Genomic DNA, 57671 nt, shown 5'->3' with positions numbered 1-57671 from the left:
GATTGATACTTTGGGTGGACCCGGAAAAAGCATACCTAACGAGCAGTTTAACAAACAGAAGTTTGAGCAAGTAAAATGGATTAATGAAATAGCGACGTATGTGAATATAGACGTCTTTAATATTGCGGGTGTGTCCAATGGCGCCTATATTGCTTTTAATTATGCGACCAAGCAACCGGACAAAGTGAACCGTGTCGTTTGTTTGGAGGGCGGGATGGTCACTGCACCGATTAAAGCCATGATCCAAACTTTAATGATGATGTTCCCGGAGATTCTGATTCCAACGGATCGCAATTTACTGAAAGTTCTGAAGAAGTTAAGCGCACCTCACTCCGCTTTATTTGACAACCATCCAGCATTAGCTGCTCATCTGATCCTTTTAATGCGCACTCATAATCAGCAAGCTATGTTTGTGCATAAGCTTCATCCATACGATATAAACACTGCTGTCGCAGTTAGAGACAAGCTCTTTTTTCTAGTTGGAGAACACGCGCTAAAACAATCGAAGGATTTCATAAATATTTTAGAAGATGGAAAGTTCTATTACCAAGTCATCCCCCATGCGGGACACGGGATTAATCATGAGCAACCGGATAGAGTAAACACTGAGATCATCAATTTCCTGATAGACGATAAGGATAAATCACTTGCATCCAGATGAAAGCGCTACTATTATGTTTGTAATTACACATACCTACCCTAGATAAGGAGATGATTTCCATCAGATACGGAACATTAGCGCATACATTTGGTTGTTTACCCCTCAAATCGTTGACAGCAACGCTTCAGATTTATGATATCGATTTTGTTCAACTTGCTTTATCCAAAGCTATTCAGGACATCGATACCTCCACAGGTAAATTAAGTCCAGGCCTCGCAAACTATATTGGCGAACAATTTGACAGAGCAGGTATACGTATCGGAGTGTTAGGCTGTTATATCAATCCCATTCACCCGGATCCTGTTATTCGGAGATTAGAAATAGATCGCTTTAAAGAACATCTACGGCATGCCCGCCAATTCGGCGCCCCTATGGTGGCTACGGAGACGGGCGCACTGACTACTTTCCAAGCACAAGATCCGCTCCATTACGAAGAGATCGGCTGGGATATATTAAAGGCAACTGTACAAGAGCTTGCAGAGGAAGCTGAAAAATGGGGTGTTTTTCTGGGATTGGAGGGGGTCTGCACACATACTCTTTCTACACCAGACAAGATGCGCCGCATCTTAGATGAAATTCCCTCTGGCAATATTGGGGTTGTCCTGGATCCATGCAATTTTATTGGTGACGCTGTAGATATGCAGGATCAAATTGTTGATGACGCCTTCAGGTTGTTCGGGGATCGGATCATTTTGGCGCATTTAAAAGACATCTATCAAGATGGAGAGAGAATTTACCACGGTAAAGCTGGTGGAGGGCATTTCCATACCGAAACTTTCCTGAGCAAACTCCAAAAATTCAAGCCCATGATCGACCTATCTTTAGAAGATATAACGAACCTCGAGATTAATGAGACCGTTGCTTTACTGAAGAATATTGCTTCTTTGGAAAAATAATGCTTTCCAAACTGGATAAATGGTACCTTTCTAAGCGAGTTGAATAAAATAAGAAACAGAACGATTGAGTAACATCGTTTGATGATTAAGCCCTAACTTGGAAGGGACGGGATTACCGATGAGATTCACATTCCCTATTCTGACCTTATCTCATGGTGGAGCTCAACGCATGCTGGTAGAACTCACCAATGGGCTAACAGCTATGGGGCATCAGGTTACTATCCTCATGCCTGTGGATGGGGTTGTTTCCTATGATGTCCGCTCCATCTTAATCCGTTCCACACATATGGAGCTTCAAGAACAGGACTATCCCTCAGGCGATGTTATTGTTTCTAATTTTCATACGACAGTCCCTACCTCTCAAGCAGCTAGCAATCAAGGAAAAGGAATTCATGTAAGATTGTCATTATGTTATGAACCCCCCTTTTTACCAGATAGTTCACTGTCGTTCCCTTCTTATCATGTCACAGAGCATCTAATTGTTTTATCGCATTGGCAGCAGGAGCTGATTCGTTTAAATCATGGGATCACAGGAAAAATCGTGCCCATTGGCATTAGCTCCTCCTTCAAGAATATGAATATCCGTTACAGTCTTCAGGAGCCTTTAAACATAACAGCTATATTAAGAAAAGCAGAACGTGGATTCTCATGGCACCGTGAGCAAGACTATCTTATAGAGCAGCTGGATCATGTGAAAAATCAATGTCCCAATGTAAATATTAACTTTATCAGTCCGCCCGACGAGTTCAATACTTCAGAAGTTCTCCAAAGAATGAAAGCTACTGGCAAATATCGATTCTTCACACCTGCTAATGATGAGGAGCTCTGTTACCATTACAACGGTGCAGATATCTTTGTTAGTTCTAGTATTTTTGATACGGGTTCTTTGCCGGGGCTTGAAGCCATGCGGTGTGGCGCAGCACTCGTCTGTGTTTATTCAGGCGGAAATATGGAATACGCAAATCACGAGAAGAACTGCCTGCTCTCCTATCGGTACGAGAATCGGCTTGGTGAAGATGTCATCCGCCTAATTCGAGACCCAAACTTAAGAACTAAATTAGCCGTACAAGGTGAAAGATCTTCCCTCAAATGGACATGGGCAAATAGTGTCAGGTTATTTGAGCAAGCGGTTAGGGACTTCTTGTTAAAAACTAGACGATCTTAAAAATAGTGAAGGCTACTCTCTCTTACGATAGTTGCCTGGCGAGACGCCATAACGTTCCCGAAATACCCTATGGAAATAAGTGTAGCTTCCAAACCCCGTCTCCTCTGCTATTCGCTCTAAGGTATAATTGGTGTTGTCCATTAATCGAAGTGCCATTGCAAGCCGAATTTGCCCAGCATATTGCATAATAGAGTAGCCGAATTGAATTTTGAATACATGCACGGCTCTCGTTACACTAATTCCGGCATGGGCAGCTACATCCTTTAGCCTGATTTCTGATGTAGCATGCTCCTCTACATAACTCTTCATCTTAAGCCCGTGTAGCAGTGAGGCTGATGATGATGCAGGTGCTTCTTCCATTGCCCGATCTAACAGCAGACATAGCACTTTAAACAGCGCCTCAAGTATTTCAGGGCTACCCCCATCTAGTCTTCTATTCTCCAGATCAAGCTGTTGCCATATACTTTGCAGCTTGCCATCATCCGCAATTCTAACCTTCTTCGGTCTTTCGCGCAGGTTCCACCATTGATCCACCCATTCCCCTGTACACATTACAAAATAGTCCACACTATGTCCCAGCGGACTCTTCTTTTCCCCGATTCTCAGATCATATATATCTTGAGGCTTAAATAATAACAGATCACCAGGCACCACGGTTACCATGTCCCCATCGATCAGTACTTCACACTCCCCTTCTGCTTGCAGCCTGATGATATAGGTATCCAGCCCACTGCGATATAATTGCCGAAAAGGCTGAGTATGGCAAATAAAGCCGCATAGGCTTATTTGGACACAATTAGTTTCCATTGCATTCACTCCTCTTCACTAAGTAGTCGATGACCAGATCGTTGAGGTTCTTAGCCATATTGTTTCTTCAAAGAGCAGTTAATCTCCTTCTATAATAAAGACAGAATTTATATGTACAGGAGGTTACCAACCACTATGAGTAAAATTGTTCGCGTCATTCAAACAGCAAAAGAAACTACCGACCGTCTGACAGAAAAAGACCCTCTGATCTTCCTCCCTGACACATCAGGCGTCGAATCAGAGCTCATCAATATTTATGATGATCTGGAGTATCAGGAAATGGAAGGTTTCGGTGGTGCACTTACTGAGGCTTCTGCTGTTACCATCGCTAAACTAAGTGAAGCTAAACAAAAAGAAATCATCGACGCTTATTTTGATCCTGAGCACGGAATTGGGTATACCCTTTGCCGCTCGCATATCCAGAGCTGTGACTTCTCACTGGGCAACTATGCTTATGTAGAAGAAGGCGATGCAGAGCTCCGTTCGTTCGATATTTCCAGAGATCAAGAGTCAATTATCCCCCTAATCAAAAATGCTGCAACAGCTGTTGGTGAAGATTTCCGTTTGTTCTCCTCTCCTTGGAGTCCGCCTGCTTTTATGAAAACGAACGGTCAAATGAACGGTGGTGGAGCTCTTAAGCCTGAATACCGTGAGGCTTGGGCCAACATGTTCGTAAAATATATTCAGGCTTACGCAGCTGAAGGCATCGATATTTGGGCTGTTAGTGTTCAGAATGAAGCAAAGGCTGTTCAAATCTGGGATTCTTGCCTTTATACTGCCGAAGAAGAAAAAGATTTTGTTCGTGATTACTTGGGACCAGCCTTGGAACAAGCCGGTTTGGCTCATGTAAAGGTTATGATCTGGGATCATAACAAGGAGCGCGTGTACGACCGTGCCAAGGTTGCTTTTGAAGATCAAGAAGCTTCCAAATACATTTGGGGAATTTGCTTCCACTGGTACTCCGGAGATCACTTCGAAGCCCTATCGGCCGTTCATGATCGCTTCCCAGACAAGAAGCTGTTCTTCAGCGAAGGTTGCCAAGAAGGTGGCGTTCATCTCGGCTCATGGAATACAGGCGAACGTTACGGCCATGATATCATTGGTAACCTGAATAACTGGATGTCAAGCTGGACGGACTGGAATATTGTCTTGGACGAGCAAGGGGGCCCTAACCATGTAGGTAACTACTGCGATGCTCCAATCATTGGAGATACGAAAAACGATGAAATAATATTTGAGAGCTCCTTCTATTACATCGGGCATTTCAGTAAATACATTCGCCCAGGTGCTAAACGAATTGGGCACTCTAAATATACTGATAAGCTTGAAACAACGGCTTTCCGTAACCCAGATGGCACCATTGCTGTTATCGTTATGAACCGCACGGAACAAGAGCTTCCTTTCACCCTGCGCTTCCATAACAACTTGGCTGAGAACATGATTCCGGCTCATGCCATTCAAACCCTGCTAATAAAGTAAAAAGAATAAGGAGGTTCTCTTTATGCCACTCGCATAGAGAGAACCTCCTTTGTTTAAATAAGTGAAATAGGATGTTACAGCCTAGCCGTCAGTATTTCACATAATGCTCTATTCTACATTCACATAACGACTGTAAGCATCGGTACGAATTTTAACCAGCTTCTCCAGTCCCATTCCCCGCAGCTGTTTCACATAATCAGCCCAGCCCTCGTCAATTTTACCTGTAATTATAAACTGAGCACGCATTGTATTGACATAACTATCGATGTCCGTAGTCAAAGTCGGCAGCAGCTGAAACTCTTCAGCGGTGTACATTACATCAGGGAAAGGTGGCGTTGTATAATCACTTCCCAGCTTATCGAGCTGCAGCTTCAGTCCATCTCCGGTTTTTGGGTTTAGAAAGATGGATTTTTCAAACACTGGACTGACATATTTCGGTCCGAAATCCCGGAGTGATTGATCCCAATACCAGGCATCAGCACTGGTACCCATCGGTGGGTCCATCAATGTATAAGAACCGTTGATATTTTTCTTAATAACGGTGTCTATCGCTCCCCAGAAATTTTGAATGCTTGCTTCATTGGTATAGAACTGGTCAGCCCAGCGGGCAGCAATCTCTGGATATTTGCAAGAAGTGGAAATTAGCAGCTCGTTACGCTCCAGATTCATTCCATACGGATTTCCTATGGTGTAGCGCTTACCATCCGGTCCTGCAATCGGAGGAATCGTGATATATTGATCACTCCATTTGCCAAACACGGCATCCGGCGTCCACTGATACGAGAATCCTACGATAGGAGCATCCGGATTAAGAAACTTGGCTGATCTCATCGTTTCATCTTGCGTGAATAACTCTTTATCAAGCAAACCTTCGACAAATAATTTATGCTCCCATTTGAGCCCTTCTTTGTACGCCTCTGAAACAGGGTAATATACCGCATTTCCGTCCTGGACGACCATAAAGTTATTGTTCAGATCCGTGATTCCGAAGGGACTGATGAGATCATTACTTACTTCGATAACAGGTATCTCATCCAGCCTTCCATTCCCATTAGGGTCACGTTCTTTAAATGCTTTTAGCACGTTGTATAGATCATCAATCGTATCGGGAATCTTCAATCCCAATTTATCCAGCCAGGTTTTGTTAATCACGGGTTGGCGTGAGCTTTTAGGACGTAAAGGTAATCTTGCAGGCAAAGAGTAGATTTTCCCATCAGGAAAAGTACTGATTTTTTTCAATTCAGGCTCTTCCTGCATGGCTGCTTTGAGGTTAGGCATATAGCTTTCGATATAGTCATCAAGCGGCCTGAATAAGCTTAAATTATTGACGATATCCGAATCTCCGAAGGTCTCACTCCCTAAAATGATATCTGGAAGTGTACCGCTTGCCAGCATAATGGACTTCCGCTCACTCCAATCATTAGCAGACATCACCTGCCATTCGATTTTGACATTCGTATTTTTTTCCAAATCCTTCAGCCATTGATTCTGGATAAAGTTATCTCCCATGCTTCCCCACCGAACCGTTAGAACCTTCAGCGTCATGGGCTTATCCACGATTGGCAAACCTTCTTTATGAAATTGACCCGGATCAGATTCAACAGAGTTTACCCCTTTATCCCCTTTACAGGCTGTAAGGCCAGCAAGCAACGTTGTCACTAGAAGAATGACGGTGATTGTTCTATTGATACTGTTTTTGGGTTGCTTTTTCATTACGGTCTTGCTCCCTCACAAATGTTAGTTGAAAAGTAGAAGAGCTTATTCCTTCACTGCGCCTATCATTACCCCTTGGTTAAAGTATTTTTGCACAAATGGGTATACACACATAATTGGAACAGTTGCTACGATAATAACCGAATACCTCATCATATTTGCGAGCCGTAACGCGATTTGTGCGGCTTCTCCGGTCCCCATACCAGACTGCATCTGATTGGTAATCAGAATATTTCGCAGGATCAGCTGCAAAGGATACATATTAGGATTTTTCAAATAAATCAAGGCATTAAAATATGAATTCCAATAACCTACAGCGATCCATAAACCTAACACTGCAATAATAGCCTTCGACAACGGTAGAACTATCTGTGCAAAATAACGGAGATTGCCACAACCATCAATTTGCGCTGCTTCCCATAAATCGCCCGGAATACTAGTCTGGAAAAAAGTTCGTGCCACTATGATATTAAAGACTCCAACTGCGAAAGGCAGTACCATAACCAAGAAAGTATCATAGAGATGGAAATCACGAACCGTTAAAAAAGTAGGAATCAACCCCCCATTAAAGAACATTGTAAATATGAAAAACAGCGAAATATATTTCCGCCCCACAAGGTCCTTTCTTGACAACGCATAGGCAGCTGAGATATTAACTACTAAACCGATTGCAGTCCCAACCACCGTGTACAGGATGGTATTCCAATACCCGATCCAAATATTCTCATGACGAAGCAGCTCTTTATAACCATCAAAAGTAAACCCTTTAGGAAATAGCCAAACTTGACCTCCAGCAACCGCGGAAGGATCACTAAACGAAGCAATGACGATAAAATACAGCGGATAGATCAGGATGATTAGAAAAATTGCCGATATAACGTACATCACAATTTCCATTATAGTATCTGAGGAGCGATTCTTCTTTATTTTTCCTACATTTCCTTTAGTCGCTGTCTCTAAACCTCCCATTTCAATGCTCCTCCCTTCTACCACAAGCTATTTTCGCTTAATTTTTTAGAAATCTGATTGACCATGATCAATAAAATAAAATTAATGACCGTGTTGAACAGGTTGATCGCCGACGAAAAGCTATACTGACTGCTGAGCAGACCAATTTTGTAGACATAAGTAGACAGAATTTCACTTGAAGTGATGTTCAAGTCATTTTGCATTAAGTACACCTTTTCAAATCCAACCCCAAGCAGTCCCCCGACCCGCAGGATAAGCAATGTTATCGCTGTTGGCATCAGCATCGGAATATCGATGTAACGAATTTTATGCATCCGACTTGCGCCGTCTACGGTTGCAGCCTCATACAAACTAGGATCAACAGCAGAGAGAGCAGCGATAAAGATAATGCTGTCCCAGCCGACATGCTGCCACACATCCGACCAGACGTACACACTGCTGAATAATCCAGCAGAGCCCATTAGATCAGGAGCTTCTTTTCCAAAAAGACTATATACATTGCCCAGTAGTCCGGTGCTAGGTGAGAACAGAATCATCATTAAGCCCACCATAACTACGGTTGAGATAAAATGTGGCATATAGGATACCGTCTGAAAAAACCGTCTAAAACGGTTTGGTCTCATCTGGTTAACCATCAGCGCAAGTATAATCGGAATCGGAAACGTAATCAGACTGTACACACTGATGATTAGCGTATTTTTGATCGTGGCAGAAAATTGATAGGAATTAAAGAACTTCTCGAAGTATTTGAATCCGGCCCATGGACTTCCGCCTATTCCTAACGCCGGGCTATAATCCTTAAAGGCAATGAGCACCCCATACATGGGTTTATATGCGAATAATAACGTAAGGACTACTGCAGGAAAAAGCAACGTATATAAACCCCAGTTTTGTTTGATTTGTCCGAGTTTCCGACTCAAATGAATTGGATCAGATTTCATAACATCCCCTCCTTATTAAAAATAGAGAATGCTACCCCACAAATTTATGTAGGGCAGCACCTTTTTCGAAAGACGAATAGGTTATTTCACACTCATATAACGACTGTAAGCATCTGTGCGAATCTTAACTAATTTTTCAAGCCCCATTTTATTAAGCTGTTTGACATAATCATCCCAGCCTTCGTCAATTCCGCCTTTGCTAATAAATTGAGCGCGCATTGTATTCACATAACCGTCGATATCCGTGGTCAAGGTTGGTAGCTCCTCGAACTCATCGGAGGTGTACATAACGTTAGGGAAAGGCTCTGTCACATATTCACTACCCAGCTTATCCAGCTGCAATTTCAGTCCATCTCCACTTTCAGGATTAAGAACGATTTTCTGTTCAAAGGACGGGCTCACATATTTCGGTCCGAAATCTCGTAGAGACTGATCCCAGTACCAGGCATCTGCGCTGGTTCCAGCAGGTGGATCCATCAATGTATAGGTGCTGTCATCATTCTTCTTAATTACAGTTCCAATCGCACCCCAAAAATTCTGAATGCTCGCTTCGTTCGTGTAGAACTGATCTGCCCAACGCGCAGCAACCTCTGGATACTTACTCGAAGTAGTAATCAGCAGTTCATTACGGTTAAGACTCATCCCAATTGGATTACCGATTGTATAACGCTTACCATCCGGTCCGGCAATCGGTGGAATCGTCACATATTGATCGCTCCATTTACCAAACACAGCGTCCGGGGTCCACTGGTAAGTAAAGCCCACAATCGGAGCATCCGGATTTTGGAACTTCGCCGATCTCATCGTATCATCCTGAGTGAATACCTCTTTATCTAACAATCCTTCCGCATACAATTTATTTTCCCATTTAAGGCCTTCTTTGAACTCCTCCGAAACAGGGAAATAGATCGCTTTTCCGTCCTTGATGATCATATTGTTGTTATTCAAGTCGGCAATTCCGAAAGGACTGATCAAGTCATTCCCAATTTCAATAAACGGAATCTCATCTTGTTTGCCATTTCCGTTTGGATCTTGTTCTTTGAAAGCTTTAAGTACGTTGTATAACTCATCAATCGTTTCAGGAGCCTTCAGGCCCAATTTATCGAGCCAAGTTTTGTTAATCACAGGCTGACGAGAGCTTTTTGGACGCGATGGAAGTCTTGTTGGCAGTGAATAGATTTTCCCGTCAGGAAAAGTGCTGATTTTTTTCAACTCAGGCGTTTCTTCCATGGCCGCTTTAAGATTTGGCATATTTTTTTCAATATAATCATCTAACGGCCGAAAAAAGCTTAGATTATTAACGATATCGGAATCTCCGAAGGTTTGATTTCCGAGGATAATATCTGGAAGTGTACCGCTAGCCAGCAGAATGGACTTCTGTTCGGCCCAGTCATTGGAGGACATCACTTGCCATTCGATTTTGACATTTGTATTTTTCTCCAGATCCTTCAGCCATTGGTTCTGCGTAAACGTGTCTCCCATGCTTCCCCAACGTACGGTCAGCACCTTAAGCGTTACAGGCTCATTAACAATTGGCAGACCTTCTTTGTTGTAACTGCTCGTCTCACTAGTCGCAGCATTATTCCCGTCTTTTCCGCCGCAGCCAGCAATACCAAATACCATAGCCGCAGCCAGCAGACCCACAGTCCATTTCTTTGCCGTCTTTTTCTTACTGTGTTGACTCATCCTCTTAATCCCCCATTTCAATTAATCAAAGATTATCTGAATAGCTTAATCATAACGTCTTATTTTTTCGTATTCCGGACCCTTTAAGACGGTTATCCAGACCTTTGAATCCGCTTACAAAAAACACAAAATCAAAAGCCTTCGCTTGAAGGGACTTAATAACAGTATCCCGACTTCTGTATGTGCTTTCCGGACTTTGCGGTAAATCGCTAGCGAGTTCTCCTGTATTTTTCCTGCAGAGGTCTTATAATGATTTTATGAACAAAAAAACAGCGAAGCACAAAACCTACCCCATTCGTCATTATATAAAAGTCATGATGGCAGTCTCGTTCACAGTCCTCATTCTGGATTTAGCGATCAGCATTACTTCCATTTCTATCGTTAAGCAGCAGTCCACTCGAAATTTACAGGATACTGCGGCACTCTACATTAATCGTATCAATCATGATTTTGCTTACATTAATCACTATATGGGCTGGACGCTTGGGAACGATGAGAGCTTACTTGCGATGAATACTTACGGGGTCAACAGTATCGAGTTCTTGAAGGCAAATGATAATCTGCATAAACGCTTTACCGAGCTGCAAAAAAACTACGGACATGAGTACAACTTTTTCTACTATTTGAAAAATGAGAACTACTTTTTAAATTGTGCACCGATCAGTGTGACCTATACGGATTACAGGCAACTCAAAACGAAGATTATTTCTTATATTGATGATAAGGAGATGTATGAGAAGTTTTATTCCAAATGGACGCCTATCCTTGTTAACAACCACTACTACGTGATTAATATCGTTCCCTATTACAATCGTTATTTAATTGGACTGATCTCCGCCGATAATCTGATCCGTCCTCTACGCCAAATTAATCTGGGTGCCAATGGTTATGTTTCTCTCGTAGATGAGAATGAACAGCCTTTATCGAGTCCCATATCAAACAGCGGAAAGCTGATAACGAAAGAGGGAGGCTTTTCTAATCTTTTGCAATCGCGTACAACAATCAACAGCGCCTTCTCGGACACCACCTTCAGCACTAAAATGGTCATTAAATATGGCATATTCGAAAAAATCATCATTGCTCAGCTGCTTATAATGTTACTCTTCTTCATTGTAACTTCCACTTTATGCATCGTTCTGCTGTTTTTCAAGAAAAGAGTACTAGGCCCGATTCAAAGCTTCTCTGAGAACCTTGCTTTCATTAATGAGGCTGGGCAACCCGCAGATTTCAAAAGCAGTGAGATTATAGAGCTGGAACAAGCAAACACACAGTTTAAAGATTTAGTTGATCAAATCAAAACCTTCAAAATCGCTATGTACGAGCAGGAACTGGAGAAGCAGCGGATACAACTGGATTATATGAAGCTACAGATCAAGCCCCACTTTTTCTTAAATTGCCTGACTAGCATCTATAGCATGGCCCAAATTGAAATGTATAAAGAAATTGAGAATATGACGTTATCTACGTCGAAATATTTCCGTTATATTTTTCAAAATGGTGAGAATTTTGTCCGGCTGGAGGATGAAATCGAGCATGTCCGAACCTATCTAGAGATTCAAAAGCAACGATATCAGGATGCATTTATTTACAATATTGAGCAAGAGGATCAGGCAAGCTGTGTGGAAATTCCGCCATTAGTGCTGCAAACCTTCATTGAAAATTCTATTAAATATGCGATTTCACGAGAACATGAAGTAGAGATCAGGCTTACAGTCCAGCGATTACGGATTGAAGAGGAAGACATGCTCGTTATCCAGCTCACCGACACCGGTCCCGGTTTTCCACCGCAAGTGTTAGAGAAGCTTAATCTTGGTGAGCCCTTGGATCAAAGCAACGGTATGCAGATCGGCATTATGAATACGCTTAAACGGCTGGAATATCTCTATTTAAAAAGAGCAACTATCACCTTTTCCAATTTGGAGAGCGGCGGCGCTAGTGTAATCTTATCTCTTCCGGAGCTTCCTAAAAAAATCTAAATGAATGGAGAGCTAACTATGAATGTACTGCTTGTTGATGATGACTTTTATGTTATTGCTGCATTGCAAAAGAGAATAGATTGGGAATCGTTACACATTGATACTGTCTATACAGCAAATAATGTCGCTCAGGCACGTGAAATAATAGAAAAGCATTCTATTCAAATTCTGATATCGGATATTGAAATGCCTCAGGGTAGCGGATTGGAATTACTGGCATGGATTCGCGAAGGGAATTATAGTATTCAGACTATACTTCTTACTAATTATGCGGATTTCAACTATGCCCAGAAAGCGATTGAATTGCAAAGCTTTGAATATTTTCTGAAGCCCATCGAATTTGATAAGCTGATGCTGATTATCCACAAGGCTATCACACAGGCAAAAGAGCAGCAAAGAAATGAAAAAGCCATTCAAGGCGGTTACTTTTGGCAAAAAAACCAGGCGAAGATTCTCGAGCATTTTTGGCGGAAGTTGGTTAGTGGAAGCACATCATTTCCGATTAAATTAGCGGACATCACCCTTGCCATTGAGGAACAGAACCTCTCCTATCAAATGAGTGACACTCTGCAGCCTTTAATCTTCAACCTATTTCCTTACAACGGCAGTATGGGAAAAGAAGAGAAGGATCTTTTTGATTTTGCTCTGCTGAACGTATTATATGAATTGTTACAGAGTCCTTGCTTTACCATCGAGAGCATTCTGGAATATAAAGATTATAATTGGATCGCCATATTAAAATGGAACCAGACACCAGACACGCCCTTGCTTGAAGAATTATGCTCTTCCTTTATTCAAAAGGCGATTCCTTATTTAAAATGCGACGTCTGCTGCAATATTGGTTTATACGATAAACTGAATCATGTGGGGAATGTTCTGAAACTATCGCTTCGCATGGATGAGGAAATTACGAGATGCAGAAATCAGACTTTTTTAGTGGAAGCCTATCTCTATCAAAATAAAACTGGCTATACGCCACCGGATCTTGTCTATTTGGAAGAGCTGCTGAACCAGAATCAGTTCACTACTTTTCTTGAGGAAGTTACGAAATCTCTAAGGGTTATGCTTAACAATAGAACTCTGGAGACCGCTGTCCTTAGCTTGTTCCGCTTAGATATTGTTCAGCTAGTCTATTCATTTCTCAACCTCAAAGGGATACGGTCACATAAACTATACTCCGGCAAAACTAACGATAAATTATCCTTGCACTCTCTGAACTCGATCGAGGATATGGAAGAATATCTTAAGTATCTAGTGACTACAGCGATGAAATACCGTGAGTTTGCCGCACAGACCAAATCCGTCGCGGAGGAAATCAAACAATACATTCATTCGCATTACGGTGATGATCTATCGCGAAATGATTTGGCCGAAATTGTCTACCTCAATCCTGATTATCTGGCAAGAATATTCAAACGAGAAACTGGTGTTTCATTAGGCAGCTACGTCATCCAAGTTAGAATCGCGGCTGCAAAGCATCTATTGGAAACCACAAATATGTCTGTTTATACTGTCGCAAACAAGGTTGGCTATAACAACTACTCCTATTTCTCTAAGCTATTCAAACAAGAGGTCGGACTCCCTCCCAACGATTACAAAAAAGAACAACAATACAATCCAGCATATTAAAAAGAGGGTGTCTTAACGACGAAAACCCCCAGAGTCATTATCATGACGACTGGGGGCATTTTTGTTAAGCTTGAATCGCTACATATTTGTCGCCAAGCAAATTTTTAAAATAAGTGCGGTTATATAACATGCTAGGATGGGACGGATAAAAGTTCAGCGCCGTTTCATTATGATGATTCGCTAACTCGTGTTGGCCAAGGCGATCATAACAGAGTGCCAATTGGAGATGCGGCAGCCAGGTATAAAAAATCCCATTTTTCATCCCCATCGAATCGTTATCCCGTGGCAGCTGTATCGCAAGCTCATACCAGTATGTTGCTGGGTGCAATTGACCCTTTTCCAATAGAAGGGCCCCAAGTCGGCAGCAGAACTCTGAACGTGGTTTATCGTACTGTAACGTTCTGCATAATGCTTCATATGCACCGTCTTTATCCCCCAGCCGTTCCCGGCATTCGGCAAGCCTTAAGCAAGCTTGAAAATTATCTTCTATCCAGCCCTGTCCACCCGCCAAAAACAGCTCGTAGTATTTGCAAGCCTCTTCATTTATAGCATGATCCCTTAATTCATTCGCATAATAATACTGATCCCTTGGAGAGAATGTTTCACCCTCGGCCACTCTTTTTTGGTAAATCCGCAAATTACGGTCTGTATATTCCTTATCCTTCTCATGGGTAATACAGACATCACTACTAAAGGAAGGGCCACTTACCTCTAGATACTCATGTACTGGGCCAATCCATTGAAAATTGCAGCTCCGGCGAACTAGCCGATTCCGACGCAAGCTAGCTGTGACATTCCCCGCCTCGTCAAAAGCCAAATTATACTGCATGTTCACGCTGTGAAAATGTCCTGGCAGAATCTCCTTTAGCTTTTTAAACAGAATCTGATCCGCTTCCTTTATATAGTCATCCGCATCCAGCCACAAAATATACTCCTGAGTAGCTTTACTGAAGGCAAAATTACGTGCGGCACTAAAGTTATCGATCCATTCAAAATCGTAAATCACAGCTCCGTAGGACATTGCGATCTCTTTCGTCTTATCCGTCGAGCCTGTATCCACGATAACCACTTCATCTACAAGACTTGCAACGCTAGACAAACATTTATGCAGGCTTTTTTCTTCATTTCGTACAATCATACATAAACTAATCGTGACCATACTCGCCCTCCTAAGCGTTTTGTTTAAAATTTCTTTCTATATTGATATGCTGAGTTAGTGAAATGGAATCCTACACTTGCTTTTTAGAAAGACTTAGGTACTATTTTTTGTTATAATCAATGCATTGCGTTGTTTATAAATTCAGACATATATAAAGGGGACGTTACCATGACTCAAATTATTAAAACTCTAACTATTGCAGGCAGCGACTCCAGTGGTGGCGCAGGCATCCAAGCGGATCTAAAAACATTTGAAGAGTATGGTACCTACGGCTTTAGTGCCTTGACAACTATCGTTACAATGGACCCGGACAACGGCTGGCACCATAATGTGTATCCAATTGACGCCTCCATTGTTGCTGAGCAGCTAAAAACTATTTTCGCAGGTGGTCCAGTAAATGCCATGAAGACGGGTATGCTGGGAAGTGTTGAAATTGTGCGTGTTGCTGAGCAAGCGATCAAAGAAAATCTACAGACCAATGTAGTGATTGATCCGGTCATGGTCTGCAAGGGTGAAGATGAAGTCTTGAACCCAGACAGCGCGGAGGCTATTCGTGATTTACTGCTGCCACTTGCCACTGTAGTTACACCAAATCTGTTTGAAGCTGGCGTTCTTTCAGGTCTTGGCAAACTTTCTACCCTAGAGGATATGAAAGAAGCTGCTCGTCTGATTCATAAGCTCGGAGCAAGTAATGTCGTGGTTAAAGGCGGCAAAGCACTCGGGGGCGATCAAGCGATTGATGTCTTCTTCGACGGTGCTGAGTACACCGTATTTCAAACAGCCAAAATCGAGCCTGCTCACAATCATGGGGCTGGATGTACCTTCGCCGCTGCCATTACAGGCGGTTTAGCTAACGGTCTGTCCGTTCATGAAGCTGTAGCAAAAGCTAAAGATTTTGTCTCCGCAGCCATTCGCAATGGCTTTGCATTCAATGAATATGTGGGTCCTGTATTTCATGGTGGCTATCGTTTAGAACGTTAGACCTCTAAGCTACAGATCCTGAAACAAAAATGGCAGTCCAGATGCTGTATTTCAGCACTGAACTGCCATTTTTTGTGCGAGTATAATTACTTAAACCCTGGAAAATCAGCATACTCCATTGGATTATCCCCTTTAATATTTAGCGTTTCTATGATCCATTATTCAAAATCAGTAAATCTAATAATTTGCTTATGCTTACGTCTATTCTGATCATTCCACGAGAGAACAACTTCCAGTTCTTTTGCCCCACTCTTTATAAAAAATTGACTAAAGCTAACCGTCTCATTGGGTCTCATATCATAGCTAATTGGATCAGCTAAGATGATTTGTTCCTGATTAGCGTCTTGTACTGGTCGATACAACTCAAAGGTTACATCTATCGTATCTTCACTCAAATTTGTGACTAATAACTCGTAGCTCTTATATTTTTCCGGCTGTGGCGAAGGCAGTTTACTTTTATGGAGCTCCACTGCCCATTTGGTTGTTTCACTCTTTACAGGTAGCATACTTTTAACCGCATAAATACTAGAGCCACCAGTAATCATCAAACACAGAACTAGCAGCGTCAGCACAAACCTTCTATTCAATGCTCATATCTCCTCGCTATAGGTATGCGTTTAAGATTTACGAACACTGATTTTTTATGCGTTTTTTGGCAAAAAAAAGTACTCGAATCTAAATTCGAGCACTTCATACACATATTATTTAATCAAAATAGATAAAGCACTTTTAGAGCCTAAACGGAACGCTAAATCATCCTTACCCTGCAATTTCACAGCTACATTTTCAGCCTTTTCACTATCGTTGAACAGAACAACCGCAATAGAGTGATCTGTATTCTTAAAAGCTACGGAACGAATCACTTCTTGATTAGTGGATGCGTCAATACGTACAGCCTTAGGACGAATGAATTTGCTGAAGTGTGCAAGTGCATAGTAGTCCAGTGTATACGTAAGTCCCTTAGTCTCTTGGTTGACCGTCACAATACCGCGACAAGTACTTTTACCAAAGCCCGGTACAGTTGGACCGTTCTTCTCATCTAAGGCCATATTCCACAAGACAAAGGATTTACTATGATTTCTGAGAATATCAATCCCTGTTCTCATGACATTCGAGAAGGCTTGTTCAAACGGAGGAATCCATTCGCCACCAGAACCTTCTGTGAAATGCACTTCTTTATCCGCGAAAGCTTTCAGCACCTCTGATTGTGCTGACGCATTCCCGCCATACCAGTGCCAGGCAACACCGTCCACTTCATCTTTCGCATAATCGAGCACCGTGAGTGGATAATCCGGACGATCCCAGTTGTGATCATAGCAGAGAATTTTTGTATGGATGTTGTTTTTCACGAAGCTAGGCTTCAAATAATTTTTAATGAAATCTCTTTGCGCCTCAGGCAGCATTAACATACTAGGATAGTGCTTTGGTTCAAAAAGAGGCTCGTTCTGCGGGGTTACCGCATAAGTTGGCAGACCATGCTTTTCAAATGCTTGAATGTATCGTACAAAATAATCGGCATAAGCCTGGTAATATTCTTGTTTAAGTTCACCGGCGATCATCGATCCGCTAGTCTTCATCCAGCCTGGTGCACTCCAAGGTGAAGCCATCAGCTTGATCTCAGGGTTAAGTTCCAGTGCTTGTTGTAACAAAGGGATAATATCAGCTTCATCATGTGCGATGGAGAAATGAGTTAATTCTGTATCGGTTTCCTGAGCAGGCATATCGTTATAGCTATAAATATCTCTAGCATAATCCGATGCTCCCATTGGATTTCTTAATACGGACAAGCCAATTCCATCTTGGGAATCAAAAAGCTTGCTCATGACTTCTTTTTTCTGTTCATTATTCAGGACTTGGTTAATCAAGTAGGCGGATGAATCCGTAAAGGATGCCCCAAAGCCATCCATTTCCTGAAAGGTTTGATTCTCATCGAGGTTTACAGTAGTGACCGGCTCATCTGAAGCCATTGGAGTCAATTGTTCTAGCGTTTGCTCTACGAACAATTCATTTTCCCCAGTAGATTGATAAATTTTAAGTTTTGTCATGTTGTTTCCCTCCACTTTTCTATATATTTTGCTATGTTTCTGTATGATAAGGCCCCGGTAAAGGGGCCCCATCCAGCCTTTTACTTATTTAAGACCTAATTTTTCTTTGTTGTTCTTCATTTTTTCAGTGCGAATTTCTGCAATCTTATCCCAGTTGTTATCCTTCAAGAATGATTTGTAAGCAGCCAAGGTGCTATCAAATGTTGCTTCATCCTTAGCACGAATCATACTCACAAGCGTAGTGTTCCAATTTGTATCGATTGCAGATAGACTACGAGCTTCAGGCGTTCCTTGAGCCGGGTTGATATTTTCAAGAATAAAGTGTGGTTTCAGCTTTCCTTTACCCCACTCTTGCATTTGTTTAATAGAATCTGCGAATGCGTCATTACTTAGAGCTTTATCGCGGTCATGTCCAAAGAACATAAATTCGCCCATCCGGTAATCCTTTTTAAATTTATCGGCATTATTCAATTGAAGATCTTTGATTTCAGGTAAAAATTCAATTTTACCCGCTTCGTTAACCTTATAGGTTTCCCCTTCAATACCATAGTTCATAAGCTTTTGTCCTTCTTCACTCAATAGATAAGTGTAGATCTGAATCGCTTTGGCAGGGTCTTTAGCCTTTTTAGTGACATAGGTAATCATCCAGCCTGTAATTCCTGACTGATTCAACGTTGGCTCATGTCCAACTGTGCTTTGCGGTCCATCAATAGCGATATATTCTTTGTCTGGATTTTCTGTCATGAAGATTTGCAGGTTACCACTTTGTTGAGGTGTTCCATCGAGCATCAGCGTTGCATATTTACCGGATTTCAATTTTTCTTCAAAAGCCGTCCCGTCATCTGCAAAGCTGTCATCGCTGATGTCACCATTTCTGTAGACTTCATTTAATGTTTTCAACCAAGTCAGATAATCCTCATCTAGGTTACGGTTGTAGAATTCACCATTTTCGGTTTCCATCGGTACGCCGATGAAATCCTGAAGAACATCTCCCAAAGAACCAGTGCCTGTGCCAATAGAGTTAAAACCAAAAGGAATCATTGCCGGGAATTGCTTTTTGATTTGCTGCATAACACTCTTGAATTCTTCAGGAGTTCCAATGGTTGGTTTTCCAATCGCTTCGTAAACATCCTTGCGGATTACAAATGCCGTTTTAGCAGGAATGTTACCGCTGTCAAAATCGTTTTGCGTATTAGAATAGTTAGGATAGCCATAAGTCTTACCGTCTGCTAATTGGAACCAGTTCATCGTATCTTTTGCTGCTACTTTATTGAAATAAGGATCATATTTATCCGCCAGATCATTCAAAGGCAATGCCCAAGTTGCGGCTTTTTGTACCACTGGTGAGTTCGAATCAAAGATAGTCAACATATCCGGCATTTCGCCACCGGCAAAAATAGTATTTAACTTCGTGTCGTCCCCAGTAATGAATTTAATATTGATGTTCAGGTCCTCTTTAATCTTTTTAGTAACGAGGTCCTTACCAAAGTCTGTGTTCCACCAATCCGCATTTACATACCAAGTGAGATCCGTAGTTTCTTCTTTTTTATCAAGCTTCCAAGCTGGTGTTTCTGGGTCAATTGTATATCGCCCTTCAATGGAGCTTAATTCTTTGCTGGAGTTATCAGAACTACCCTTCGATCCACAACCCGTAAATACCAATACAACAACCATAAGCGCAGTACAAAGTTTGAGTCCTTTTTTCCCAAATGCTTTGTTCATCCCTTGTTTCCCCCTAAAAAAGTTTTGGTAGTAACGGAAGTGTAGAACTGATAGTACAAGCTACACTTCCGATGGATCATTTCGTACATAAGTGTTTGCTATAAAATCCCTCCAATCTTTCTATTCTTTCACCGCCCCCATCATCATTCCTGAAATAAAGTACCTCTGTAATATTGGATACATCACAACAATCGGCAAAGTTGTAATGACAATTGTTGCTAGTTGAACCCCTTTAGTAGTAGTTTCGATAATCGCAGATCCTCCGACATTTTGCATGGATTGCGTTTGCGACTGAACGATAATTTCATAGAGCTTCATCTGCAGCGGATAGAGTGCTTGATCGGTAATGTATAATTTGGTAGTCATAAAGTCATTCCACTGCCCAACCCCGTTAAATAACGCGATCGTAGCCATAGCCGGCATGGAAAGAGGGATAAAAATCTTCAGGAATATACGCCAGTCACCTGCACCATCGATTTTGGCTGACTCTTCAAGTGAATCCGGTACGTTTCTAAAGAAGTTCATTAGAATAACTACGTCATAATAACTGAACAAGGCCGGGATAATATAAACCCAAAAGCTGTTCAATAGACCGAGTGATTTAATCAATAAATACGTTGGAATCATACCACCTGAGAAGAACATGGTGATTACACCCATGGCAACGTATAGCTTGCGGCCACGTATGTATTTTTTACTCAAGCCATAACCGATCATCGCGCAAAAGAATACGTGGGTAATGACACCGATGAACGTTTTGGCAATGGAGACTAGAAAGGCTAATCCTATCGTCTCGTCATTAAATACTGCGCGGTAATTCTCTAAGGAGAAATCAGTAGACCAGAATATAAATCCACCTTCCGCGAGCGCCTTACCTGAGCTTAAGGAGGATATGACCACATTCCATAAAGGAACAACGATAATTACAGTACAGATACAGAGTAAAATAATATTTATAGTGTTAAAGATTCGACTGTCGAGATCTTCTTTAGCTACCGTACGATTCACAAAAATGCCTCCTTCTACAGAACTGATTGATTATCATTTAATTTGCTGGACACTTTGTTGGCACTAATCAGTAGGATCACAGAAACAATGGAGACACCTAAACCAACAGCAGTAGCATAAGAGAAGTCACCTTGCGTCATACCCATACGATACACATAAGAATTGATTACCTCTGCTTTGGCACGGTTCTGAGAATTCATCAAGACCAATGTTTGATCCAGATTCGATCCTAATAAACCGCTTACAGTCAGAATCAGATTTAAACTGATAATTGGCTTCATATTAGGCAGGGTAATATTCCAAATTTGTCTCATACGACTTGCCCCATCTATTTTGGCAGCTTCATAATAAGTAGGGTCAATTTTGGACATGATGGCTAAGTATAAAATCGTTCCCCACCCTGCCTCTTTCCAAATATCCGATAACGTTGCAATCCACCAATACTTGTTCGCATCAAGCAAGATATTTACCGGTTTCGAAATGATCCCCAAATTGAGCAGGATTTCATTAAACATACCGGAGGAAGAGAACCAAGCAATCAACATCCCGCCCAGAACGATCCAGGACAAAAAGTGTGGTAAATAAGAGATTGTTTGTACTATTTTCTTAAAGCGTCCACCGCTTAATTCATAAATCATGACGGATAGAATAATTGGAATAACAAAACCTATAGCTAATTTCAGAAAGCTGATCCCCAAGGTATTGACTACAGCATCCCAAAAATATTTGTCTGATAAAATAATTCTGAAATTATCAAGCCCCACCCATGGTGCAGAATCGAGCGTGTCTATTACGGTGTAGCTCTTAAAAGCAATCGTTAATCCGTAAATAGGAATGAAACAAAAGATAATCATAAAAATGATTCCCGGGATGACCATGGACTGAATCTCCCATTGCCTCTTATAATCAATCACAAATTCTTTGACCCTCTGTCCCATAGGTTTCTTACTGTTCATTGGATTCTTCCCGTTCACTGGCACTACGGCTAATTTATCCACGTTTTTCTTCTCCCCTCCAAATCATGATCCCCATAACAATAAAAACGTTTTTATTTCTTTTTAAAAAAAACCTCCTAAAAGCAATAAAATTATAAAAATGATCGGATACTATCTTGTTGCCCTTCTTGAAAGCGTTAGTACCGATCAATCTTCACTTGAGTAGAACCACGTACAATTAGTTCACCTGGCAGTTTCATCATTTCGCCCTGTTCCTTCTTCTGAATCATGCGAACCAGGTGATTTATGGATAGAATACCTTGTCTGGCGATTTGATTTCTTACCGTCGTTAATGGCGGTGAGAAATACTGCGCGATATCAATATCGTCAAACCCCATAACGCTTATATCCAACGGGACTTCATATCCATTCGATTTCAAAGCTTGAATACATCCAATGGCACTCAAATCATTCCCCGCTAAAAAAGCATCAGGCATTTTTTCAGGACTTAAATGAACTAGAGACTTTATAGCGTTATAGGTGCTCTCTTCCTCAAAATATCCTTGGATAATATACTCTTCGTTCGTCGGAAGCTGATATTGACGCAAGGCGGCCAAGTATCCTTCTTTCCGCTGAACACTGTCATACATCTCATCTACACCAGATATGTAAGCAATTTTCTTGTGTCCCAGACTGATTAAATATTTAGTTGCTTCGTAAGCAGATTCAAACGAATTAAAGATTACGCTTCCCATCGTTTCATTCTTAAGTGGTCGATCCAGAAACACAGCCTTGATCTTGTCTTTCACCATTGCGGCAATTTCTTCTTCATCTATTCTCAGCTCTTCGTAGATAATGACACCATCCACACGTCGGCCTAGAATATTGCTCATAATTACTTGTTTATCCTTTGTAACAAATACATTTAAACCATAACCTAACCGATCACATTCACGAGACATGGACTCCACCAGCTTATAGAAGTACGGGCCCGCTACACTTGTCGTGAAAAAACCTAGCATTTTAGTTTTTCCGTTTCTTAGGAGCTTGCCATTTAGGTTTGGAACATAATTTAATTGCTTCGCGACCTTAAGCACATGTGATTTGGTCTCCGGATTTAATACATCAACGTCATTTAGTGCGTTGGAAACTGTAGAAATGGATACTCCAGCCTCTCTAGCAACGTCTTTGATAGTTACCTTTTCCATAACGATTCAATCTTCCTTTACAAATAAAAACGTTTTTATAAATTTAAATTATCATAAAAACGTTTTCATTACAATATGTTTTTTTATTTTTATTAATTCTCTATTTCGTATCATTCACAATATCTGATTAGCAGATTCCCCGAGATCCTGATAATTTAATCTGCAAGCAGTTCGTAGACAGTGAGCAATACTTATATGTCCCTCCATCCACACGTCTCATTTTAGAGTTAATCAGGCCTGCTTTTTGCAGCTTGGCAACATGGGTGCTAACCATCGCACTACTTAGATAGAGCTCGGCAGCCAGTTCTTTAATATGCATCTCTTTTCTGTCTAGTAGTTCGATAATCCTTAACCTGACTTCACTTGCAAGTGCTTCATAGACTCGAAGCGATTCTGTATCTGTAGTTAAGTGCATTTTATTGTCTCCTATGCCTTTGAATTAGTATTTTTATGTATTCACAAATCAATTTCTTAGTTAATAATAATATTAATCATTAATTTAACATAAGCGAGATAAGTATGGATGCAGTGTAGCTACTACCTGTGATTATATTCAAGCTAAGAAAAAGAGCAAGAAGAAAATTAGAGTTCGAAGATGTATACACACTAGAAGAACACTGGTCGTGGCTGTTGTCTCATTACATTACTAGAACATGTGAACCGTGTAAAGATGGTCTGCATCGGCCAGCTATTAATGATATTGCACCTATCATGACCGAGAATATCCTAGAATGTGAACGTCTGTGGGTGAACAGCTATACAACCGGACATAAACGCCCCTTTGAACCTTTTTAACACTAAGGATTCAGAGGGGCGTTTTTAGTTTTTATTTTATTCTAAAAATCGTCACGGATTGTTTAGGGAACTCATAAGAAAAACTGCTGCCCATCGTCGTAAAATTGGTTTGCTTAGGAGAGACAAGCTCTTTATTCTCGAAGTTATTTTCATCCTTAAGCTGGTATCCCGACAGTTCATATACTTCGATGGACAAGTCCTTTTTTGCCATCTCTTCTAATATAATCTCAGCAGAAACGCTGTTATCTTGTACATTCACTGTCTTAAGAATGATATCCCCTGTGGAATCCTCCATACTTGCTGTGTAATACAGCGGTTCGATGACCGGAAGTTTGTCCTCCGTCTCATTGATCAACTCTCCGTTAATATAAGTACGAATATGTCTGTCTGATACTTCTAGCTTCAGATCGTATTCTACGTCTGTTTCAACAGTAAACATAGAATGTGTAAGTACAGAGTTTCTCCCGTTAATAATTGATGCCACAATGGAATCCTGATTCTGCCAGCCACCTAGTTCCCAATACAAATGATTCTGATCATCTGCTTTACCAAAATAGAACACAAACCCTTTATTCCCTGCGGTTCTAGTAGCCTTAAAATTCAAGGTATAGCTCTCCCACTCCGTCTCTCCAAGCTCTAGTGTTCGTTTGGCCCTTCCGTTCTGAGCAGGATCAGGCAGGTTTGATACTTCTTCTGACAACTCAGAATACGTCTTCACTTCTCCCGTAACATTGTTGACCAGTGTGATTTCTGAATATCGAGCAGCGGATGCATCCACACCCAAGCTAATCGCTCCTGTGATCGCTTCAGCTTTGCGTTCCTCAGGTACTGTGAAGCCGTTCGCTTTTATCTCCAGTAGCTGATCTCCCTGATGGTTCATGAATAGCTTTTGAACATAGTAGTTCGCAGTTCCGTACACTTCATGATTATTAAACCAGATTAGATCCGGCTTCCAGTTGATATAATCCACATTGCAGAGCATAGGAGCATAACATGCCAAACCAACCGCATGAGCGTTGTTCTGAAGTCCCGTCATAAAAGCTGCTTCCACTAATGCGTTATAATAGGTATTGCCCCATGAAGCATATTCACCTAAGAATACTTTCGGTTCATCCGCCTTAAAGTCATCATAACGATGATGATTCGCCAGAAACCATTCAGGTGTACAGTAATAATGCTCGTCTACAAGATCAGACTTATTCTCTTTTGCCGATGTCCAGCCCCGCTCATATTCCTTACCAGCAGAGAATGGACCGCTCGAATTAATGACCTTAATATCCGGATATTTCTCTTTAATGGCTTGATGAAAGTATGGATATCTCTCGAAAAAGGGTGCACCTACCTCTTCATTGCCGATGCCGATATACTCTAGCCCAAAAGGTTCCGGGTGACCAAGGTTCGCACGTATCCTTCCCCACTTCGATGAAATGTCTCCATTGGCAAATTCGATCAAATCCAGTGCATCCTCAACCCAGGGTGTTAATTCACCCAGCGGCACCATACGTTTATGATGCGGATCGTAGCCGCCCGGAAGAACGGGAATCGGCTTAGCTCCAATATCCTCACAGAACTGAAAATATTCAAAGTATCCTAACCCAAGCGTCTGATTGTAGGACCAGTTATTCCGCCTTGCCGGCCTTTGTGCCACATCCCCAATTGTATTCTTCCATCTGTACATAGAATCTCTGTCATCTGGATTTAAGGAACCGTCATGTACCAGACAACCTCCCGGAAACCGCATGAATTTAGGCTTTAAGTCGGCGAGCAACAGTGAAATATCTTCACGCATGCCCCCAGGCCTGTTCATAAAGGTCTTCTCCGGAAACAGAGAAACCATGTCCAGATATACCCTCCCGCTGCCTTTGGTAACGATTACAAGACGTGAACTAGTATCTGTAGCCTTAGACTTAATAACTGCTTCGTATCGAGTCCATTCGGAGTGATTCACAGCGATTTCCGCTTCACCATGAATGATACCATTTGTACTTTCAATGGATACGATAAGGGGTACGTCAAAGCTTGTCTCCCGACGAGCATATACCGAGAACTTATAATTCTCGCCCTCTTTTACCGGAATACCACTATTGAATCCCAGATTCATCAACCCAACGCCGTCACCTTCAGCCACAATATCAATGGCAACATAATGTGGATTACGATCATTAAAAGGCTCGTTATCCTCCACGGTGATTACGGTTTTCCCATCTCCACGTTCTACAGGCTCCCAAGCCATTAACGCATGATAATCGGCCCGATCTATCGGATCAAATTCAAAGGATCGATTCTGAACTAGCTCAGCATAAAGTCCACCATCTGCCGCATGATTTAAATCCTCAAAGAAGATTCCAAATAAATCACCTAATGCTGCACCACGCTTCTGTGTATGTATTGTCAGAGTTCCTTCTGTCTTCATTCTTTCATCACTCCCTTGTCAAATTCAGTTTAGTTTATATTTATATTACTTAGTTCACATCTATATGAATCATTATAGTGAGTTCACTTCACATTCGTCAATTCAGATGCTTCGAATGTACAACAAAAAAGCCGATATCGTATGAGAATCCATACAACATCGGCCTTTATAACACAGGTCCATTTATACCTACTCATTTATTTGGCAGTCATTTGCCCTACTAAGAACTCAACAAAATCAGTTGATTTGTTCTTATCTTCATCTTCTCCAAACACCCCAATGATCATCTTCCGTGAATGAATTGGAAGGTCTGTAGCAAATTTCGTATCTGTGATATCTACGCCTGTGATCCATTCTTCACCGTTCTCCGTATTTTTTATACGTTTCAAACGAATATCATCTAGAGGAAGTCCCGCTGATTTAACAAACGGCTCTAGATTCTTAAGTCCCTGCTGTTGTCCAATCCAATCAAAAGTAGCATCATCCAAAATAAGAATATTCGGACGATCCGCCGCCAGCATCGCCATCGCGCGCTGGATATAAGTCATATCTAACGCGCCTCCACCTTCTCCACCTGTTGAGGGAAGGTATACGACTTCCGTCTTTACCCGCTTCCAAGCTGGATAACGATTGACGATCTCTTGTTTAAGCTCTTCATCCTTACCTGATGGATCTTGAGATTCATAGTTTCCTAGGAACATGATAGTTACATCCACTGGCGGGAGAGAAGCTTCATATTTTTTGGCTTGATATTGATTATAAAGAGCGTTACCTCCAAAGATTAGCACTAACAGCACAACGATAGATACAAATGTATGGACTTTGTATAGCCTAAAAAAATTCTCCGATTTACGCGCTATGCCGGAAAATGCTCCCCATTTCTCTAGCCGCTTGTCCTCTGCCTCCTGAATTTCCTGCTGATCTAAGCCGTCTAAGATCGTTTTGTAAGCCAGAAATTCTTCTTCATAGGCTGCAGCCTCAGTTTCTGAGGAATTTGATTTACGGCGTTTCAAGTGCAAATCAAACTTTTTATTCAGTTCCTCCCGGGTAATGTCTACAGGCAAGTCCAAACGTTCGTATGCCTCTTTTAACTTCTCATTCAAATTGATGACTCCTTCCTGATGCTTAACTAGATATCTTATCGAAAATTTGGTTCTATGTATTGATTTCAGGTGAACATACTAATTATGCAAGAGAATGAGCGAATTCGTGAAATAAACAACATATGAACTCAATTAAACTATATCATGGAGTGCTAGACGCTAACAAGTAAGCGTTTATCATAAGTCCAAGAGGCGACTCTATCTCTCTAGTCCAAACCATGCAGCTGTTTAAATTGCTCTGGACTCATTCCAGTCAACCGCTTAAACACTAGACAAAAGTAGCTGGCATTTTCGAAGCCCACTAACTGAGCAATTTCATACATTTTTTTATCTCGTTCATTGAACATTAGCTGTTTACTCAAGTTTATACGTTGCTTGTTGATATAGGTTACAGGTCGATCATGAATTGTTTTTTGAAAAAGCCTGCATAAATACTGTGGCGACACTGCAATAACCTCCGCAAGTTCCTTTAATGGGAGGGTCCTATGAAGGTTCCTTTCTATATGTCGCAACACCGGTTTAATTCGCTCCAATTCAAGAGCCTCGTTTAGAGGAGAAACTAGGTTGCTTTTTAAATCCAGCAGCAGCGCGTATAGTTGTTTGGATCGTTCCAGATTCGTTTCCAGTTCATTACTATCTGACAAGTTGAGCATGTCTTTTAAAGGATTTAGCCACTTATCCTCCTTCAACCTTGCAGGGCCTGATTCGCGGATTCCTGCGTACAGCAGCATTTGACCGGCTTCTCTACCATTGAATGAAATCCATGACAGCTTCCACTTACTGCTGATTGGGGCATACGAATGCGTAATATTCGGGAACAAAAAGAATACATCCCCTGAACCCACAATATATCGCTTCTCCTGAATGACAAGTTCGCCTTTGCCTTCGTGAATATGATGTATTTGATAATCTGGAAATCCGGTAGGACGTAAGGTTTCTGCCTGATGCTCCCAAAATCCAATGGTTGTAGCATACAGCGGCAGCATATTCGTATCTTCCGTTTGGCAAAAGATTATTTTACTCTCCATCTGATCACTCGTTTCATATTTTGTTATACTGGATGAAAAATCTTTTATATCTCTTACCATTACTCCAATTTATAATATGAATATAATAACATCACTATTATAAAGGAGATTTACTCATGCGAGCAAAATTTGTTTACCAGCCTCCTGCAAACGGTTATCCAGAATGGAATAATAATCCGGAAATCTTCGAACTAAATCGCTTGGATGCACATGCTTCCATGATCCCTTATAGCAATCTAACGCAAGCCCTGGTGGGAGATAAAGAAACCTCGCCATACTACAAAACGCTTAATGGTATTTGGAAGTTCTCTTTTTCCGAAACACCTGATCTACGGGTCGTGGATTTCTATAAAGCTGATTTCGATTCCAGCAATTGGGCTACGATTCCTGTACCTTCGCACTGGCAATTCCATGGGTATGATTACCCGCAATATACGAATGTCCGATATCCTTGGGCGGAATCTGAACCTGATCTCAAGCCCCCCTTTGCTCCGACAAAATATAATCCCGTAGGCTCGTACATCCGAACCTTTACTGTACCTGAATCTTGGAACGGTCAGCCTGTATACCTTAGCTTTCAGGGGGTTGAATCCGCTTTCTATGTATGGGTAAACGGAGAACGGGTCGGTTACTGTGAAGACACCTTTACACCTTCCGAGTTCGATATTACCCCTTATTTAATTGCTGGTGATAATAAACTAGCTGTCGAGGTCTATCGTTGGTGTGATGCCAGTTGGCTGGAGGATCAAGATTTTTGGCGGCTTAGCGGTATTTTTCGGGAGGTCTATCTGTACACGGCCCCTTCCGTTCATGTTGCTGATTTTTTCGTTAAAACCGAGCTAGATGAAGCTTTCGTACATGCGGATTTAAACGTAGACATCAAAGTAGAGAATTATTTTAACGAGAAACTAAACCCTTATACACTCCATATGCAGCTATACAATAAAGAGGATCAACCTCTATGGGAGTCACCAGTATCTACAGTCACTTCCATTGATCAAGAGGGCGTTCAGCATTTCAAGCTTTCTGAGCATGTAGAAGATCCTTATAAATGGAGTGCTGAGACACCGTATCTGTATACATTGGTTCTCTCCATGATTGACGATAAAGGAAACACTACTGAAACGGTCAGCTGTAAGGTCGGATTCCGTACCTTTGAGATCAAGGACGGACTTATGAAGATCAACGGCAAAAGAATCGTACTTAAAGGCGTTAACCGGCACGAGTTCTCTTGTGACACAGGACGTGCGCTATCCAAAGACGACATGATCCGAGATATCAAACTGATGAAAACACATAATATTAATGGGGTTCGGACCTCTCACTACCCGAATCAGTCTGTTTGGTATGAGCTTTGTGATGAATACGGACTTTACGTTATCGATGAAACCAATCTGGAAACACACGGTACTTGGCAGTATGGGCAACAAGGTATACATGAGGGAAATGTACCTGCTAGCAAACCAGAATGGCGGGCCAATGTGATTGACCGTTGCAACTCCATGATGCAAAGAGACAAGAACCATCCTTCGGTTATCATCTGGTCACTGGGGAATGAGTCCTACGGTGGGGATAATTTTATCGCCATGCATGACTATCTCAGAGAAGCTGACCCAACACGACCTGTTCATTATGAAGGAATTTTCCATTGCAGAGAGTCAGAAGCAGCTAGTGATATAGAGTCGACTATGTATGCTAAACCGCACGATGTTGAAAAATATGCGCTAAGTCATCCTCAGAAGCCTTACATCATCTGCGAATACAGCCATGCTATGGGGAATTCTTGCGGTGGATTACACCTATACACCGATATGTTTGACAAGTACGATGTATTTCAAGGTGCTTTTATTTGGGATTGGGTGGATCAGGCCATCCGAACCAAAACATCCGAAGGTGTCTCATATTTAGCATATGGAGGTGACTTTGGTGAGTCGCCACATGATGGAAACTTTAGCGGAAACGGATTACTTTTTGCCGATCGTTCGGTTACTCCAAAGCTATTTGAGGTCAAAAAATGCTATCAAAATATTAAAGTAACTGCTTTAAATATCCGTGAAGGTCTCTTTCAGATTCGTAATAACTTTTTATTTACCGACATTGAACAATACGAACTTAAATGGGAAGTTGCTTTAGACGGAGTAACTGCGCAAGAAGGTTTGCTGCAAATCTCTGCTGCACCAGGAGAAATCGTTGAATGCACTATCCCTTATGAACTGATTTCACATAGAGGTGATCATGAAGCTATTCTGAATCTCTCCTTTATTCAGCGTTCAGAAACTTCTTGGGCTGATGCTGACCACGAAATCGCTTGGGAACAGTTCATTCTGTCCCCGCGTATCGTGACAAAGGCTCCAAAGACAACGGATGGAACGTTACATGTGCAGGAACATGAAGGTGCATTGACCGTACAGGGTGGGAATTTCACTCTAAACTTTAATACAACAACTGGTGAGCTAAACTCATACCATGCTGCCGGTAAAGAACATCTGCTTGAGCCCGTAAGACCTAACTTCTGGAGAGCGGTCACGGATAATGATCTTGGCAATGGATTGCCAAAGCGCTGTGCAGTGTGGAAGCAGGCTTCTAATGAGCGGAATCTGTTGAGCATGGTATATAGAACTGAAGGAAATCTCTGTTTCGTTTCCACCACTTACCTTCTGCCAACGAATCCGTATTCCACCCTTCTTGTTCAGTATGAGATTCGCCCTGACGGATCTTTAGAGATCCTGCAAGAACTGAATCCGGGTAGTAGCGATCTACCAGAAATTCCTGAGTTCGGAATGATGTTCGTGCTTGCTGGAAGACTCGATACCCTTACATGGTACGGCCGCGGACCCCATGAGAATTATTGGGATAGACAGACTGGAGCACCACTTGGCCGCTATACGGGCAAAGTCAGTGACCAGTTCACCCCTTATCTTAGACCGCAGGAGTGCGGCAATAAGACGGATGTCAGATTTGCTTCGATTACAGATGGCAACGACGGATCAGGACTTTATTTTGATAGTGCAATCCCTATGGAGATTAATGCTCTGCCTTGGAAACCCGAGGAATTGGAAGCACATGATCACGTATATAAATTGCCAGTCTCGAACAAAAGCGTACTGAGAGTCAACTACAAGCAAATGGGAGTTGGGGGTGACGATAGCTGGGGTGCACCAACCCACGAAGAGTTCACTCTACCGGCTAATCGCCCATATGCATTCCGTTTCACCCTTTCTCTTCTCTAATTTCATCTATTAAAAAAGGCCGTCTCTGGTTGGTTTCTACCAAACAAGACGGCCTTGTTCTATTTATTTCAGCACTACTGTTCCTTGTCTGAATTCCGAAGGACTCAGTCCAACATTTTTTTTGAACTGTTTGGAGAAATAATAAAGATCACTAAAACCGAGATCATGGGCAATCTCACCGACAGAACGTTGCGTGCTCCTCAATAGCTCCTTGGCCTTAGTTATCTTTTTTCTGGTTATATACTGAATGGGTGGAACTCCGATTTGCTGTTTAAATAGCCGAATAAAATAGTTGGGATGCATGTACGCAATCTCGGCAAGCTCGTGTATGGTGATATTTCGCTCGATATGAGCGTCTATGTACGTTAATATTTTCGTTAATTTTTCGATGGAGCTTAGATTTTTAAAGGTGATTTCGTCTACATCTATGTTCATAATAAAATAAGAAAATAACTCCATTAGCTTACTTTTGGCTAACAAATGAGCATACACCTTATCAGATTTCATATGACTCGTTAGGCTGCTGAATATCTCTTGGATTACATGAGGATCTACTTCTCTGCATACATGACTTAACTCTATCATATTGAATAGATTTATATCTCCGACTTTTGCGCTGAAATGGCACCAATACTTCTCAAAGGGTTGATCACTTATGCAAGAATAAGATTGATTAACTCCCTCAGGCATTAAAAAAAGCTGACCAGGCTTCGGATAATATTCCCGATCTCCAATCTTTAACCAACCCTCCCCATCGCAAATAAAATAAAATTTACTATAGTCTGGTGTATAGTCGAGATCTCTCCAGTCACGGCCACAAAGATTGTAATCAGCCATAAATAAATCAACCTTTAAATTGGATAAATAATTTGTAAGCAAAACATGGTTATCCATCCCTTACTCCGCCTTATCAGGTTAGTTTTGTACATCTAAAAGTTAATGTCCTACATTTTGTTTCCTACATCTAATCACTACAATGAAGGTAAGAAATAAGCGTTTGAAAGGATGAACACAACATGATGGATAAAAGCAAGTATTTAAAAGTGATCGACGATACCATTTCAAATGGAAGATTCAAAGACGATTGGGATTCACTAAGTCAATTTCAAGTACCGACGTGGTATGAGAAAGCCAAGTTTGGCATTTTCATTCATTGGGGTCTTTATTCGATTCCGGCCTTCGCTAGTGAATGGTATTCCCGAAACATGTATATACAGGGATCAAGCGAATATGAGCATCACATTGCTACTTATGGTGAACATAAAGATTTTGGCTATAAAGATTTCATCCCCTTGTTCAAGACTGAGCAGTTCAACGCTGAGGAATGGGCTAATCTCTTCAAATTATCTGGTGCCAAATACGTGATGCCTGTAGCAGAGCACCATGACGGCTTTCAAATGTATAAAAGCGAATATTCCCATTATAACACATATGAGATGGGCCCTAAACGGGATTTCATACGTGAAATGAAGACTGCTTTCGAGCAGCAAGAGTTAGAGTTTTGTGTGTCTTCCCATAGAGCAGAGCACTGGTTCTTCCTATCACATGGAAAGGAATTTGATTCCGATATTCAAGAACCGCTTGTATGCGGAGATTTCTATTGGCCATCTATGCCCGAGCCCGATCATCAAGATTTATTCGGCTCTCCGCCGAATCAAGAATTTCTGGAGGATTGGTTAATTCGCTGCTGTGAGCTGGTGGACAATTATCAGCCGAAGGTCTTTTACTTTGATTGGTGGATTCATACAGCTGCCTTCAAACCCTATCTCAAAAAGTTCGCCGCTTATTATTACAATAAGGGAGATGAATGGGGGACTCCGGTTGCAATCAATTATAAGCATGATGCATTTATGTTCGGCTCAGCTGTACCAGATATTGAAAGAGGACTTTTCTCCGAGCTTAAGCCTTATTTCTGGCAGACGGATACAGCTGTAGCCAAAAATTCATGGTGTTATACAGCGGATAATGATTATAAGTCTGCCATGGAGATCATCAGAGATTTAGTAGATATCGTAAGTAAAAACGGCAATCTCCTGCTCAATATAGGACCTAAGGCAGACGGAAGCATCCCCGCTCAGGATCGGGAGATTCTTCTTACCATTGGTGATTGGCTAAAAGTAAATGGTGAAGCGATCTATGATACGACCTACTGGCGCACCTTCGGTGAAGGCCCTACTAAGATCATCGAAGGTCAGTTTACGGATGGAACCACAAAGATTTTCACTAGTGAAGATATCCGTTTTACAGTTAAAGGAAGTTGTCTTTATGCAACCGTTCTTGTATATCCAGAGAAAGGGATCGTTCATATCCAATCTCTTAAAGAAAAGTCCACCCACTTCCATGGGATAATAAAAGATATCCATATCTTAGGATTTGATGAACGGCCTACTTGGGAAAGAACAGATGAGGCATTAACCATTTATACGTCCACTGTCCACAGTGAGGCTCCGGTTGTTTTACGGATTGAGTTAGATTAAGATAAAAAAGTTTTCTCAGCAGTCCTAATGTAGTTACTCTACATTAGGACTTTTTTGAGCCACGTCAGAACAATAGGCTTGTACAAATCAAATAGCCTTAATGTGTTTTGTCCATTGAGTAAAAGGAGACTTTAATTTATGATAGTTTTCGTCGAGAATGATTATCATTATTGGTGATCGCTACATATTTTAGGGAGGCAATATTATATGAATAAGGTAAGACAACCGTTCGCCGTATTATGTGTACTCTTTCTGATGACCACATTACTACTCGCCTGCGGAAACTCAGGAGAACAACCAGCCAAGAACAATGCGTCGAACGCAGCCGGAAATAATACTTCAGCTACCACTGTACCTTCTCCAGAAACATCCGACAAGGGCACTAATGAAACTGCGGCAACTACTCGCTCCTACACGGATTACATAGGCCATACCGTAGAAATACCTGTTAACCCGAAGCGCGTGATTTATTCAGGAGAAACCTATGGTGATCTACTCGCACTTGGTGTGCAAGCGGTAGGATATCCACTTTCCATGGGTGAGGGTCAGGTTTTTGAAGATCAGCTACAAGGTGTCGAAGATGTAGGGTTCCCTATCAATCTGGAAAAGACGCTGGAACTTCAGCCTGATTTGATTATCTATGCAGGTACTGATGAAGCTGATTTCGAGCAGCTGTCCAAAATCGCACCCACGATAATATTTGATACCTTTGCCCCACTAAATGAACGGATGCTTGATATTGGTGGAATTCTTGGGAAAACGACCGAAGCAGAGGCATGGCTGGCTAAGTATAAAACGAGTGAAGATGCCATGTGGGAACAATTAAAGGCAGCGGGCATAAAAGAAGGAGAAACAGCTTCGGTCTTTACTTATTATCCTGGTGACAGACTATTTGTTATGGCGACGACTGGACTTTCGCAAGTCCTTTATGGAGAGAATGGCTTCAAGCCAACCCCAGCGATTCAGAAGGTACTTGATGAAGGTATGGGATTCCAGGAAGTATCCATGGAAGTGCTTAAAGAATATGCCGGAGATCGGATTTTCATTCTAACTCCTGTGGCCGATGAAGCCAAGCAATCCACAGCTACTCTATTAAAGAGTCCGATCTGGAAAGGTCTCCCTGCCGTCAAGAACGGATATGTCTATACTCAAGATATTATGAAGACTTCAAGTGATGCAACAACAAGAGAATGGCTGCTCGGTGAACTCCCACAGCTTTTGAATATGAAATAATTTTCACCTTCATGAAGCCTTTGGCACTTAGCTGATAGAAAACTGCAAGAAGCATGTCAACAGCTGTTGATATGCTTCTTTATTTTATATACAATGAATTAATTGATAATGATTCTCACCAAATGAACGGAGGCTTCCTCTTGCTGCAAACATTACCCGTCGCTGCACCGCTCCGCTCGTTGCTGTTTCAGCTGACTGATGCGGAACTACATATTCAACCGGCAGGCTCTTGCTCTAAGGCTCTTTCAGCTCACTTTTATAGACTTCTAATATTCACTGGCGGTAGTGGACAGCTGATCCTTAGCGATCAAACCATAACACTGACTACAGATACATGTTATCTCCTATCTCCTGGAACTTCCTATAGCACGGACAATCAAGAGACGACTCTTTATTATTATCTCATCACTTTTACAGCAATTAATAACGCCGAGTTTCCCGAATATTATTCAGAGGAACTCCTTCCAGGTAGGCAGGAGCTGATTGTCCACCCGTTCACTAGGGTAATCCGCCTTGCTGAAGATCTGCTTATGAGCAAAAAAAATGCCGATGATGTGCATTTTTTTAAGCGGCAATTAAAATTCCAAGAATTGCTGCTCTTAATCTTTGAGCATAATTATCCTTCCGAGCAGGTGCCAAGTCCCGCGGATTCCGTGGAAAAGACCATCCAATATATGCAAGATCACTATACGGAGAGTATCACCGTGAAGCAAATGGCTGAGCTCGCAGGGATAACATTGTGGCAATATACTCCGATCTTTCAAAAGCTTACCGGAAAAAGACCGCTCGATTACCTGACCGAACTGCGCATTAACCATTCGAAGCGTTTCCTTCTGGAATCCGCTGAACCACTGCGTGAGATTGCTCGTCTGGTTGGCTTCTCCGATGAATATTATTTTAGTCGCCGGTTTCGTCAAAAGACTGGAATTACACCCGGACAATATGCGCATCAGCAAGGTCGGAAGCTTACTGTGAAAGACTGGACTGGCCATGAGGTGGATATTCCGGAGCGTCCAAAACGCATTGTGTACCATGGTGAGACGCTTGGCGATCTGCTCGCATTAGGTATAAAGCCTATCGGAGGAGATGAAGTCTTTGCATGGAACAGAGTCTATAAACATCGACTTAAAAAGCTCTCTAACGTTGGCTTTCCTCTGGATCCGAAGCTTACCGCTTCATTAAATCCTGACCTAATTATTATAGCTAATTCAGATGATAAGGCCTATCGAGCAGTCGTCGACATCGCCCCGACACTTACCTTTGATTCATTTGCTCCACTTGAACACCGTATGCGGACACTTGGAAGCTGGTTGGGTAAGCAGCACGAAGCAGAAGCATGGCTGGATTCATTCGCAGCAAAAAATGCTGCCATGTGGCAGCAGCTTTATATGAGTACTCTTCGACCTGGAGAAACAGCTTCTGCATTGATTTATGACCATGGAAATCATCTATATGCTATGGGAATGTCCGGTTTGTCTACTGCTCTCTATGCCCCTAACGGTTTACAGCCCACAGATGAGATCAAAGCGATTCTCGATGGAGAGTTAGGATTTGCAGAGGTCGATCCAGCAAGGCTGCCTTCCTACGCCGGTGATCATATCTTTATGCTTATTCCGGAACGTCAAGACTCGCGAGTTGCTATGGAGAAACTACTAGACAGCTCACTATGGAAGAATATACCCGCTGTACGTAAGGGGCAAGCTTATCTGCTTGACGGAAGCAAATGGAACTATGGAGATGCTTTAACACGTGAAAAGCTTCTAACCCTGTTGCCTAAGCTGCTTGGAGGAGGTTAATCAATCAGCTCTTTTAATAAAAATCCTGATCATGATGCTCAGAAGACTCAAGTGAAATAGAAGTCCCACCATTAAGTATGCAAGCACAATAGAACCACTAGAAGCTTCTATAACAAAAAATAACTTAGCAGGCCAATAGGTAGGAATCCACGCCCCGATAAATTGCCATGGTGATGGAACAAAATAAGCTACGATTGGTCCTGCTATAAACAGACCACCGATCTTTGATAAAGCTAATCCTTCTACCTTATTTGCAGCGAAAGAAGCTAGGAATAATGCAAAACAAGGGGCTTCAAATGCTAGTAGTATAAGGATGTATATATGCTCTAATTGGAAGCTAGATAAGCCGGAGACTATAAAAAATAGCGATGAAAGAAATGTACAGAGAAGAGATGGAAGAACTAGACGATACACCATGTACCCTCTGCGCATTAATGGTGTAACCGCGTAATAAGAGATGACATTCTCATCTCTTTCATCAAGCATTAAAAGACCTGTCATCATACCGGTTAGCATGGGAAAGGTCATGACTAAGAAAATCGCAGCAAAGCTACTATATTTATATAAATCGAAAGCATAACCGTTCGTAAGCCAATCGGCTATCATTGGAAATCCAAATCTTGAGACGACTAGAAGTGCTAAAGGAGCAAAGATGCCGACCATCAGCACTGGGTCCAAACCAGTATGCCGGATATCGCTTATAAAAAGCATACGATACTTCTTCATTTTCTTGCTCCTCCCTTACCTATGCGCATCATTACATGATTTTCGAAGGACATTTTTGCCCATACGTATATCACAACATTCCATAGCAGTAATATCGATATGGAGTAGATGTAATTGCCAAATGACATAGCCGAGGTTCCCGAACTCAACAAGCGAAGTGTTCCTTCCGTAGGAAGCCATAAAAAAAGTTTGGAGTTCCACACCTTAAAATAACCAAGCAAAGGAAGTATAAAAGGCAATGCGAATACTTGTGATAGTAGAATGAAACCATTAATTGTCTGGCAACGAGCCACAACTCCAATCGACAATAGCGTCATAAAGCTTGACGTTAGAATGATTCCAGTAGAAAAGCCAAACGGGGATTGCGGAATCCCGCTTGCTATTACATGAATAACCCAAGCGGCTAACAGCGAGAGTACAGATAATGAGCCTGCTTTTGAAAGCAAATATTCCCTAACACGAATCGGAGTAACAAATAAAGGATCATGGATGCCCTGGTCTCTTTCCAGCAGCACAATCCCCCCTGCGAGAATAAGCCCTAAAGCACTCGGATCGCTAAAGGTCAATAACAACATCGTTTGTTCTCGATAATGATCAGGAATAAGATGCAGCAATACCAAATAAAACGCACAGATAATGACGTAAATCCAATAAAACCCATGCCGCCATTGAAACCGGATGTCAAAGGCAAACGCAGATCTGAATCTCATGTTAACTGCCTCCCAGTTACGTCAATAAATATTTGTTCCAAAGACGCCTCCTGCGAATGAATGGTTTCTATTGGATGTTCACGAACAAGCTTTAAGAAATATTCGTTCTCCCCTATATCATCAAGTGAGAATTCCTCATTTCTAACTTCATTATGATGGCGGTATTCCAGCCGCACTCGTTTTTTTCCATTTAGAAGCTTAAGCTCACGAGGAGAATCAATCAACTTAATCTGACCGTCTACAATAAAAGCGACCCTGTCGCAGAGCTCCTCAGCGGCTTGCATATTATGTGTTGTAATAATTACAGTCGTCCCATTTGCCTTTTTTTCCAGGATTAAATCCTTCATTCGTTTCGCATTAACGGGGTCGAGCCCGGAAGTGGGTTCATCCAGAAATAGAATTTGCGGGTTATTTAAGAGTGCTCTACAGAAATTCAGCCGCATCTTCATCCCCTTCGATAACTGGGAGACCTTCAAATTTGCAGCTTCAGTGAGATTTACTTGCTCCAGGAGAAACCTCGGTTCCGCTGTTCTCCCTGAATACAGAGAGCGAAATAGCTGCAAATTTTCCAGCGCAGTAAACTTCGAATAGAAATTTGGAAACTCAAAAGCTACCCCTATTCGCTCAAAATACTCCGATCCGGTATTTCTTATTTCCTTGCCCATTACGTTAACGCTGCCGAGATAATTTTTTAAGACTTCAATTAGTATTTTTTGTGTTGTGCTTTTACCCGCTCCCGAAGGACCGAGAAAACCAAACACTTCTCCTTGAGGTATGGAAAAGTTAAGTCCACTAAGGGTTGGCTCTTTTATTTTTGGGTAGGTAAAATGAAGCTCCTTCACTTCGATCATTTCATACTCCCCCAGTCATATTATCTTTCAAAGAAGTCATCCCCTCAGCCAGAACCCCTATCAAAAGCTCTATAGTTGCCTGATAGCGTTCATCACCGATCTCTTCCTTATGCAAAGACAGGAGGACTACAGAGCGAATCATGCTTACGATTAATCCCGGGTCAATCCCAACCATGATACCTTCGGCTTGCCATGATTGAATGAAAGGAATAAAAAAGTCTTTATCCTCTGTAAAATTTTGTTCCAACATCTCATTAGGTAACTTTCTTAATAGCTGCTCCATTTCGCTTCTTACGAACATCTGGCGGACGATCGGACTCTCTTCCATCATGCGGAAAGATTTCAGTAAAAATAATCTGATTTCTTCCTTATTTACAGGCACGCCTACGCTAAATGAATCGAACATTGTACTACGAATTCGTTGTTCCTCTTCAAGCAATATGTGATAGAACAATTCCTCTTTCGATCCAAAGAACATGTAAAACGAACCTTGCGCAATCCCGGCAGCTTTTGTTAATTCTTCAACACTAGTTTTTTTAATGCCATGTACTTCAAAACAGCGGCGACCTTCTGTCAACAATTTATGTTTAATCCATTCTCTTTCTTGTTCTGTGAATTTCTTAGGCATACATCTCAACTCGCTTTTATGGTTTTATGAATAATTTTATTTTATATTCACAAGATAACCCACCAACCATATTTTGTCAATATTTTTTTCTCTGTGAGGTACAATTAGTACTTTCCTGTGCAACCTCACCAAAATCCTCCCCCAAATTAGCTTGAAAAATCTATGCTATAATCATGCAGTAACACGAAATGGACTAATGGGTGGGAATACACAAATGAAATTGGAACGTTTGATTTCTATGATCTACAAGCTGTTGAACCACGAAGTTTTATCTGCCTCCAAGCTGGCTGAAGAGTTTCAGGTTTCCCAGAGAACTATCTATAGGGATATCGATGTCATTTGTGCCGCAGGCATCCCGGTCGTATCGTATCAGGGAACTAAAGGCGGATATGGCATCATGGACGGATATAAAATGGATAGAAGCCTGCTCCGTTCTTATGATGTCACTTCTTTGATTACCGTGCTGAACAGTCTCTCTTCCGTGTTTGAAGACGAACAAGCGCAAGGAACCATTGAACGGCTGCAAACGATTGGAACAGAACAACAGACTTCTAGTCTAGCGGTGGATTTTGAAACTCGTCGTATGGATCCCGATGCACTTTCTCTTTTACGTACGGCTATTACGGAACGAAATATTGTCCGTTTTGATTACATCAATGTAAAAAACGAACGCACAACCCGTAATATGGAACCAGTAAAGCTTCATTTTAAATATAGCAACTGGTATATCTATGGTTATTGCCAGGAACGACAGGATTATCGAGAGTTCCGGCTATCCCGGATGATGAATTTGCTTCTGACACAGAATACCTTTCATTCCCAACATGAGGTACCAATAGAGGCCGGTTGTTCAAACAGGGCCGATCAGGTTGAGGAAGTCGTTATCCGGGTGGGACCTGAGGCTTTGGCAGAAGCACTGGACCAATTTCACCAGGTGGATAAGGAATTTCATACCGATGAGAGCATGACGATGCGAATTCCTGTGTATAAACCATTGGAAGCCCGCTGGCTATGGTCAATTCTGCTAAGTTTCGGCAGCGGCGCTGAAGTCCTCGAGCCTCTTGCACTGCGAGCTATCTTAAAAAAGCAGTTGCAAAATACCCTAAATCTTTATGAAGAAGTATGACAGTCTGCTGTCATACTTCTTCTTTTATATTAACAACAGCTACAAAATAATCTATCACAACTCAAAAGGAGATCATACAATGACCAATCATCCAGTAGAAATGTTTAATTACCACATTTGGGCGAACCAAACGATCTTGGGAAGAATCAAGGAAATCTCTCCCTCTGTGCTAAATCAAGAAGTGAATAGCTCTTTTCCTACCATCGCTCATGCCCTTAGCCATATCTATGCGGTTGATACGATGTGGTATCTGGTTTTAACAGGCACTGGTATGCCTGAGGCTTTTCAAAAAAGTATCCCGCTAAATATGAGCATTCTAAATTCGGTTGATGAATACGCTAATCTTTTTGCCCAGCTATCTGAACAATACAAAGAATGGTTACAAAACCAAACCGATTTGGAGCAGACTATTCTACTTGATAACCCATTCGCTGGAATCCGGCAAACACGCCTATCAGAAATTGTGCTGCATACCGCCAATCACGGGACTTATCATAGAGGTAATATATCTACTATGTTACGTCAGTTAGGACACGCTTCTACCATGAACGACTATTCCCTTTTTTGGTATCAGATGCCTGCGGAAGCTATTTAATTTATGCAGATTGAAAATCTAATTACAGTGAAATCGAGAGAACATTTAAGAGCTTGGCTTCAGGAAAATTGTAAGACTGAAAAATCTTGTTGGGTACTCGTAAGTATGACGCCAAACCCAGAAACATTGCTATATTTGGATGTGGTTGAGGAATGTTTGTGCTTTGGATGGATCGATGGAGTGAAAAAGAAAGTTTCTGAAACGGAGCTGGCGCAGCGACTGTCTCCCAGAAGCAAACGAAGCTCTTGGACAGAATTAAATAAAGAACGTGTCCGCCGCCTCGATAAACTGGGGTTAATGAGTGACGAAGGAAGAAAGGTACTTCCGGATATGAATCTCGCTTCTTTTAAAGTCGATAGGGTTATAGAACAAAGGTTAAAAGAGGAGCAGCAAGTATATGAGAACTTCTTAACCTTTCCCGCTCTTTATAAAAGAGTCAGGATCGACACGATACAAAGCAATACACATCAACCAGAATTATTTAAGCGTAAATTAGATAAATTTATAACAAACACTAAAGAAAATAAAATGTACGGTCAATGGCATGATCATGGACGGCTTCTAAATTATTAAGCTGCTAGATCATAAGATTGCTTTGTAACTCTTGCAGATTGATTAAAAAGATGAGAAACCCAGTCATTCTCATGACCTTGGGTTTCTCTTTTTGTATTTAAATATGGAAAAATAGCATAATGAACGACCTCCAGCTTACTTGAGCTCAGCGTTCAGCCTCTCAATCAACTCTAGCAATTGCAGCGGCTCACTAACTGTATACGTCGGACGCTCAGACTCATCTGCCGGCTCATGGGAATAACGGGGCGTCCAGCTCTGAAAAATGCTGGTGATGCCTAGCCCATTGGCCCCTTTCATGTCACGGCTAAGATTGTTGCCAATCATAACGGTACGGGAGAAATCCGCTTCAGACAAATCAAGCGCACCAATAGCTGCCTTGAACATGCGCGGGCTTGGCTTGACTGCTTTGATATTCTCGGAAATAATCATGGCGCTGAAATAATCGCTTAGTCCATGCTGCTTAAATACATTTTTGAAGGATTGCGCATCACCGTCTGCAACCAGAGCAAGCGTGTATCCTCTCTCATGCAGGGTCTGAATCGTGATATCTGCTCCCGGAATCAGATCCGCACTCTGTACGATTCCTTCTTCATCCCTAATTTCAGTCGATTCATCAACAATGGTATCTCCGCTGTCAAAAAAGATAATTAACCTTTTCTCGTCCATGTTCTCAATAACCGTCCTCTTTATTTAATGGGTGAGTTGCCTGTGGATTCTCGGATCACCAGTTCAGGCTGCAATACAATTCTTTGCTTGATATCATCTGTATGATCCAGACTGCCGATCAGCAAATCAAATGCCATCTTCACCATCTGATTCATCGGTTGAGCAATAGTTGTTAACGTTGGATTCGTCACGGTTGACAGAATAGTATCGTCAAAACCAATGATAGAGAGCTGTTCCGGTACAGATATTCCCTCTTCCTTCGCAGCCTGGAGTGCGCCGATGGCAAGCAAGTCGTTGCAACAAAATAATGCTGTCGGACGCTCCGCGCCGTGGAGAATCTCGGATGCTACCCGTTTGCCGTCTTTGATATTCGACTCACACGCGAAGATATTCTTCGGGTCCAGTGAAATGCCAGCCTCAAATAATCCAAAGCGGAAACCCCTGACCCGCTCAAAGCTGCTGCTTACATTGAAATCCTCGGACAAAACCGCCATCTTGCGATGACCTTTTTCAAGCAAATGTTCAGCGGCAATAGTGCCTCCTTTGAAGTCATCGTTCAATACACGGTGAACAGCTATGCCTGCGGTCTCCCGAGCGATCATAACTATGGGGAAGTATTTCTCTACATGGAGCGCCAAGATATCCGCATTTCCCACACCTGTTCCGATCAGAATACCGTCAACATTTTTTTGATCCAACAGCCGAATGTATTTCTCTACGCGTTCATCTTTGTTATCTGTGCTGCACACAATAACACTATACCCCTCGGAGTGTGCCAGATCCTCTACGGTTCTAGCTATCTCGGAAAAAAAAGGATTCGAGACATCTGGAATAAGAAGACCAATGGTATAGGTCTTCTTCCCCATTAGTGCCGAAGCAATGACACTGGGCTGATATTGCAGCCGCTTCATCACCTCAAGGATTTCATCTCGCTTCTTGTTGCTTACTTTTCCTTTACCGTTAATCGCATTGGAGACGGTAGCAATTGATACGCCCGCTTCCCTGGCAACATCATATATCGTGGTCGTTTTCATGGCATTAACCTCATTATAAGTATTAAGTGGATTGGAGTCTTTGCATCCTCCCTTCACATAAGTTAAGCGCTTAACCTAATGTTACTATGACGACAGCAATAAATTCAATTCATTTTTCTTGGAGGTTTAGATGCTTCGTCTTCTGCCGCTCAATGCTAGGCTTGGTGAATATGCCGGAACACACAAAGAAGTGCCCCGAAGCCATGGATTGTATGGCTTCGGGGCACTCTCTTTTTTCCAAATGGATATCTGATTTAAAGTGGATTAAAGCCCTCAGCCAGAATCCGTTTCAAGAACATCCCTGTATAAGATTCCTGTACTTCAGCGACCTGCTCCGGTGTGCCTTCAGCTACAAGCTTACCTCCAACTGTGCCCCCTTCAGGGCCAATGTCGATCACCCAGTCAGACTCCCGAATCAGTTCTAAGCTGTGCTCCACAACAACAACCGTATTTCCCGTATCTACCAATTTGCTCAATAAGGTATGAAGTTGCTTGATGTCTGACGGATGTAGACCTGTCGTTGGTTCATCCAGCAAATAGAGCGTATGATTTTTAGATGGCTTGCTCAGCTCTTTGGCCAGCCTGATCCGCTGTCCCTCGCCGCCTGATAAGGTTTTGACAGATTGTCCCCATTTAAGGTATCCAAGACCCACCTCACACAACGTCTCAATAATACCGGCCATTTTGGCCTCCGACTTAAGAATCGGCAAGCTTTCCTGTATAGACATGTCCAACAGATCTGAGATAGAGAAGCCATCATACTTCACCTGTAAGACCTCATCCGTAAACCGTCTTCCTTTGCAGGCGTGACACTTTACTTCTAGATCAGGCAGAAAGTTCATGTCTACGGACAATACACCAAGTCCCTGACAGGTTTCGCACCGTCCCCCCGTTGTGTTAAAGGAGAAATGCTTGGAGGTCAGTTTTCTTTTCTTCGCCTCTGGCAAAGCCGCAAATAACTGACGCAGATGTGTAAATACATCGGTATAGGTCGCTACATTAGAACGCTGCATTCTACCCATGGGTGATTGGTCAAAGATCACAATGCTCCCGACTTCACCTAAACCCGTAATCTCCTTACAGCCTGTTTGTTCATGACCATTAGAGCTTCCTTGCGCAAGGATATCAAATATAAGCGTGGACTTACCCGAACCCGAAACCCCTGTTACAGATACAAGACAACCAAGTGGAATGGAGACTTCTTGAATATCAATATTCCGGTACTGTGCCTGCCGGATAGTGATCTGCTTTCCGTTCCCTTTTCGGCGAATACGTGTGGGAACTTCGAGACACTCTTCTCTGAGATAAGCTCCTGTAACCGAAAGCTCGCTTGCCATCAAATCTTCTAAACTACCTTCACCAACAACGATTCCACCATGCAATCCAGCACCCGGACCCATATCAATAATATGATCCGCAGCACGCATCATCTCAATATCATGTTCAATAACGAGCACGGTATTCCCCAGATCACGCAGCTCCTGAAGCACACGAATAAGGCCAACTGTATCCCGAGGATGAAGTCCCGTCGTCGGTTCATCCAGAATGTATAAAACACCGGTCAACCCTGAACCCAGCAGTGATGCTAGACGCAGGCGCTGTGCTTCCCCGCCAGATAAAGAGACTGTCTGCCGGTTCATGGAAAGATAACCTAGGCCAACATCGATAATCCGCTTTAGTCTAGTAGGCATATCATGAAGGATCGGCTCAAGTAGATGTAGACCTTCGGCAGGCAGTGCCGCCTCCAGTCCTTTCGTCCACTCATACACCTCACTAAGCGACCAGTCAGATACATCTATGATCGATGCGTCAGCTACTCGAACTAGACGAACTTCTTTTTTCAGGCGAGCTCCTAGGCATTCCGGGCATTGCTGCTCATGAAAAAATCCGCCATCTTTCTCCTGCGTACCAGCCTCCCCTTCCTTCTCCTTATACCGCCGCCACAAACCGGGTATAACACCTTCAAACTTCGTCCCTTGGATTGGCTTAATATTAGGGAAATGGCGTTTAAAAGCTTCACTCTCCACACCGTAGTAGAGCAAATCACGCTGAATCTCACCGTAATCCTTCAACGGTTGATCCGGGTCAAACACAAATCCAAAATGTTTTCCCGCCGCTACTAATATCCGCATCTGTATATCCCGATGAACGCCATTCAGAGAAGCTACTCCCCCCTCTTTCATGCTAAGCTCTGGATTAAATACCGCTGCTTCATTTATAGTCGCCACAGACCCAAGTCCACCACAAGCTTCACAAGCCCCTTCCGGCTTATTGAAGGAAAAATGTGACATGCCAAGTTTCTCAAGCTCAGCTCCGCAATGCGGACAGCCCATCGACTGACCTTCCATTTCCTCGTCTTCTTCTATTAGTAGCCCCCTCGCTTCAAAAGAAGGTGGTATGCTACCATTGCAAGAAGGGCAAATCCGCTCCCCTAATCTAGAAAAAATAAACCTGACAAAGGTATAGATGTCAGTTACAGTCCCTACTGTCGAGCGTGGATTACGATTCGTAACATGCTGTCCAACGCTAATGGATGGAGACAGTCCAACAATGGACTCGACCTTTGGTTTACTGATCGTATCTGAAGTCATGCCCATGGAATCTAAATACTGTCTTTGGCATTCCCGCTGAAGTGTATCCATAGCTAACGTCGATTTTCCTGATCCCGAAGGTCCCGTCAGAACAATAAGCTTATACTTAGGAATCGTGAGCGAGACATTCTTCAGATTGTTCTCTCGTGCACCTTTAATAACAATAGCTTCTTTCACAATGATTCCCCTCTCAATTAAAGCAATCACACATAGATATATCTCTTATCCATAACCATTTACGAATGCTGTCATACTACTTTTTTTGCAAAAGTATGCTTAATTCGATAGAATGTATTTGTAAAATAACACATTTTAAAATAACTTCATAATCAAATATCTTGATTAACGAGATATAAAGATTTTAAAAGGGGCGTTATCCTTTGTCAAGCCATGAACAAGCACAACCTACACCAGAGCAAGAACAATTTACCTTACTCATGCGGGGTCTAGGAACCCGAACGGTGGTATACCAGCAAAACGTAGCCGCCTCTCTTGGGTTATACAATAATGATTTTTTGTCTGTGGATATCCTGCGTGAAAAAGGCCCCATTACCGCTGGAGAGCTGTCCAAACTAACTGGACTTGCCACAGGTAGCGTTACTGCATTAATAGATCGTCTCGAAAAAAACGGATACGTTCGCAGACAAAATGACCCTAATGATCGCCGTAAAGTAATTATTGTCCCGTTGTATGAAAATAAAGAAGATGTCATTGACACGTACATGCCACTTCATACCGCTATGGTTAAATTGGCTGCTTCCTATACGGATGAAGAACTGGCCCTCATTTCACAATTTTTAGGCAAAGCAAGCACCGTTCTAGACGAGCAGATTGATCATCTCAGTTCCCCAACACGTAGTAAGTCTTCTTCTTGACTCAAATGCTAAAAACAACAAACCCCGCTTATTGCATATAACATGCATAAAGCGGGGTTTGTTGTTCATGTTCCGAATTTACGGACTGGAAGGACTGTATAGCGATCAAGCACTTATGAGCGTAGGCTTAAAACATCATTTAAAAGACGATGATCAAAGCAAGATTGTTCGGATACAGAAAGTCTGCTAACAGGAAGAGACCCTTGCGAGTGATCTTATGAACCCCTTCCATCACTTCATTATCTCACGCGATACTGCTCAAACAGCGCTGGTATAATCTCCGTTGATGCACCCGACATTTGAGGTAGTATGTAGTGCCCATTAACTACAGTAGCCGGCTCCACAAAAATATGGCGGATCCAAGGAATGTATTCCAGCATGATCGCACCTGGTGTTGCTGCAACCAAATGCTGATGAATTTGCCCCATATCACCAACATGCGGACAAATCGGAATATCGTATGAAGCGGCTAAACCTGCAACCTGTTGCCATTCCGTAATCCCACCAACACGTGTTACATCTACTTGGCAATATTCGAGTGCCCCTTGATGGATATAATCCCGGAATGCATATTTCGTATAGACATGTTCACCTAACGCAATAGGTACATTTAATGCATCGGCCAGCTTCTTATGTCCCATGATGTCATCTGGATTTAAGGGTTCTTCTAACCAGAACAAATCAAACTCCTCTAACTTCTTCCCCCATGTCATCGCTGTATTGATATTCCACTGTTGGTTCACATCGATCATGAAGATGGTTTGATCTCCTATCGCCTTACGAACAGCTTTGCAACGATCATAGTCCTCATGTGAATCTGCTTTACCCACTTTAATTTTGACTCCAGTGAAGCCCTGCTCTACAATTTCAGTAACGTCCTTAATCAAACGTTCTTTGGACCAGTTCAACCAGCCGCCGTTTGTATTATAAGCTTTTATTTGTTTGGATTTATGTCCTCCAAGATACTGCCACAAAGGTTTATTGGAAGCCTTCGCCATAATATCCCAAAGTGCAATATCTACTGCTGCCAACGCCATATGAGTAACTCCCGCTCTACCAATCCAATGCATTTTTCCAAAACGCAGCTCATCCCAAATCTCTTTCACCATAAACGGATCTTTGCCAATTAATAAAGGAGCGTAATAACGATCAATCGTATCAACGATCATATCATCACCATGTGCACAAGTTCCTGTATACCCATACCCCACAAAACCCTCATCTGTAAAAATCCGAACGCCTGCAAGTCCCCAATGCGTAGCAACATTAATTGCATCCGTTATCGGTGGTGTAATCGGTACGTGTAAGACGAAGCTTTCTACGTTAGTAATTTTCATATTTTTCATCTCCCTAGCTTTAAATGAAATGAATACTCAATCCAAATGGAAAACCTCATCCATACTCGCCCACCATTCACCCTCTAATGCAGACTTCACAGGATACTGACAAGGATCTGTTAAGCTCCACCATTCTTGTGTACGAGGATCTTCAGCCATGATGGCCATATCAGCCGTATAGTCATCCCCTGTATATTCAAAATAACTGAACAAGTAGCCGTCTCTATAAAAAATGGAATAGTTCTTAATGTTGCATTTCCTTAATCTATCCAACACTTCTGGCCATACAGATGCATGTAACGCTTTGTATTCTTCCAGCTTCTCATCCTTGACATGAATAACACTCCCATATCGAGTCATTCCGCCCCTCCCTTTCCAATAACTCATTAATAACCTAAGGCTGCTCCACCATCAACAGGGAGCGCTACACCCGTAACAAATCCGGATAAATCACTCGCTAAATACAACACGGCTCTAGCTATCTCTTCCGTTGAAGCACATCTTCCCAATGGATGCATATCGATCAAATCTTGTACTGTAGTTGCCGGATTGGGCTGTTGACCGATCCACTCTTCTAATAAAGGCGTCATTACACCTGCTGGACATATGCAATTGACACGAACTCCATCGTTCGCATAATCCAACGCTAATGCTTTAGTCATTGCAATAATTGCGCCTTTTGAAGCCGAGTATACCGGATTTTGCTTTTGGCCTACCAATCCGCTTAATGAAGCCATATTCACGATGCAGCCACGGTTTTCTCTAATCGAAGGAATGCAGAATTTAATCATCAAATAGACACTCTTCAAATTGATATCCAAGGTACGAGTCCATTCTGTTTCAGAAATATCCTCCAAGCACTTCGGCAATACAACAGCTGCGTTATTGAATAGAATGTCAATCTTGCCAAACTTATTTAGGACCCATTCTACCAATTGTTTAACCTCTAGCTCCGATGAAACATCTGTTTTCACAGCATAAGCAACAGAATCCCCACAATGAACTGAATGAATATCCTCAACTACTCTTTTAGCTTCAGCTTCATTCCAGTCCGCAATGATCACCTTAGCACCCTCACTGGCAAATAATTTGGCAGTCGCTTCGCCAATCCCGGAGCCACCGCCTGTAACAATAACGACTTTCCCTTGTAATTGCATAGGCTACACTCCAGTTTCAATAAAATGTGATGTCTCCAATTGATAAAAGCGGATCGCATTATTGCCAAAAACATCGTCTAATTCTCGCTCTGTAAGCGCTTCAGGTAAATTGTTTAACAAAATGCTTACTGTTTGATCATAGCTTGCTGCAAGCAGGCACACTGGCCAGTCACTACCGAATATGACTCGGTTTAGTCCAAATGCATGTATGACGTGTTTTATATAAAAGTTAAAGTCAGATTCTACCCAGGTCGCCATATTTGCTTCGGTAACCATACCTGAAAGCTTGCAATACATTTGCGGATATTGCGCGACCTCCGTAACCCACTCTTGCCAAGGTGAGGATTCTTGCTGGGAAATTTGTGGCTTACCTATATGGTCAATGACCGCATGTAAATTTGGCACAAGCTTGAGCAATTTCAATACGGCTGGGAATTGTGCAGCATGGATCAATAAATCAACAGGGAATCCCATCGTCTCTAACCATTTTAAATGATGAATAACATGAGGACGTTGCAAATATTCATCAGCATCAATACTTTGAAGCATCAATCGGAGGCCAATAAAATGAGGATATTTATGCAAAAGTTCAAAGGTTTCCGCAAAATTGTCCTGCTCTAAATCCAACCAGCCCACAACACCAGCTATTGAATCATGGGTCTCGCATAAACTTAGTAGAAATTCAGTTTCTTCAACAGTAGCCGCTGCTTGAACAACAATAGTTTTCGTGATTCCATGTCGTAATAATGATTCTGTCAGGTCATCAGGCATAAAATCTCGATATAGTAATGGAACTTCTGGTGTAGGCCATCCGTAATCTCCTCGACTTAATTGCCAATAATGCTGATGCGCATCAATTCTCATGCTTTCACCTCACAAATTGAGTACATTGTCAGTCTTCCTTAACGAGCCGGTTCGTCAGCTTGCCGAGCTTCTCAATCTCAATCGTGACTATATCACCATCCTTCAGGTAAATCTGCTGATCTACCGGATAACCGAGGACGACGCCTTCTGGTGTTCCAGTCAGAATGATGTCTCCAGGAACAAGCGTCATATGTTGCGAAATATAACTTACGATCTCATCGCATTGGAAAATCATATCTGACGTATTGGAGTGCTGGCGGATTTCTCCGTTGACTGTACATTTAATCTCTAAATCATTCGGGTTTTCGATTTCATCCGCTGTAACTAGATAAGGTCCAAGAGGAGAGAATTTATCACATGACTTGCCTAACAGCCATTGCTGAGTCCTTAGCTGCAAGTCCCGTGCAGATAAATCATTTACGTTGCAATAACCAAATACGTGGTTAAGCGCGTCCTCTTTCGTAACGTACTTAGCTGATTTACCGATAACGATAACAAGCTCTGCTTCGTAATCAACTTTTTTCGTCACTCTTGGAAGGGGAATATCGTCGCCATGTCCCGTCAACGTGTTATTGAATTTATTGAACAATATCGGGAACTCAGGAATTGCTGCGTTCGTTTCCACCGCATGCTTGCGATAGTTAAGACCGACGCAGATGATTTTATTTGGATGAGTCACGCATGGACCGAGCGTCAACTTCGCTTCATCTAATAGGTATGAACAGTCTTCTCCAGCCATATCCAGTGCTTGAGTTGTGAATTGATCCAACCTCGAAGCCGCTGCCTCACCACCGTCAATGACTTCGTGAACGGTCATAGGTACGGAATATCCATGCTGTGTAGGCAAATCTATTAAAGCGCTTGCAACATCCAGTATCCCTTTTTCTGTTACGACCCCCAATTGGTAATCACCATTGTTAACGAATGTTAATAACTTCATTATTAATTCCCCTTCCTTTTATCGTTTTAATGCTATTCAGGCATTTTTCCCAAAAGTTGCGCCTCCATCAATATAGAGAGGAGAACCCATCATAAATTTTGATTCATCCGAAGCGAGAAATAAGGCGGCTTGGGCAACATCCTCAGGTAAGCCGAGCTCTTCACTAAGCTGACGCTTCTTAATTGACGCAATCGCAGTTTCCGGATTATCGTAAGAGGTTTTTAAGTAATTCTCAACGAACGGTGTTAGGATTGTACCTGGTAAAAGGGCATTTACACGAATATTGTATGCTGCGTAATCTACTTGCATGGATTTCGTCAGGGCCAATACCGCTCCTTTGGTAGCTGAATAAGAAGCTCTTCTGGCGAGCCCGATTTCTGCGACGCAAGAGGACATATTAATGATGTTGCCAGATTTTCGTTTCATCATATGAGGAAGCACATATTTGGAGGGCAAATATACCCCCCGAATATTAACCTGAATTACCCGTTCCCATGCATCCGGTTCAACTTCATGCAAAGCGCCTACTCCGCTAATCCCTGCATTGTTAAAAAGCACATCTATATGACCATATTGTTCAATGATTTGATCTACCATCTGCTCTACAGATTCAGCATGGGTCACATCCGCATGGATGAAATGACCTTTTCCTCCATCTGCATGAATATCCTTCAAAGTCTCTGTACCTCTAGCTTCATCTAAATCGTTCACAATTACAGTTGCACCTTCACGAGCAAACAGCAATGCCGTGCTTCTCCCGATCCCTGAACCTGATCCCGTAATTAAGATGACTTTATTGGCTAATCTCATTAATGATTGCCTCCTTGGTATAGCGATAACCGATTCGCCAAATGACGAATTTCAGCCTCCGCAACATCCTTCTTTTTCTCCCAGATATGCTGCTGCATGGTACAGCTCACTGCTGCGATAGCCTCACCTGATTTAGATAGGATCGGGGCTGAAACACAGCTGAACCCAACGATAACTTCCTGCTCATCGAAAGCAATCCCCTCATCACGGATGATTCGCAGTTGCTTAACCAGATCCGCCTTCGTTTTCAATGAATACTCTGTAGCGCTCGTTAATTCTTGAATCGGGTACAATGAATCCAGATCTTTATCATCAATGAACGACAGGAGCAATTTTCCAAGTGCAGTCACATGAGCAGGGAACTTCATACCGGGGCCGGATGCTAGCCTGACCATAGTCGGCGCTTCCTCCTTAGCTAGATACAACACTTCATTACCTTCAAGTCTGGCCAACTGAACTGTCTCTTGCAGTCGATCTCTTGTGGCGGTAGCTTCTCGGTGAAATGATGAGATTAAGTCCTGACCTTGCAAGTAGGAATCTCCCCACCTTCCCGCAGCGGAGCCAACGGCATAAGTATCGTTAGTATCTCTATTCACCCAATCAAGTACTTCCATAGTCTGCAAAATAGAATACATAGAACTCTTATGGATACCAAGCTGATTGGATAAATCAATTAATCGATGCTTATAGGGTTCCTCTGATACAAGGCGTAGAATCCCGTCTGCTTTCTCCAAAGCAGGCACCCAATATTTTTTGTCCATGTGAGCACCTCTTTCAAACATTATACAAAACCAAGTTTTCTATACAAACTAATTTTAATTTTATTAGTTATATTTGGCAATCTTTTTTTCAAAAAAAAGACGATAGCTCCTAAGCTGATACCTAGGTTAACTATCGTCTTTATATTCATATTATCTCCGAATACCAATCGTTACAATTTCGCATGGACCGATCTGTAAGGCCGAACTACCTTTCTCTTCGCTAGAGAGTGGGTGGCTCTCCTCTTCCAGGATCGACGTCTTATAGAAATACTGCTGCGGTATCGTTGAACGGATGGTCAGGTCGGTACTCTGCTGACTCATGTTGTACCAGCGAAGCAGTAGGTCTCCAGTCTGCTCGTTCATTTTTAGAGAGGAAAATGCGAGCTCCTGACTCTCCCATTCGAATGGAGTATACACCGGAGCAATCGCTCCTTCATGTACATCAGTCTGACATACGACCCAAGGAATTTGGAATTGATAAGCTTCAGCAAAAGCACCTGAGGTTATACCATCTCCTGTGTGTGGGATGAGCTCCATACGTACAACGTGCTCTCCGAGACATTGCGCTTCTGGAGTTGGGAACAAACCCCAGTCTCCCAATTCACCCACGCTACGGAGTAGTGTAATCGCAATGGTGTTACGACCATCTCTTAACACTTCATATTCATTTAATCCAAAGTTAGCGACGGTTAGACCGGCTGTTTCATTACTGATATCAACAAAGGCCTGCTGATGCTGCGTGTTACTCGGATTCATCCATTCTGTAGCTGGCTCAATATTCCGCTCCGCAACCTCAAACATCGAATCCACATGATGTGTGGCGGTGTTCAAATCTGTCGGAAATAGCGCACGAATCCGGTGATCTTTGGCTTTATTGTCTATCGTCGTTTCGATATGCAGCCCCTTCCCGCCCCGCTCCAAGCTAATTACGGTACGAAGTTTAAGAATGACTGTGTCACTACTGCGCTGCGCTTTCCGCTCCGGGTAGTACACAAGGGCACGCTGTTCCTCGTCCAGCTTATTATCTGCTGAGGCTGGAATCTCCCAGTCATGCTTAATTTCCACAGATGCTCGATAAGGTGTATTTTCCAGAACGCAAATATTCGCCTGTAGTCCCTTGGTCGTTAAAGCTTGTTCACCCTCTGGCTGTTTATACATGTATTCATTCCCGATATCACCTGTGTTCTCATACACACCAAGATCCCGGTAGGTCATGCCACTGGCTTTGTCACTTAGCGTAAATGAACCATTATCATGGATCACTACTTTGATGGTCTCATTCTCCAACACCCGATCCCCTTGAAGCAAAGATTCAGGAGCTATAGGCAACCCTGCGTTAGCACGACGAACCCACGCATATGCACGAAGACCCAGCGCCGGAACTTGCACAGCTTCAAAGGTAAGTCTTACTCGGCGGCACATATAGGGCTGGCGGAATTTATCGTCAGGCAAATCATAACCAAACTGAAGACCCAAATCCTCCATCTGGCATGTAATGGCATTCCCTTGATCGTCTACTAATTCACGACCGTTTAAGTCAATATCTTTCATACGGCTGGCCGTTTCTTCTAGAGAGAAACCCTCTCGCAAATATAGACGTGCCGCATCAATTTCTATGCTCACTGTACCCGTGCGTCTCCACCCTGTCATATTCATGACTACTAACGGAAGCACTTCTTCACCATATGCTGCAAAACCGGACGTATCCACAGCTTCAGCGATCATGCGCTTACTATCATCAACAATGGTCTCTGCTACATGACGGCTTTTATCAAACCGGGTTACCATTTCGCGATGTACCTCATCCACGCTGCAGCCACAAATGCTGTCGTGAGGGTGATTCTGCATTAGCGTCTTCCAGGCGTAGGTGAACAGATGATGAGGGTAATCTTTGCCCAATACATGTGCGAATGAAGCGAGTGGCTCGGCCACCTTTTCAAGCAAGACTTGCCCTTCCTGATTCATCTGTTTCAAATAGACACGAGCAGATGCGGTATTCACTAACGTCCCCCATCCGTCAGTGTGCTGGCTCCGCAGTTCGCCCTTTACGGTCGACAAATTGTTGTGATCCATTACATCCTCTACAGCTTTAAGGTAATCAGGGAAGTTGGAATGGATAAACTCCATATCTGGATATAGCCGCTTCGCAGTTTCAATAGCCTCCGGCAAATCCAGTTGAGCCGGTTGATGATCGCAGCCGTTCATGAATAATAACTCGCCTGTAGAGGCAAATTTCCGAGCATCTGCTAACTTCTTCTCCCAGAACTCTTTTGCCTCTGTTTCATTCACTGGCACTTCGTTTCCGTTCGAATACCAATTCGCAAATAGAATTCCAAGCACTTTCGATCCATCCGGACCTTCCCATATCAGCTCGGAGAACGAAGATTCATATCCACCGTCCGATACTGTATTGTTGAATCCAGTCGGCTTTACACCTCTTCCAAAAAAGGCATTATTGATGCCTGATTGCTTCATTAATTGTGGAGTCTGACCCACTAGACCAAAGGTGTCCGGAAAATAACCGATCTTAGAAGGTTCACCGTAACGCTTCGAATCCTGATGACCAATCTGCATATTACGTACATTTGCCTCTCCGCTGGTAAGGAAAGCATCTTGCAGAATATACCAAGGTCCAATCAGAAGACGACCCTCCGTAATATGTTTTTGTAGACGATCTTGATTCTCGGGACGAACTTGAAGATAATCTTCCAGAATGATTGTCTGTCCGTCAAGATAAAAACTCTTAAATTCACCATCCTCATCCAATCGATCCAGCAATTCATCGACCAGTTTAATAAGGCGTACATGATGCTTTTCATATGGAAGATACCATTCCCGGTCCCAGTGAGTATGAGAAATAATATGGGCAGTCTGAGGTTTAATAGATTTATCTGAACGTTCCAATGTAAAGACCTCCTTATATGCAATACGTACTCTCTACTAAGATGCTTAATGTAGTAGATGTGGATAAGTTATATGGATTTCGACTTCCTGCTGGCGATACACGCCAAGAAGATCACCTTTATAGTCCGTAGCAAACAGGACTGAACGTTCCTGTTCCAACAAGAACGCGTAGGTTCGGCCAGTGGCTGAATCCTTCACCTCGATTTTCGCATCCTGAGCATATTCCGATACGAAGGTGAAGAGAGCCCCCGTAGCAAAGCTCAATTTTCGTCCGTAGATACCTACTAAGTCCCCTCCGCTAATCCACTCCAAGTCACACTCCACATGAGCAGCATGGAGCGCGTAGCGATACAGTGCAGAAGTAGTATCACTTCGGTCGCTCAATTCAACAGGCAGTGGACTCCATAGGAGTCGACCCTTGCCAAGCGGGATGTTTATGACTGAGTCTATAGTAGAGCTTCCGCTTCCGCCGGATTCGTGAATCATCGTTTCCTTCGATACCTCAGCAATCCTTCGGTGACCGAAGGAGACGGGGAGTTGTTGGCCTTGAAGGCTAAGCACTTCTTCACGGCGTACATTACGCAATTCACGCTTGCCAAGAATATCACTTAAGCGCTCTGAAGAACGCCAGTAAGCATCAATGTCGAGCGGGCCTGTAGCAAGCAATACCGCACCTGTCTCTTCAACGATGTGTAACAACCTTTCCATCGCCGCATCATCGAAGTTATGCGCGCTTGGCAGTATAATAAGCTTCACAGGATGGTTCTCCAAATCTTCTAGGTGGTATTCAGAAGCCCCTCTAAAAGGCATCTTTAGATCATATGAAAGAATGCGGGTAAGCTCTGTTGTAGCAGCGAAAGCCAGCTTCCGGTTAGAGAAATCATTCGAATACGGAAACACCACAGCGATCTCTTCCAGTTTCCGATCTCCAAATACGTCACGAATGCCTTCTATAAATTTCCCGAAGTCATAAGAGACATCCGCCTCTGGCTTTTCGGTTCCATCTGCTCTCAATGCTCCGATATGGGACTCATTCGCATTATCCATATAGAAGTTCGTATTCCAAATCCAGTGTATGGCCCCCGCACCAGCAGTTCCAAACGCATAGGCATATTTGCGTTCGAGTAGATTTCGCAGCTCTAGCTCCGAACGTTTGGCTCGTCCATCAGGAGTTTCTACATACATGACGCCAGTCTCTTGAATTAGGTTTGGCTTATTAGGCGTCTTGGCAAAGATGCCATCCCACACCAGATAATCATTAAACCACCAGGAATGTACATTGGTGTAATCCACCGTCTCCTCGTAGAAGAACGGTGAAGGTCGCTGAGCCCCTAGCCCTTCATCCTGCCCAACCGTAACCATCTGATCTGGACATTGCTCCTTAATGGTGTCATATAACTGCCTCACCCACCGGTTATGCATATCCATGGAGAACAAGCAATAATCAAGCCAACGCGTCCCTCTTTTA

At 42.5% G+C, this 57671-nt stretch carries 49 protein-coding genes (2 of these 49 cut by a window edge); 16 read left to right on the top strand and 33 right to left on the bottom strand.

Annotated elements, in window-relative coordinates; all coding sequences use genetic code 11:
* From MKX60_RS16480 to MKX60_RS16470, 3 genes are all read left to right on the top strand, one after another.
* A protein-coding gene (locus tag MKX60_RS16480) for an alpha/beta fold hydrolase (protein WP_341060431.1) crosses the window boundary here: on the top strand, nucleotides 1-661 show its 3' portion. The gene continues 248 nt to the left of window position 1, outside the view; only the last 661 of its 909 coding nucleotides appear in the window; its start codon lies off the left edge, out of view; the stop codon is at nucleotides 659-661.
* 50 nt (nucleotides 662-711) lie between these two features.
* Complete coding sequence (locus tag MKX60_RS16475) at nucleotides 712-1557, top strand: sugar phosphate isomerase/epimerase family protein (protein WP_341060429.1); 846 nt, start codon at nucleotides 712-714, stop codon at nucleotides 1555-1557.
* Nucleotides 1558-1675: 118 nt separating this feature from the next.
* Nucleotides 1676-2722, top strand: a complete 1047-nt coding sequence (locus MKX60_RS16470) for a glycosyltransferase family 4 protein (protein ID WP_341060427.1) — start codon at nucleotides 1676-1678, stop codon at nucleotides 2720-2722.
* Between the two features lie 12 nt (nucleotides 2723-2734).
* Here the strand turns inward: MKX60_RS16470 and MKX60_RS16465 are convergent, their stop codons facing one another.
* Nucleotides 2735-3529 carry an AraC family transcriptional regulator gene (locus MKX60_RS16465; protein ID WP_341060425.1) on the bottom strand — a complete coding sequence of 265 codons (795 nt, stop codon included), beginning with the start codon at nucleotides 3527-3529 and terminating at the stop codon, nucleotides 2735-2737.
* A gap of 135 nt (nucleotides 3530-3664) precedes the next feature.
* Between MKX60_RS16465 and MKX60_RS16460 the strand changes: the two genes are divergently transcribed.
* Nucleotides 3665-5008 (top strand): glycoside hydrolase family 30 protein, encoded by a 1344-nt coding sequence (locus MKX60_RS16460; protein WP_042187078.1) that lies wholly within the window; start codon nucleotides 3665-3667, stop codon nucleotides 5006-5008.
* Between the two features lie 108 nt (nucleotides 5009-5116).
* Here MKX60_RS16460 and MKX60_RS16455 read toward each other — a convergent pair whose 3' ends face one another.
* The 4 genes from MKX60_RS16455 to MKX60_RS16440 form a co-directional block, all read right to left on the bottom strand.
* A complete protein-coding gene (locus MKX60_RS16455; RefSeq protein ID WP_341060423.1) occupies nucleotides 5117-6721 on the bottom strand; it encodes an extracellular solute-binding protein in 1605 nt (534 codons plus the stop codon).
* Nucleotides 6722-6766: 45 nt separating this feature from the next.
* Nucleotides 6767-7690, bottom strand: a complete 924-nt coding sequence (locus MKX60_RS16450) for a carbohydrate ABC transporter permease (RefSeq protein WP_042187073.1) — start codon at nucleotides 7688-7690, stop codon at nucleotides 6767-6769.
* A gap of 17 nt (nucleotides 7691-7707) precedes the next feature.
* Entirely contained in the window at nucleotides 7708-8631 is a 924-nt protein-coding gene (locus tag MKX60_RS16445; RefSeq protein ID WP_042187071.1) for an ABC transporter permease, read from the bottom strand.
* Between the two features lie 81 nt (nucleotides 8632-8712).
* Nucleotides 8713-10317 carry an extracellular solute-binding protein gene (locus tag MKX60_RS16440; protein ID WP_076283055.1) on the bottom strand — a complete coding sequence of 535 codons (1605 nt, stop codon included), beginning with the start codon at nucleotides 10315-10317 and terminating at the stop codon, nucleotides 8713-8715.
* 257 nt (nucleotides 10318-10574) lie between these two features.
* On the opposite strand from MKX60_RS16440, the gene MKX60_RS16435 reads away from it, so the two are divergent.
* Nucleotides 10575-12293, top strand: coding sequence for a sensor histidine kinase (locus MKX60_RS16435; RefSeq protein ID WP_076298462.1), 1719 nt, complete (start codon nucleotides 10575-10577; stop codon nucleotides 12291-12293).
* A gap of 18 nt (nucleotides 12294-12311) precedes the next feature.
* Nucleotides 12312-13922 (top strand): response regulator transcription factor, encoded by a 1611-nt coding sequence (locus MKX60_RS16430; RefSeq protein WP_076298463.1) that lies wholly within the window; start codon nucleotides 12312-12314, stop codon nucleotides 13920-13922.
* Nucleotides 13923-13986: 64 nt separating this feature from the next.
* Here MKX60_RS16430 and MKX60_RS16425 read toward each other — a convergent pair whose 3' ends face one another.
* Entirely contained in the window at nucleotides 13987-15081 is a 1095-nt protein-coding gene (locus tag MKX60_RS16425; RefSeq protein WP_076298464.1) for a glycosyltransferase family 2 protein, read from the bottom strand.
* A 168-nt stretch (nucleotides 15082-15249) separates the two neighbouring features.
* On the opposite strand from MKX60_RS16425, the gene thiD reads away from it, so the two are divergent.
* Nucleotides 15250-16062 carry a bifunctional hydroxymethylpyrimidine kinase/phosphomethylpyrimidine kinase gene (gene thiD, locus MKX60_RS16420; RefSeq protein ID WP_042187061.1) on the top strand — a complete coding sequence of 271 codons (813 nt, stop codon included), beginning with the start codon at nucleotides 15250-15252 and terminating at the stop codon, nucleotides 16060-16062.
* 158 nt (nucleotides 16063-16220) lie between these two features.
* On the opposite strand, the gene MKX60_RS16415 is transcribed toward thiD, so the two are convergent.
* From MKX60_RS16415 to MKX60_RS16370, 10 genes are all read right to left on the bottom strand, one after another.
* A complete protein-coding gene (locus MKX60_RS16415) occupies nucleotides 16221-16649 on the bottom strand; it encodes a hypothetical protein (RefSeq protein WP_341060422.1) in 429 nt (142 codons plus the stop codon).
* A gap of 114 nt (nucleotides 16650-16763) precedes the next feature.
* Nucleotides 16764-18107: a glycoside hydrolase family 30 protein gene (locus MKX60_RS16410; RefSeq protein ID WP_341060420.1), complete on the bottom strand. Its 1344-nt coding sequence runs from the start codon at nucleotides 18105-18107 to the stop codon at nucleotides 16764-16766.
* An 84-nt stretch (nucleotides 18108-18191) separates the two neighbouring features.
* Complete coding sequence (locus MKX60_RS16405; protein WP_341060418.1) at nucleotides 18192-19829, bottom strand: sugar ABC transporter substrate-binding protein; 1638 nt, start codon at nucleotides 19827-19829, stop codon at nucleotides 18192-18194.
* Between the two features lie 120 nt (nucleotides 19830-19949).
* Nucleotides 19950-20837 carry a carbohydrate ABC transporter permease gene (locus tag MKX60_RS16400; RefSeq protein ID WP_042187049.1) on the bottom strand — a complete coding sequence of 296 codons (888 nt, stop codon included), beginning with the start codon at nucleotides 20835-20837 and terminating at the stop codon, nucleotides 19950-19952.
* Between the two features lie 14 nt (nucleotides 20838-20851).
* Complete coding sequence (locus MKX60_RS16395) at nucleotides 20852-21793, bottom strand: ABC transporter permease (RefSeq protein ID WP_042193674.1); 942 nt, start codon at nucleotides 21791-21793, stop codon at nucleotides 20852-20854.
* A gap of 176 nt (nucleotides 21794-21969) precedes the next feature.
* A complete protein-coding gene (locus MKX60_RS16390) occupies nucleotides 21970-22980 on the bottom strand; it encodes a LacI family DNA-binding transcriptional regulator (protein WP_042187045.1) in 1011 nt (336 codons plus the stop codon).
* Between the two features lie 127 nt (nucleotides 22981-23107).
* Nucleotides 23108-23395, bottom strand: coding sequence for an ArsR/SmtB family transcription factor (locus MKX60_RS16385; protein ID WP_149644052.1), 288 nt, complete (start codon nucleotides 23393-23395; stop codon nucleotides 23108-23110).
* Between the two features lie 411 nt (nucleotides 23396-23806).
* Entirely contained in the window at nucleotides 23807-26188 is a 2382-nt protein-coding gene (locus MKX60_RS16380) for an alpha-L-arabinofuranosidase C-terminal domain-containing protein (protein WP_341060414.1), read from the bottom strand.
* A gap of 197 nt (nucleotides 26189-26385) precedes the next feature.
* Nucleotides 26386-27291, bottom strand: a complete 906-nt coding sequence (locus MKX60_RS16375; protein WP_042187039.1) for a hypothetical protein — start codon at nucleotides 27289-27291, stop codon at nucleotides 26386-26388.
* A 206-nt stretch (nucleotides 27292-27497) separates the two neighbouring features.
* A complete protein-coding gene (locus MKX60_RS16370; protein ID WP_341060412.1) occupies nucleotides 27498-28319 on the bottom strand; it encodes an AraC family transcriptional regulator in 822 nt (273 codons plus the stop codon).
* Between the two features lie 116 nt (nucleotides 28320-28435).
* Between MKX60_RS16370 and MKX60_RS16365 the strand changes: the two genes are divergently transcribed.
* Nucleotides 28436-31549, top strand: coding sequence for a glycoside hydrolase family 2 TIM barrel-domain containing protein (locus tag MKX60_RS16365; protein ID WP_341060410.1), 3114 nt, complete (start codon nucleotides 28436-28438; stop codon nucleotides 31547-31549).
* A gap of 63 nt (nucleotides 31550-31612) precedes the next feature.
* On the opposite strand, the gene MKX60_RS16360 is transcribed toward MKX60_RS16365, so the two are convergent.
* Nucleotides 31613-32443: an AraC family transcriptional regulator gene (locus tag MKX60_RS16360; RefSeq protein WP_341060408.1), complete on the bottom strand. Its 831-nt coding sequence runs from the start codon at nucleotides 32441-32443 to the stop codon at nucleotides 31613-31615.
* 122 nt (nucleotides 32444-32565) lie between these two features.
* Between MKX60_RS16360 and MKX60_RS16355 the strand changes: the two genes are divergently transcribed.
* The 3 genes from MKX60_RS16355 (at nucleotide 32566) to MKX60_RS16345 (ending at nucleotide 37055) form a co-directional block, all read left to right on the top strand.
* Nucleotides 32566-34026, top strand: a complete 1461-nt coding sequence (locus tag MKX60_RS16355; RefSeq protein WP_341060406.1) for an alpha-L-fucosidase — start codon at nucleotides 32566-32568, stop codon at nucleotides 34024-34026.
* 207 nt (nucleotides 34027-34233) lie between these two features.
* A complete protein-coding gene (locus MKX60_RS16350; RefSeq protein ID WP_081382733.1) occupies nucleotides 34234-35259 on the top strand; it encodes an ABC transporter substrate-binding protein in 1026 nt (341 codons plus the stop codon).
* A 140-nt stretch (nucleotides 35260-35399) separates the two neighbouring features.
* Nucleotides 35400-37055, top strand: a complete 1656-nt coding sequence (locus MKX60_RS16345; RefSeq protein WP_341060405.1) for an AraC family transcriptional regulator — start codon at nucleotides 35400-35402, stop codon at nucleotides 37053-37055.
* On the opposite strand, the gene MKX60_RS16340 is transcribed toward MKX60_RS16345, so the two are convergent.
* The 4 genes from MKX60_RS16340 to MKX60_RS16325 are packed head-to-tail and all read right to left on the bottom strand — an operon-like array spanning nucleotide 37056 to nucleotide 39970.
* Nucleotides 37056-37781 carry a hypothetical protein gene (locus tag MKX60_RS16340; RefSeq protein ID WP_341060404.1) on the bottom strand — a complete coding sequence of 242 codons (726 nt, stop codon included), beginning with the start codon at nucleotides 37779-37781 and terminating at the stop codon, nucleotides 37056-37058.
* Entirely contained in the window at nucleotides 37778-38491 is a 714-nt protein-coding gene (locus MKX60_RS16335; protein WP_076283068.1) for a fluoroquinolone export ABC transporter permease subunit, read from the bottom strand. Before MKX60_RS16335 ends, MKX60_RS16340 begins: the two co-directional genes overlap by 4 nt.
* On the bottom strand, nucleotides 38488-39342 hold the full coding sequence (locus tag MKX60_RS16330; RefSeq protein WP_341060403.1) for an ABC transporter ATP-binding protein: 855 nt from the start codon (nucleotides 39340-39342) through the stop codon (nucleotides 38488-38490). The genes MKX60_RS16335 and MKX60_RS16330 overlap by 4 nt, the downstream gene beginning before the upstream one ends.
* 1 nt (nucleotide 39343) lies before the next feature.
* Entirely contained in the window at nucleotides 39344-39970 is a 627-nt protein-coding gene (locus tag MKX60_RS16325; protein ID WP_076298476.1) for a TetR/AcrR family transcriptional regulator, read from the bottom strand.
* Nucleotides 39971-40184: 214 nt separating this feature from the next.
* On the opposite strand from MKX60_RS16325, the gene MKX60_RS16320 reads away from it, so the two are divergent.
* The 3 genes from MKX60_RS16320 to MKX60_RS16310 all read left to right on the top strand — a co-directional run bounded on the left by MKX60_RS16320 (nucleotide 40185) and on the right by MKX60_RS16310 (nucleotide 42264).
* Nucleotides 40185-41096, top strand: a complete 912-nt coding sequence (locus tag MKX60_RS16320) for a helix-turn-helix transcriptional regulator (RefSeq protein WP_076283071.1) — start codon at nucleotides 40185-40187, stop codon at nucleotides 41094-41096.
* 79 nt (nucleotides 41097-41175) lie between these two features.
* On the top strand, nucleotides 41176-41691 hold the full coding sequence (locus tag MKX60_RS16315) for a DinB family protein (protein WP_076298477.1): 516 nt from the start codon (nucleotides 41176-41178) through the stop codon (nucleotides 41689-41691).
* A gap of 3 nt (nucleotides 41692-41694) precedes the next feature.
* Entirely contained in the window at nucleotides 41695-42264 is a 570-nt protein-coding gene (locus tag MKX60_RS16310) for a YdeI/OmpD-associated family protein (RefSeq protein WP_341060402.1), read from the top strand.
* A 135-nt stretch (nucleotides 42265-42399) separates the two neighbouring features.
* On the opposite strand, the gene MKX60_RS16305 is transcribed toward MKX60_RS16310, so the two are convergent.
* Together MKX60_RS16305 and MKX60_RS16300 are read right to left on the bottom strand one after the other, a co-directional pair.
* Entirely contained in the window at nucleotides 42400-42930 is a 531-nt protein-coding gene (locus MKX60_RS16305; RefSeq protein WP_341060400.1) for an HAD family hydrolase, read from the bottom strand.
* Nucleotides 42931-42950: 20 nt separating this feature from the next.
* The gene (locus tag MKX60_RS16300; RefSeq protein ID WP_076298479.1) at nucleotides 42951-43964 is read right to left on the bottom strand and encodes a LacI family DNA-binding transcriptional regulator; all 1014 of its coding nucleotides are present in this window, start codon (nucleotides 43962-43964) and stop codon (nucleotides 42951-42953) included.
* Nucleotides 43965-44094: 130 nt separating this feature from the next.
* Between MKX60_RS16300 and MKX60_RS16295 the strand changes: the two genes are divergently transcribed.
* A complete protein-coding gene (locus tag MKX60_RS16295; RefSeq protein ID WP_341060398.1) occupies nucleotides 44095-44217 on the top strand; it encodes a hypothetical protein in 123 nt (40 codons plus the stop codon).
* A gap of 1 nt (nucleotide 44218) precedes the next feature.
* Here the strand turns inward: MKX60_RS16295 and uvrA are convergent, their stop codons facing one another.
* On the bottom strand, nucleotides 44219-46732 hold the full coding sequence (gene uvrA / locus MKX60_RS16290) for an excinuclease ABC subunit UvrA (protein WP_341060396.1): 2514 nt from the start codon (nucleotides 46730-46732) through the stop codon (nucleotides 44219-44221).
* 260 nt (nucleotides 46733-46992) lie between these two features.
* On the opposite strand from uvrA, the gene MKX60_RS16285 reads away from it, so the two are divergent.
* Entirely contained in the window at nucleotides 46993-47430 is a 438-nt protein-coding gene (locus MKX60_RS16285) for a MarR family transcriptional regulator (RefSeq protein ID WP_231573481.1), read from the top strand.
* A gap of 239 nt (nucleotides 47431-47669) precedes the next feature.
* Here MKX60_RS16285 and MKX60_RS16280 read toward each other — a convergent pair whose 3' ends face one another.
* The 9 genes from MKX60_RS16280 to MKX60_RS16240 all read right to left on the bottom strand — a co-directional run.
* Nucleotides 47670-48767 carry a mandelate racemase/muconate lactonizing enzyme family protein gene (locus tag MKX60_RS16280; protein WP_341060394.1) on the bottom strand — a complete coding sequence of 366 codons (1098 nt, stop codon included), beginning with the start codon at nucleotides 48765-48767 and terminating at the stop codon, nucleotides 47670-47672.
* Nucleotides 48768-48803: 36 nt separating this feature from the next.
* Nucleotides 48804-49127 (bottom strand): L-rhamnose mutarotase, encoded by a 324-nt coding sequence (locus tag MKX60_RS16275; protein WP_341060393.1) that lies wholly within the window; start codon nucleotides 49125-49127, stop codon nucleotides 48804-48806.
* A gap of 26 nt (nucleotides 49128-49153) precedes the next feature.
* Entirely contained in the window at nucleotides 49154-49924 is a 771-nt protein-coding gene (locus MKX60_RS16270; protein WP_149644035.1) for an SDR family NAD(P)-dependent oxidoreductase, read from the bottom strand.
* Between the two features lie 3 nt (nucleotides 49925-49927).
* Nucleotides 49928-50788, bottom strand: coding sequence for an amidohydrolase family protein (locus MKX60_RS16265; protein WP_341060388.1), 861 nt, complete (start codon nucleotides 50786-50788; stop codon nucleotides 49928-49930).
* 28 nt (nucleotides 50789-50816) lie between these two features.
* Nucleotides 50817-51728 carry a fumarylacetoacetate hydrolase family protein gene (locus MKX60_RS16260; RefSeq protein WP_341060386.1) on the bottom strand — a complete coding sequence of 304 codons (912 nt, stop codon included), beginning with the start codon at nucleotides 51726-51728 and terminating at the stop codon, nucleotides 50817-50819.
* A 36-nt stretch (nucleotides 51729-51764) separates the two neighbouring features.
* Nucleotides 51765-52538 (bottom strand): SDR family NAD(P)-dependent oxidoreductase, encoded by a 774-nt coding sequence (locus MKX60_RS16255; protein WP_341060384.1) that lies wholly within the window; start codon nucleotides 52536-52538, stop codon nucleotides 51765-51767.
* The gene (locus tag MKX60_RS16250) at nucleotides 52538-53299 is read right to left on the bottom strand and encodes an IclR family transcriptional regulator (RefSeq protein WP_149644031.1); all 762 of its coding nucleotides are present in this window, start codon (nucleotides 53297-53299) and stop codon (nucleotides 52538-52540) included. The genes MKX60_RS16255 and MKX60_RS16250 overlap by 1 nt, the downstream gene beginning before the upstream one ends.
* Nucleotides 53300-53449: 150 nt before the next feature.
* On the bottom strand, nucleotides 53450-56203 hold the full coding sequence (locus tag MKX60_RS16245; protein WP_341060382.1) for an alpha-mannosidase: 2754 nt from the start codon (nucleotides 56201-56203) through the stop codon (nucleotides 53450-53452).
* A gap of 45 nt (nucleotides 56204-56248) precedes the next feature.
* Nucleotides 56249-57671: the 3' end of a beta-galactosidase gene (locus MKX60_RS16240; protein WP_341060380.1), read on the bottom strand. It continues 1727 nt past the right edge of the window; only the last 1423 of its 3150 coding nucleotides appear in the window; its start codon lies off the right edge, out of view — the gene reads right to left on this strand; the stop codon is at nucleotides 56249-56251.

The organism is Paenibacillus sp. FSL R5-0914 (genome assembly GCF_038004525.1).
GTDB lineage: Bacteria > Bacillota > Bacilli > Paenibacillales > Paenibacillaceae > Paenibacillus_AQ.
This window is presented reverse-complemented; position numbering and strand designations above follow the sequence as displayed.

Bases quoted from the DNA above. Each gene is read 5' to 3' on its own strand.
- thiD (WP_042187061.1), top strand. From the start codon at position 15,250: ATGACTCAAATTATTAAAACTCTAACTATTGCAGGCAGCGACTCCAGT.
- MKX60_RS16425 (WP_076298464.1), bottom strand. From the start codon at position 15,081: ATGGTCACGATTAGTTTATGTATGATTGTACGAAATGAAGAAAAAAGC.
- MKX60_RS16455 (WP_341060423.1), bottom strand. From the start codon at position 6,721: ATGAAAAAGCAACCCAAAAACAGTATCAATAGAACAATCACCGTCATT.
- MKX60_RS16470 (WP_341060427.1), top strand. From the start codon at position 1,676: ATGAGATTCACATTCCCTATTCTGACCTTATCTCATGGTGGAGCTCAA.
- MKX60_RS16370 (WP_341060412.1), bottom strand. From the start codon at position 28,319: ATGGAGAGTAAAATAATCTTTTGCCAAACGGAAGATACGAATATGCTG.
- MKX60_RS16430 (WP_076298463.1), top strand. From the start codon at position 12,312: ATGAATGTACTGCTTGTTGATGATGACTTTTATGTTATTGCTGCATTG.
- MKX60_RS16435 (WP_076298462.1), top strand. From the start codon at position 10,575: ATGAACAAAAAAACAGCGAAGCACAAAACCTACCCCATTCGTCATTAT.
- MKX60_RS16285 (WP_231573481.1), top strand. From the start codon at position 46,993: ATGCGGGGTCTAGGAACCCGAACGGTGGTATACCAGCAAAACGTAGCC.
- MKX60_RS16475 (WP_341060429.1), top strand. From the start codon at position 712: ATGATTTCCATCAGATACGGAACATTAGCGCATACATTTGGTTGTTTA.
- MKX60_RS16275 (WP_341060393.1), bottom strand. From the start codon at position 49,127: ATGACTCGATATGGGAGTGTTATTCATGTCAAGGATGAGAAGCTGGAA.
- MKX60_RS16350 (WP_081382733.1), top strand. From the start codon at position 34,234: ATGAATAAGGTAAGACAACCGTTCGCCGTATTATGTGTACTCTTTCTG.
- MKX60_RS16335 (WP_076283068.1), bottom strand. From the start codon at position 38,491: ATGAGATTCAGATCTGCGTTTGCCTTTGACATCCGGTTTCAATGGCGG.
- MKX60_RS16325 (WP_076298476.1), bottom strand. From the start codon at position 39,970: ATGCCTAAGAAATTCACAGAACAAGAAAGAGAATGGATTAAACATAAA.
- MKX60_RS16390 (WP_042187045.1), bottom strand. From the start codon at position 22,980: ATGGAAAAGGTAACTATCAAAGACGTTGCTAGAGAGGCTGGAGTATCC.
- MKX60_RS16440 (WP_076283055.1), bottom strand. From the start codon at position 10,317: ATGAGTCAACACAGTAAGAAAAAGACGGCAAAGAAATGGACTGTGGGT.
- MKX60_RS16260 (WP_341060386.1), bottom strand. From the start codon at position 51,728: ATGAAGTTATTAACATTCGTTAACAATGGTGATTACCAATTGGGGGTC.
- MKX60_RS16340 (WP_341060404.1), bottom strand. From the start codon at position 37,781: ATGAAGAAGTATCGTATGCTTTTTATAAGCGATATCCGGCATACTGGT.
- MKX60_RS16445 (WP_042187071.1), bottom strand. From the start codon at position 8,631: ATGAAATCTGATCCAATTCATTTGAGTCGGAAACTCGGACAAATCAAA.
- MKX60_RS16255 (WP_341060384.1), bottom strand. From the start codon at position 52,538: ATGAGATTAGCCAATAAAGTCATCTTAATTACGGGATCAGGTTCAGGG.
- MKX60_RS16410 (WP_341060420.1), bottom strand. From the start codon at position 18,107: ATGACAAAACTTAAAATTTATCAATCTACTGGGGAAAATGAATTGTTC.
- MKX60_RS16305 (WP_341060400.1), bottom strand. From the start codon at position 42,930: ATGGACGAGAAAAGGTTAATTATCTTTTTTGACAGCGGAGATACCATT.
- MKX60_RS16300 (WP_076298479.1), bottom strand. From the start codon at position 43,964: ATGAAAACGACCACGATATATGATGTTGCCAGGGAAGCGGGCGTATCA.
- MKX60_RS16385 (WP_149644052.1), bottom strand. From the start codon at position 23,395: ATGCACTTAACTACAGATACAGAATCGCTTCGAGTCTATGAAGCACTT.
- MKX60_RS16295 (WP_341060398.1), top strand. From the start codon at position 44,095: ATGCTTCGTCTTCTGCCGCTCAATGCTAGGCTTGGTGAATATGCCGGA.
- MKX60_RS16270 (WP_149644035.1), bottom strand. From the start codon at position 49,924: ATGCAATTACAAGGGAAAGTCGTTATTGTTACAGGCGGTGGCTCCGGG.
- MKX60_RS16450 (WP_042187073.1), bottom strand. From the start codon at position 7,690: ATGGGAGGTTTAGAGACAGCGACTAAAGGAAATGTAGGAAAAATAAAG.
- MKX60_RS16360 (WP_341060408.1), bottom strand. From the start codon at position 32,443: ATGGATAACCATGTTTTGCTTACAAATTATTTATCCAATTTAAAGGTT.
- MKX60_RS16405 (WP_341060418.1), bottom strand. From the start codon at position 19,829: ATGAACAAAGCATTTGGGAAAAAAGGACTCAAACTTTGTACTGCGCTT.
- MKX60_RS16250 (WP_149644031.1), bottom strand. From the start codon at position 53,299: ATGGACAAAAAATATTGGGTGCCTGCTTTGGAGAAAGCAGACGGGATT.
- MKX60_RS16265 (WP_341060388.1), bottom strand. From the start codon at position 50,788: ATGAGAATTGATGCGCATCAGCATTATTGGCAATTAAGTCGAGGAGAT.
- MKX60_RS16380 (WP_341060414.1), bottom strand. From the start codon at position 26,188: ATGAAGACAGAAGGAACTCTGACAATACATACACAGAAGCGTGGTGCA.
- MKX60_RS16395 (WP_042193674.1), bottom strand. From the start codon at position 21,793: ATGAACAGTAAGAAACCTATGGGACAGAGGGTCAAAGAATTTGTGATT.
- MKX60_RS16465 (WP_341060425.1), bottom strand. From the start codon at position 3,529: ATGGAAACTAATTGTGTCCAAATAAGCCTATGCGGCTTTATTTGCCAT.
- MKX60_RS16315 (WP_076298477.1), top strand. From the start codon at position 41,176: ATGACCAATCATCCAGTAGAAATGTTTAATTACCACATTTGGGCGAAC.
- MKX60_RS16365 (WP_341060410.1), top strand. From the start codon at position 28,436: ATGCGAGCAAAATTTGTTTACCAGCCTCCTGCAAACGGTTATCCAGAA.
- MKX60_RS16310 (WP_341060402.1), top strand. From the start codon at position 41,695: ATGCAGATTGAAAATCTAATTACAGTGAAATCGAGAGAACATTTAAGA.
- MKX60_RS16320 (WP_076283071.1), top strand. From the start codon at position 40,185: ATGAAATTGGAACGTTTGATTTCTATGATCTACAAGCTGTTGAACCAC.
- MKX60_RS16330 (WP_341060403.1), bottom strand. From the start codon at position 39,342: ATGATCGAAGTGAAGGAGCTTCATTTTACCTACCCAAAAATAAAAGAG.
- MKX60_RS16280 (WP_341060394.1), bottom strand. From the start codon at position 48,767: ATGAAAATTACTAACGTAGAAAGCTTCGTCTTACACGTACCGATTACA.
- MKX60_RS16460 (WP_042187078.1), top strand. From the start codon at position 3,665: ATGAGTAAAATTGTTCGCGTCATTCAAACAGCAAAAGAAACTACCGAC.
- MKX60_RS16355 (WP_341060406.1), top strand. From the start codon at position 32,566: ATGATGGATAAAAGCAAGTATTTAAAAGTGATCGACGATACCATTTCA.